Here is a 57,671-nt window from a genome sequence, read left to right on the forward strand (position 1 = left end):
CTGAAACAGCAATTAGAAGGAGTTTGAATAATTTGACTATAACGTTTCAAGATTTTAATTTAAGTTCTGATCTCATGAAAGCAATTAATCGTATGGGATTTGAAGAAGCAACACCGATTCAGGCACAAACAATACCGCTCGGACTTTCAAATAAAGACGTCATTGGACAAGCGCAAACAGGTACAGGTAAAACAGCTGCGTTTGGTATACCCCTTGTTGAAAAAATTAACCCCGAGTCTCCTAATATTCAAGCAATCGTAATCGCGCCAACCCGTGAATTAGCCATTCAAGTATCTGAAGAATTATATAAAATCGGACAAGATAAACGTGCGAAGGTTCTTCCTATTTACGGCGGACAGGATATTGGACGACAAATCCGGGCGTTAAAGAAGAATCCGAATATTATTGTCGGAACACCTGGCCGTCTTCTTGACCACATCAACCGCCGCACAATTCGTTTAAACAATGTAAATACTGTTGTAATGGATGAAGCGGATGAAATGCTGAACATGGGATTCATTGACGATATTGAATCTATCCTTTCAAACGTGCCGAGCGAGCATCAGACACTTCTGTTCTCTGCCACGATGCCTGCGCCGATCAAACGCATCGCAGAGCGCTTTATGACTGAGCCGGAACATGTAAAAGTAAAAGCGAAAGAAATGACGGTTTCTAACATTCAGCAGTTCTATTTGGAAGTGCAAGAACGCAAAAAATTCGATACACTGACTCGCCTTCTTGACATTCAGTCTCCTGAGCTTGCGATCGTATTCGGACGTACAAAACGCCGTGTCGATGAGCTGGCTGAAGCCCTGAACCTTCGCGGGTATGCAGCTGAAGGAATTCACGGTGACTTAACGCAGGCGAAACGTATGGTTGCGCTTCGTAAATTCAAAGAAGGCGCAATCGAAGTTCTTGTCGCAACTGATGTTGCCGCTCGCGGACTTGATATTTCAGGCGTAACACACGTGTACAACTTTGACGTGCCTCAAGATCCTGAAAGCTACGTTCACCGTATCGGAAGAACGGGCCGTGCAGGAAAAACAGGTATGGCAATGACGTTTATTACACCGCGTGAAAAAAGCATGCTTCGCGCAATTGAACAAACAACAAAACGCAAAATGGACCGCATGAAGGAGCCTACACTTGATGAAGCGTTAGAAGGCCAGCAGCAGGTTACTGTTGAACGTCTTCGCACGACAATCAGTGAAAACAACCTGAACTTCTACATGACAGCGGCAGCTGAGCTGCTTGAAGATCATGATGCAGTAACTGTGGTTGCGGCGGCTATCAAAATGGCTACAAAAGAGCCAGACGACACACCGGTTCGCTTAACAGACGAAGCGCCGATGGTCAGCAAACGCTACAAGAACCAGCGCTCTTCTAAACGCAGAGACGGTCAAGGCGGCGGCTACCGCGGAGGAAAAGGGAAAAGCAACAACCGTTCTTCCTACGACAAAAAGCGTTCAAACGATCGCCGTTCTTCAGGTGACAGACGCCAGAAAAAATCTTACTAATTTGATCGATTCAGAGCCCAAAACATGATGTTTTGGGCTTTTTTATGTTCGCGATTTGTTATTCAGCAAACTTTCAGCTGACGGAAGCTATTTTTCTCTGTATGCTTAAGAATGAAACCTTTCTGTAAAAGAGACGTATAAATAACGACGAAAAAAAGGGAGGTAGGTATTTTTGAGAGAGCAGCCAAAAAATCAAATCAGTCCAGACGGATTAAAGGTTTGGCGACTTCAAGAGATCATCATATCCGCTGTTTGCTTGCTTATTGTCATAGCAGTTGCAGTGTTAAGCTATTATTTTCATTGGCCGTACTGGATCAGCGGCGTGCTCGGCGCGGTTTGGCTGCTGGGATCGATTGTGACGGTCTTTCTTATTCCGAAGGTCCGTCATAAGGTGTGGCGATATGAAGTCCATGAGCATGAAATAGATATTCAGTCAGGTATTTTTGTGGTGACACGTGTGATTGTCCCGATGGTCAGGGTTCAGCACGTTGATACGTCGCAAGGGCCATTATTGAAAAAATACAATCTGGCAACGGTGAAAATTTCCACGGCTGCGACCGTTCATTCGATCCCCGCTTTAGAGATGGAGGAAGCGGACCGGCTGAGAGACTCCATTTCCCGTCTGGCAAGGGTGACTGACGATGATGTCTGAACCGAAACGCCTGCACCCGGCAGCAGTCATTTTGAATTTATGCCATACCATTATTCAAACAATAAAAAATATCATTCTGCCATTCTTTTTTGTGTATATCGTCAATTCAAACCATACTGTCCGTTTTTACGGAGCCATTGCGCTCGGTGTGCTGTTCATCTGGCTTGTAGCGGCAAGCATCATCAAATGGAGAAGGTTTACCTATCGAATTGAAGATGATGAATTTAGAATCGAAGAAGGCTTATTTGTTACGAAAAAGCGATACATATCGATTGATCGGATTCAAACGATGAATACGAGCGCGGGCCTTGTCCAGCAAATCTTTAAGCTTGTGAAGCTGCAAATTGAAACAGCAGGCGGAGGCAAGGAGGCAGAAGCCGTCCTTTCTGCTATTTCTGTTGAAGAAGCCGAACGCATCAAAGAAGCTGTCTTTAAGAAAAAAGCGCAAAAACGAGAAAATGAACTTGATGAAGAACAGCTTGAAGCTGAAGAGGAGTTGGGGCCGGCCGTTGAGGTGCAAGAGCACTATCGCATGAACGCGAAAGAATTGCTCATGGCCGCTTCTACCTCCGGCGGAATCGGAGTCATTATCTCCGCTGTATTTGCGCTGATTTCCCAGCTTGATGAAGTGTTGCCGATGGATTGGTTATTCGATAAGTTTTCATTCCTTCAGCACGCCAGCATCGGTATTTACGCGGTACTCATTTTTATCGGTTTATTTATCGCCTGGATTTTCAGCATTGCGGGCATGATGTTTAGATACGCGAACTTTCAAATCATAAAAAAAGAGCAGGAACTGGTGATTTCAAGAGGAATTATTGAAAAACATCAAGTCACGATACCGCTGCGAAAAATACAAGCCATTAAAATAAAAGAAAATATCATCCGCCAGCTTTTCGGCTTTGTAACGGTGTCCATCGTCAGTGCGGGCGGCGGCGACCGGGAAAAAGAAGAAGGCGCTTTGACCATTCTCTTTCCAATGATTCATAAAAAAAAGCTTCCGTACATGCTCCGAACATTTACGCCGGAATACACGCTGGAAGAAAACTGCCGCCGCCTGCCGCGGCGCGCGTTGAAACGCTATTTGTTCCGTTCTGTCATTTTTTCACTCTTTTTGATCATCCCATTATGTATCTTCTTTCAGCCATGGGGCTATCTGTCGGTCATCCTGCTGCCGATTGAATTGCTTTTCGGTTATCTCGCGTATAAAGACGCTGCGTGGACAATCAACGGAAACCGTCTGCAGCTGACGTCAAGATTTATAGGCAGAACAACTGCCATTGTACTGAAAAAACGAATGCAGGTTTGCAAGTTCAGCCAATCCTATTTCCAAAAGAAAGGCCGCCTGTATACCATTTCTACTTCAGTGAAATCATCGAGCCACATGGAAGAATTAACGGTGAGGGATGTAGGTGAAGAGGATGCAGCCTTCATTTTAAACTGGTACTCATATGAAAAAGCGGACGGTTAATACCGCCGCTCTTTTTTTTGCACACACAAAAACGAAAGAAGAAACCCGCCGCATAGTCCAAACAGATGAGCCATCATGTTAATATTGGAGTTGATAAACGACATGAGAACGGCAAATGCAAGCAGTGTGATGATCATTTTGGAATGCTCCTGCCCAATTAGCTCGTTCCGAAAAAGAACCATAAACAGGTACACGCCGAATAGCCCGAAAATGGCGCCTGAAGCCCCGACATGCACGTAATCAAGCGGCTCAGTAACATACGTGCCGATATTGCCGATGATGCCGGAGCCGGCGTACACAAGAAGGAAACGCGCTTTTCCCAACATGCGTTCCAAAGCCGGGGCAAATAAAAAGATGGACATGGAATTAAACAGCAGATGTGTGAACCCGGCGTGCAGCAAAATCGGTGTGATCAGTCGCCACCATTCACCGTTAGCGACACCTAGATTATAGCCTGCGACAGTATCCCTCCATAAAACGACTGAATGGACAGGAAGTGAAAAAAACAGCCAGAGAACAGCTTGCAAAGCCAATATAAAGGTGACAACGGGATAAAGCCTGATAAACGTTTGAAAATTTTCAGTCCGTATAAACATTCCGAGCCCCTTTTCTTCATTTTGGTATATCTATAGTAACACGTTTATGAGACAAACCATTTAAATAGTACGTACGCAAAGGAGGTTATCATACATGATTTACGGCATTGGACTGGATATTACCGAGCTTAAACGGATCGCCTCTATGGCTGGACGCCAGAAAAGGTTTGCCGAGCGGATTTTGACGCGAAGCGAGCTTGACCAATACCGTGAGCTTTCAGAGAAAAGAAAAATCGAATTTCTCGCAGGCAGATTCGCGGCAAAAGAAGCGTTCTCGAAAGCATTTGGCACCGGTATAGGGAGGCAGCTCAGCTTTCAGGACATTGAAATTAGGAAAGACCAAAATGGCAAGCCCTACATCATTTGTACCAAACTGAGCCAGGCCGCCGTTCACGTATCAATCACTCACACAAAAGAATACGCTGCCGCGCAGGTTGTGATTGAAAGGTTGTCAAGCTAGTCTGCATATTAGGGAAACCCCACTCATATATTTGATAGTGCATTAAGGGAGACAAGTTGTTTGAGGCTTTTATGGTACGCATCTGTTCTGCCTAAACGTGTACCGAGCGTACCGTTAAAGTCAAACAAGCGATTTCTTCCTTTTACATCAATTGAGAAAAAGGGGTTGAAAAAGGTGAGAAAAAGCTTTGTTTTGCTTTTAACGGGACTGCTTGCTGTTCTTATTCTTTCTGCCTGCGGGCAAAAAACACAGCAAGATATTGTGGCCGGGTTAGATGAAAAGGCGAAAGAATACACCTCGTACAAAGCAAAAGCGAAAATGACCATCGAGACAGGGAGTGAGCCTCAAGTATACAATGTGGAAATCTGGCACAAAAAGCCGTCTCTGTACAGGGTTTATTTAGAAAATCCGAAAAAGGACCAAAACCAAGTCATTTTACGAAATGAAAACGGAGTATTTGTTCTCACGCCGTCTTTAAATAAGAGCTTCAGATTTCAAAGCGACTGGCCGAACAACAGCAGTCAGGTCTATCTGTTTGAATCGCTCGTAAAGGATGTTCAAAACGATTCGGATGCAGTTTTCACAGCGAAAGAAAAGAAATACGTATTTGAAACAAAAACAAACTATCAGCATAACAAAATGCTGCCGACGCAAGAAATCACATTTAACAAAAAGGATATGAGCCCGTCATCTGTCAAAGTGATGGATACTGACCGGAAAGTGATGGTCAAAGTAGAATTCAGCAGCTTTGAATTTAATAAACAATTTGATAAAGAATCATTTGACGAAAAGAAAAATATGACCCTTTCTCAAATGGATGTTGCCACAAGCGCGAAGCCTTCCGATACATTTGCGGTCAAAACGCCGCTGGAACTGCCGCTTGGCGTAAAGCTGCTTGAAGAAAAAGATATATCTACTGAAGACGGGAAGCGCATCATCATGACGTACGGAGGAGAAAAATCATTTACGTTAATTCAGGAAAAAGCCCAGATTGCCAAGGCCTCCTCCTCCGTTACGCTGAACGGCGAACCGGTAAATCTCGGCTACACCATCGGCGCTTTGTCGGATGCATCATTATCATGGACATATGACGGTGTTGATTACCTTCTCTCTTCTAAAGATCTTTCTAAAGAGGAAATGGTAACAGTAGCGAAAAGCATGCAGGGACAATCATCGAAATAACCGCCAAAGGCCAAACATGATTTGGCCTTTTTTTCGTTAGACATCGTTTCCCTTTGGCCTTTAATTTTAGTATGATATGTAAATGATATTGAATAAAAGCTAGGAAGTGTCGTAATGAGCACAAAACCTTTTTACAGGGATACGTGGGCGGAAATTGACTTGTCCGCGATAAAGGAAAATGTCAGTAATATGAAAGAACATATCGGTGAACATGTCCAGCTAATGGCAGTTGTGAAAGCAAACGCCTACGGGCATGGTGATGCAGAAACAGCGAAGGCTGCTCTTGACGCAGGTGCTTCATGCTTGGCCGTAGCCATTTTGGATGAAGCGATTTCACTGCGTAAAAAGGGCTTGAAGGCGCCTATATTGGTGCTTGGCGCGGTTCCCCCGGAGTATGTGGCAATCGCTGCTGAGTATGACGTGACCTTAACAGGTTATTCTGTTGAATGGCTTCAGGAGGCAGCCCGCCACACGAAAAAAGGTTCTCTTCATTTTCATCTGAAGGTCGATACGGGGATGAACAGGCTTGGTGTAAAAACAGAGGAAGAAGTTCAGAACGTGATGGCCATTCTTGACCGCAACCCCCGTTTAAAGTGCAAAGGGGTATTTACCCATTTTGCGACAGCGGATGAAAAAGAAAGAGGCTATTTCTTAATGCAGTTTGAGCGCTTTAAAGAGCTGATTGCTCCGCTGCCGTTAAAGAATTTGATGGTCCACTGTGCGAACAGCGCCGCCGGACTTCGGCTGAAAAAAGGCTTTTTTAATGCAGTCAGATTCGGCATTGGCATGTATGGCCTTCGCCCGTCTGCTGACATTTCGGACGAGATGCCGTTTCAGCTGCGTCCGGCATTCACCCTGCATTCGACGCTGTCGCATGTCAAACTGATCAGAAAAGGCGAGAGCGTCAGCTACGGAGCCGAGTACACAGCAGAAAAAGACACATGGATCGGGACGGTGCCTGTAGGCTATGCGGACGGCTGGCTCCGAAAATTGAAGGGTACCGACATCCTTGTGAAGGGAAAACGCCTAAAAATTGCCGGCCGAATTTGCATGGACCAATTTATGGTGGAGCTGGATCAGGAATATCCGCCGGGCACAAAAGTCACATTAATAGGCCCGCAGGGAGATGAATATATTTCCATGGATGAGATTGCAGGGAGGCTCGAAACCATTAACTATGAAGTGGCCTGTACAATAAGTTCCCGCGTTCCCCGTATGTTTTTGGAAAATGGGAGTATAATGGAAGTAAGAAATCCTTTGTTGCAGGTCAATACAAGCAATTAGTTTACTTAAATGGCGAATTTATAAAACAGCTTTGCTTGAAGAGTGAATAATGGTATCATTATCACTGGATGGATAAAAGAGTCGTATCCGTAAGTTTGGTGGAGGTGTATGTTTTTTGTCTGAATCCAGCGCAAGAACCGAAATGAAAATCAGCTTGCCCGAAAACCTAGTAGCTGAATTGGATGGTGTAGCGATGCGGGAGAAACGAAGCAGAAACGAACTGATATCACAAGCAGTGAGAGCGTATGTCAGCGAACGAACAACTCGTCACAACCGTGATTTGATGAGACGCGGCTATATGGAAATGGCGAAAATCAACCTGAATATTTCTTCTGAGGCTCACTTTGCGGAGTGCGAGGCTGAAACGACAGTTGAGCGCTTAGTCAGCGGAGGATAATCATTTGATTGTGAAACGCGGCGATGTTTATTTTGCTGATTTATCTCCTGTTGTTGGCTCAGAGCAAGGCGGGGTGCGCCCGGTTTTAGTGATCCAAAATGACATCGGAAATCGCTTCAGCCCAACTGCTATTGTTGCAGCCATAACAGCACAAATACAGAAAGCGAAATTACCAACCCACGTCGAAATCGATGCAAAACGCTACGGTTTTGAAAGAGATTCCGTTATTTTGCTGGAGCAAATTCGGACGATTGACAAGCAAAGGTTAACGGATAAGATTACTCATCTGGATGATGAAATGATGGATAAGGTTGATGAAGCCTTACAAATCAGTTTGGCACTCATTGATTTTTAGACATATTTGCAGGTTGCTCACACAGAGCAACTTTTTTTGTTTTCAAAAAACATAAACGATATAATAGTTAAATAACGAAAAAATATGTTGTTTTTTATTGGGAGGTAAGCGAATTTGATGTCGAACCAGACTGTATACCAGTTCATTGCCGAAAATCAAAATGAACTGCTCCAACTGTGGACTGACACACTAAAAGAATTAAGCGAGCAAGAATCCTACCAGCTGACTGACCAAGTGTATGAAAATATATCTAAAGAGTATATCGACATTCTGCTGCTGTCTGTTAAGGACGAAAACGCTGCTGAAAGTCAAATCAGTGAACTGGCGCTTCGAGCGGTCCAAATCGGGCTTTCTTTGAAGTTTTTGGCTAATGCGCTTGCTGAATTCTGGAAGCGTCTCTACACAAAAATGAATGATAAGAGATTGCCAGATCAAGAGAGCACGGAATTAATCTGGCAGATTGACCGCTTTTTCAGCCCGATTAACACAGAAATTTTTAATCAATACTCAATCTCATGGGAAAAAACAGTATCCCTGCAAAAAATCGCGCTGCAGGAGCTGTCTGCGCCGCTTATCCCGGTGTTTGAAAATATCACGGTGATGCCGCTAGTCGGAACAATTGATACCGAACGCGCGAAACGCATTATGGAAAATCTTCTTAATGGCGTTGTCAAACACCGTTCCCAAGTCGTGCTGATTGACATTACAGGTGTCCCTGTCGTCGATACGATGGTTGCCCATCATATTATTCAGGCATCAGAAGCGGTAAGGCTTGTCGGAGCGAATTGCCTGCTGGCCGGAATCCGTCCGGAAATTGCTCAAACCATCGTCAACCTGGGGATAGATTTATCCCAAGTTATAACTAAGAATACCCTGCAAAAAGGAATTCAAACAGCATTGGAAATGACGGATCGAAAAATCGTTTCATTGGGGGAATAACATTTTGAGACATCCGAAAATCCCGATCTTGAAACTGTATAATTGCTTATTAGTGTCCATTCAATGGGAACTTGATGACCAGACAGCATTAACCTTTCAAGAAGACTTATTAAATAAAATATACGAAACAGGTGCTAACGGAGTCGTCATTGACCTGACATCTGTGGATATGATTGATTCATTTATCGCGAAAGTGCTGGGCGACGTTATTACAATGTCTAAGTTAATGGGGGCAAAAGTTGTCTTGACCGGCATTCAGCCCGCTGTGGCAGTGACGCTGATTGAACTTGGAATCGCACTTGAGGAAATCGAAACTGCGCTCGACTTAGAGCAGGGGCTTGAGACATTGAAGCGGGAATTGGGGGAATAGCGAATGAACGACCAATCCTGTGTAAAAATCATGACAGAATGGGATATTGTGGCCGCCAGACAGCTGGGACGAAACGTTGCGAAAGAACTGGGTTTCGGCACTGTAGACCAGGCTAGAATTACAACGGCTATTTCAGAATTAGCCAGGAATATTTATTTATATGCCGGCAAAGGGCAGATTGGAATTGAACAGGTCGCAGACAGAGGAAAAAAGGGCCTGAAAATCATAGCGGAAGACCAAGGGCCGGGAATTCCTGATATCCGAAAAGTTATGGAAGACGGGTTTTCAACGTCTGGAGGACTTGGTGCGGGACTTCCCGGGGTCAAAAGGCTGATGGATGAATTCAGCTTAAATTCCGTAGCGGGGGAAGGAACAGAGATACAAGCCATCAAATGGCTTCGGTAGGAGGTAAGAACGTGGATTTTAGGGAGGTTATTGAGCAGCGGTATCATCAGCTGCTTAGTCGATATATAACCGAATTAACAGAAACATCTTTATATCAAGCCCAAAAATTCAGCCGAAAAACAATCGAGCACCAAATTCCTCCGGAAGAAATCATCAGCATTCACAGAAAAGTGCTGAAGGAGCTGTATCCAAGTCTCCCGGAAGATGTGTTTCATTCGCTGGATTTTTTAATAGAAGTCATGATTGGTTATGGAATGGCTTATCAGGAGCATCAAACCCTTAGAGGGATACAGCAGGAAATTAAATCAGAAATTGAAATCGCAGCTAATGTCCAGCAGACACTGCTCGGAACAAAAATTCCTCAGGAGGAATCGCTGGATATCGGCGCCATCAGTGTGCCTGCCAAACAGATGAGCGGTGACTACTACCACTTCGTCAAAGACAAGAAATCCATTAATATTGCAATCGCGGACGTGATCGGAAAAGGCATTCCAGCGGCTCTTTGTATGTCCATGATTAAATACGCAATGGACTCTTTGCCGGAAACGGGCATACACCCTTCTCAGGTGCTGAAAAATTTAAATCGTGTTGTTGAACAAAACGTTGACGCTAGTATGTTTATTACGATGTTTTATGCCAATTACAATATGGACAAGCATCAATTTACATATGCTTCGGCGGGACATGAACCGGGATTCTATTATTCTCAAAAAGACAACGCATTCTATGATTTAGAGGCTAAAGGACTCGTTCTCGGCATCTCGCAGGATTATGACTACAGACAATTCGATCAGCATCTGGAAAAGGGCGATATGATCGTTTTATTTTCCGACGGCGTCACAGAATGCAGAACAGAAAACGGTTTCTTGGAGCGTTCTGATTTGCAGAAGCTCATTGAGGAACATATGTGTTCCTCCGCGCAGGAAATGGTCAACAACATTTATGACAGCCTCCTCAAATTACAGGACTTTCAGCTTCATGATGATTTTACGTTAATTGTTTTGCGGAGAAAGGTTTAGCGTCTGTCAGACGAGGGTATAAAGCAACTAGTGATTTGAAGGAAAAATTTGAGGTGATACGAATGAATATAAATGTTGATGTGAAGCAAAACGAGAATGATATACAAGTAAACATTGCAGGAGAAATTGATGTATACTCTGCGCCAGTGCTCAGAGAGAAGCTTGTTCCTCTGGCAGAACAAGGCGCGGACTTAAGAATTTGCCTGAAAGATGTCAGCTACATGGACAGTACCGGATTGGGCGTTTTTGTAGGGATCTTTAAAACAGTGAAAAAACAAGGCGGTTCGCTGAAACTTGAAAATCTTTCTGACCGGCTGATCCGCCTGTTTGACATTACAGGCCTGAAGGACATCATTGATATTTCTGCAAAGTCAGAAGGTGGAGTGCAATGAAGAAGAACGCTGATTACATCGAAATGAAAGTGCCGGCCCAGCCTGAATACGTGGGAATTATCAGACTGACGCTGTCAGGCGTCGCAAGCAGAATGGGCTATACGTATGATGAAATTGAAGATTTGAAGATCGCAGTCAGTGAAGCGTGCACAAATGCGGTTCAGCATGCTTACAAAGAAGATAAAAATGGGGAAGTGTCAATACGATTCGGTGTGTTTGAAGACCGTTTAGAGGTTATTGTGGCGGATGAAGGAGATAGCTTTGACTTTGATCAAAAGCAGCAGGATCTAGGGCCGTACACACCTTCGCACACAGTTGATCAATTATCAGAAGGAGGGCTCGGTCTATATTTAATGGAAACGCTCATGGATGAAGTCAGAGTGCAAAACCACTCCGGCGTCACTGTAGCGATGACAAAGTATTTAAATGGGGAGCGAGTTGATCATGACACAACCATCAAAAACTACGAAACTAACTAAAGATGAAGTCGATCGGCTCATAAGCGATTACCAAACAAAGCAAGATGAACAGGCGCAGGAAACGCTTGTGCGGGTGTATACAAATTTGGTTGACATGCTTGCGAAAAAATATTCAAAAGGAAAAAGCTTCCACGAGGATCTCCGCCAGGTCGGCATGATCGGGCTGCTCGGCGCGATTAAGCGATACGATCCTGTTGTCGGGAAATCGTTTGAAGCTTTTGCAATTCCGACAATCATCGGTGAAATTAAACGTTTCCTCAGAGATAAAACATGGAGCGTTCATGTGCCGAGACGGATTAAAGAACTGGGGCCAAGAATCAAAATGGCGGTTGATCAGCTGACGACTGAAACACAAAGATCGCCGAAAGTCGAAGAGATTGCCGAATTCCTCGATGTTTCAGAAGAAGAGGTTCTTGAAACGATGGAAATGGGCAAAAGCTATCAAGCCTTATCCGTTGACCACAGCATTGAAGCGGATTCGGACGGTAGCACCGTCACGATCCTTGATATCGTCGGATCACAGGAGGATGGATATGAGCGGGTCAACCAGCAATTGATGCTGCAAAGCGTGTTTCATGTCCTTTCAGACCGTGAAAAACAAATCATAGACCTTACGTATATTCAAAACAAAAGCCAAAAAGAAACTGGGGACATTCTCGGTATATCTCAAATGCACGTCTCGCGTCTGCAGCGCAAAGCTGTGAAGAAGCTCAGAGAGGCCCTGATTGAAGACCCCTCGATGGAGTTAATGTAATGATCCAGGTTGAAGAAAACGAGCATATTCAAACTCTAGTATATCAACTGAATAAAGAAGGAAAATCGATTTGCGGCGACAGCTTTTTTATGAAAGCTGATGATAAGGAATTAATTTGTGCGGTTGCTGACGGGCTTGGAAGCGGATCGCTTGCAAATGAATCCTCTGCAGCTATCAAAGACTTAGTGGAAAACTATGCGAATGAAGACGTACAAAGCATTATCGAACGCTGTAATCAGGCGATGAAAAACAAAAGAGGCGCTACAGCATCTATCCTGAAAATCAATTTTGAACAAAGGCAGTTTACGTACTGCTCTGTCGGCAATGTACGGTTTATTCTGCATTCCCCGTCTGGTGAAAGCTTTTATCCTCTGCCGATTTCGGGCTATTTATCAGGCAAGCCGCAAAAATACAAAACGCACACCGCCACCTATGAAAAGGGTTCAAAGTTCATTATACATACAGATGGACTCAACGTACCTGATATCCGCTCCCATTTGAAAAAGGGCCAATCGGTAGAAGACATATCGAATTCGCTGAAAATGTATACGACATCGAGAAAAGATGATCTGACCTATATTCTTGGACATCTGTCCTAAGAAGCCGAAATACCGGCTTCTTTTTTTATGTGTTTTTTTCGGTTTTTGATACACTAGAGAAAGAACGACAAAATTGGAGGCTTTGGTTACATGGAAACGTCAGCCCTTTTAAAACAGCAAATTGCGAAAGAAATAGGTTTATCACAAAAACATGTTGAAAGTGTCATCCGCCTGCTTGAGGACGGCAATACAGTCCCGTTTATTGCCCGGTATCGAAAAGAACAGACGGGTTCAATGGATGAGGTTCAGATTCAAACGATTTCTGAACGCTGGCAATACATACAAAACCTGAATCAGCGAAAAGAAGAAGTCATCAGGCTGATTGCAGAGCAGGATAAACTGACAGATGATCTAAAACGTAAAATCGAGCAATCGGTAAAGCTTCAGGAAGTGGAAGACCTTTACCGCCCTTATAAACAAAAGCGCAAAACGAAGGCGACAGTCGCTAAAAGCAAAGGCCTGGAGCCGCTTGCCGACTATATCCTGACACTCCCCCAAGATGATCGTCTGACAGAAAAAGCAGACCAATACATCAGCGAAGAAAAAGAAGTGTTTACACGAGAAGAAGCGATTGAAGGTGCCAAGCACATTATTGCGGAACAAATCTCAGACGAGCCGACTTTCAGAAAGTGGATTCGCCAGGAAACCTTCAAAAAAGGAACCATTAAATCTGTTGCCGGAAAGTCGGCAGACACGGACGAAAAAAATGTGTATGAAATGTATTATGAATATGAAGAGCCAATCGCAAAAGTCGTTCCGCATAGGGTGCTGGCAATGAACCGCGGCGAAAAAGAAGATATTTTAAAGGTATCGATCGAACCGCCTGCGGATCACATTAAAGCGTATTTAGAAAAACAAATCATCAAAAATCGCTCAACATCCGTAAAAGAGATTTTGCAGGAGACAATTGAGGACAGCTATAAAAGACTGATCCAGCCGGCAATCGAGCGTGAAATCAGGAAAGAGCTCTCAGAAAAAGCCGATGAACAGGCGATTCATATTTTCTCGGAAAACTTGAGAAAGCTTCTACTTCAGCCGCCAATGAAAGGCAAAACCGTTCTCGGTGTTGACCCAGCCTTTCGAACCGGATGTAAGCTCGCTGTGTCAGATGAGACCGGAAAAGTCTTGAAAATTGATGTGATCTATCCGCATGCGCCAGTCAACAAAACAAAAGAAGCCCATGAAAAAGTGAAAAAGATTCTTGAGCAGTATCAAGTCGAGATGGTGGCGATCGGAAACGGCACAGCATCCAGAGAAACAGAACAATTCATCGTCAATGTACTGAAAGACATGCCGCGCAAAATTTATTATGTGATCGTCAATGAAGCGGGAGCAAGCGTATATTCGGCTTCTGAGCTCGCCCGAGAAGAATTCCCTGACCTAAAGGTTGAAGAGCGCAGTGCCGTATCAATTGCGCGAAGACTTCAAGACCCGCTCGCGGAGCTCGTTAAGATCGATCCGAAGTCTGTGGGGGTCGGACAGTATCAGCATGACGTCAGCCAAAAGCGCTTAAATGAATCTCTGCGGTTTGTCGTCGAAACGGTCGTAAACCAGGTTGGAGTAAACGTCAACACAGCATCCGCCGCGCTGCTTCAGTATGTAGCGGGATTATCGAAGTCTGTCGCAGGCAACGTTGTCAAAAAACGCGAGGAAATCGGAAAGTTTTCAAATCGAAAAGAACTGAAGGACATCCCAAGGCTCGGTGCAAAAACTTACGAGCAATGTATCGGTTTCTTAAGAGTGCAGGAAGGGACAGAGCCTTTGGATAGAACAGGCATCCACCCGGAAAGCTATAAAGAAACAAAAGCGCTATTGAAAAAACTCGGGCTTTCAACAGAGCATATCGGCACGGCGGAATTGAAAGATAAAATCAATCAGCTGGCACTTTCTGAAACGGCAAAAGAGCTGGGAATCGGCGAAATCACTCTGAAAGACATTTGTGAACAGCTGACAAGGCCGGAACGCGATCCGCGCGACGAGGTGCCAAAGCCTTTGCTGAAAACAGACGTCCTTCAGCTGGAAGATTTGAAAGAGGGAATGGAACTGCAGGGCACCGTGCGCAATGTAGTGGACTTTGGAGCGTTTGTTGATATCGGAGTCAAACAAGATGGGCTTGTGCATATCTCAAAACTCAGCAATCAATTCGTCAAGCATCCTCTTGATGTCGTCTCTGTCGGCGATATCGTGACAGTTTGGGTTGACGGCGTAGATGTACAAAAAGGCAGAGTATCGCTGTCTATGGTAAAATAAAAGCACTGCTTACGAGCAGTGTTTTTTCCTATAGAAATACCAGCATTGATTCAGCAGTTTAATTTGGTAATTATCTTTTTCAAGGAATGCTTTTTGCATCTGTTTTTTAAGCCAATTTGGCATAGGCTCATTCCTCCTCAGCTTTTCTCATAAGAGGGACGGTGATTACCATATTGTATGCAAACGGTGAATTGTCCCGTTCAATGTTTTTTAAGTGAGGTGCACTATGGATAATATAGAGCTTCAAAAGCTGACAGAGGATATTTCTGAAACGTATTTTAAAAAGCCGTTCCGCCACCAGGCGCTTTTTAATGACAGGCTTAAAACCACTGGCGGCAGGTACCTGTTAACCTCCCATAACATTGAATTGAACAGAAAATATTTGATTGAACACGGCAGGGAGGAGCTGATCGGCATCATCAAGCATGAGCTCTGCCATTATCATCTTCACCTTGAAGGAAAAGGGTACAAACACAGAGACAGAGATTTTAGAATGCTTTTGCAGCAAGTCAACGCGCCGAGGTTCTGTACACCCCTTAAGAAAAAAGCGGAAAACAAAAAAAATTATATGTATATCTGTACGGCCTGCGGCCAACAGTATATAAAGAAGCGGGCTATGAACCCTGACAGATACAGATGCGGAAAATGCCGCGGGAAAATAAAAAGAATTTTTTCGTGAAAAAGGTTGACGATTATGGCAAGCCTATGTTACATTATAAAAGTCGTTACGAGAGATAAATTAAAACATTTACCTCTTGACACTGTAAATCAAGGCTGATATAATAAGTCTTGTCTCATTATTCCACAGTAGCTCAGTGGTAGAGCTATCGGCTGTTAACCGATCGGTCGCAGGTTCGAATCCTGCCTGTGGAGCCATATTGGAGAAGTACTCAAGTGGCTGAAGAGGCGCCCCTGCTAAGGGTGTAGGTCGCGTAAGCGGCGCGAGGGTTCAAATCCCTCCTTCTCCGCCATAAGATTTCGATATAAGTTCTCAACCATCGGCCCGTTGGTCAAGCGGTTAAGACACCGCCCTTTCACGGCGGTAACACGGGTTCGAATCCCGTACGGGTCATTCCATTTCGTTGGGCTATAGCCAAGCGGTAAGGCAACGGACTTTGACTCCGTCATGCGTTGGTTCGAATCCAGCTAGCCCAGCCATTTTTATTTTTGAAATCAAATAGTAAGAGCCATTAGCTCAGTTGGTAGAGCATCTGACTTTTAATCAGAGGGTCGAAGGTTCGAGTCCTTCATGGCTCACCATTGTGTCTTATGCGGGTGTGGCGGAATTGGCAGACGCGCTAGACTTAGGATCTAGTGTCTTTACGGCGTGGGGGTTCGAGTCCCTTCACCCGCACTTTATTTACAAAGTGCACGCAAATTGGTTTTACTAGGTTAAGAGCCTAATAAACCAGCACAAACAATTAAATGATCACGCGGTCGTGGCGGAATGGCAGACGCGCTAGGTTGAGGGCCTAGTGGGTGAATAACCCGTGGAGGTTCAAGTCCTCTCGGCCGCATCAATGATACCAAGGGTAGTTGACCTTTGGTATTTTTTTGTGCTTATTTTTAAATTGTCTAGATGATGTAATCAATATAAAGAAAAACAAGCTGACAGTGACCCCATATATAAACGAGACAATGCAATTGTTAGAGTTTATGTCGGAGGCAAATATATTCAATTTGTGTTTTATCCTCTGAACTGACATCGTATCCTATTTAATGAGAAAGTCGGCGAAAAGTATCGAGAGATGGATGGTATGCCAATGAACGATGAAAATGATCGACTCGGCTTATCAAGGAAAACACCAGACTATGGAGAAGCAAAAGGTAAAGAAACTAAGTTAGAGGAGTAAACCATGTGTTTACTCCTCTTTTTTAAGTTATTATCTATATTTATAAGTGATAAAAAGCTGAATTATAAGTGTTTAATCATTGTTTACATAGAAACAAAGAAAAGCAGCAATTGGGTTGATAATAAGTGGGATTTGCCCTACCTCTTTTTTTCAGCTTGGTGGCTGTTAGGTAAGTTACTGTCGTACTCATTATTCAAACCAATGCTATAAAACCTTACATTAATTAGTACACCAAGTTTATGATGGATGTAGATTGTGAAGAAATGTTCTTAAACTAAAGAGGCAGTTGAGTTTAAGTGAATAATTTCGCAAATAACACTCTTCGGTTTAATAAGCTTTTGTATGAGAAGGCTTATGGTGAAATTAAACTAAAGATCAAAATTTTTTAGAAATATGAAAACCTTTAATAAACCTTGAACATTTCATAGTTTTCTTTATAGTACGAAATAATGAAGTCACGAAAATTTCTTACTGAAGAGGATAACGTTTTATGTCTTATCCAAGATAAGCATACTGGATATGTAGCTGAGTCATCAGCAACTTTAATATAATTCAACCCCAATGTTCTACAAACTGAAATAGGAAGTAAAGCTACACCCTGATCAAGCTTTATAATTTCGGCCAGTAAATTAGAATCTACCTCAAATGCAATATTTGGGATGAAGCCAGCTTTCTCACAAAGCAAAGTTGTAAAATCGCTATACTCCACATTATTAGCTAGAGTAATAAATGGTTCATCGGCAACATGACTTAACGAGATTTTGGTGTTACCCGTTAACCTGTGGTTCGAGGGTAACACCAAAACAATATCTTCATTTACCAGAACACAACTCTCTATTTCCTCATCTTGAATAGGATGGCCTGCTATTCCTAAATCAATGTCCCCCTTTTTTAAACTTGTGAATATTTCGCTTTTAATCCCTATTGCTTGGATAATTTTTGATTCAGGAAAGTGGTTAATATAGTCACTGATAAGTCCTGTAAGGAATCTTGGATTGGTAATTGATATTCTTATGGTGCTAGCAATTAGCTGTTCCTCCGAATGAATTTCCAGTTGTGCATTTTCAATTTCAGTAAAAATCCTGTTTACGTGTCTCAAAAGAATTTTTCCTGACGAACTCAATTGAATATTTCTCCCTTTCCTCTCAAATAGGGTTGTTCCCAATTCATTCTCAAGTCTTTTAATAGTAAGGCTTAAAGAGGGCTGTGCAATATTCAATTGTTTGGCTGCTTTAGAAATGTGTTCAGTATAGGCAACTGTCTGAAAGTATTTTAGCTGAAGCAATTCCATCTTTATACCCCACTTATTTATTAAAGTAAATATATATATATACATTATTATGTATTAGATTAAATGTAAATATAGATGTAAGATAATCACGTAAGATATACGAAAAAAGACTAACAAATAGGAAAAATGAATATTACAGAACTTCAAGTGATAAAAGGTGGGTATTATTCCATGAAAATCGATGTAAGTAACATAACGAAAAATTTCAATACACCATTAACAGCACCTGCATACCCCGTTCCAAACTATAAGTTTGTTAACCGTGAATATCTTAATATTATTTACCGAACTGATGAAAAAGCTTTACGAGCAGCAGTGCCAGAACCCCTTGAAATCGGTGATCCTTTGGTCAAATTCGAAGTGATGTGGATGCCCGATGTTTCCGGATTAGGTGCTTATACTGAGGCTGGACAAGTAATTCCTGTCCGATTTAATGGTGAGGATGGAGATTATGTGCATTCGATGTACGTGGACAACTTTCCAGCGATTGCAAGTGGTCGAGAGCTTACTGCATATCCAAAGAAGTTAGGTGCACCCAAGCTTTATGTAGATTCAGATACTCTAGTTGGCACGCTTGATTACGGTTCACTTCGTATAGCAACTGCTACCATGGGATATAAACATTTTGAGATGGATAAGGAAATAGCTAAAAGTGAAATTTGTCGACCTAATTTTATGGTTAAGATTGCTACGGATTACAATGGGGATTTAAAGATTTGCGATTTGGTACGAACACAAATAACTAATATAGAGGTTAAAGGGGCTTGGGCTGGACCTGCTCGACTTCAATTATTTGAACATGCTCTGGCACCTCTTGCAGATTTGCCTGTATTAGAAGTCGTTTCAGCATCTCATATTCTTACGGATTTAACCTTAAATGCAGCACAACCTGTTTATAACTACTTAGAGGAAAAATAAGGGGGATTTTCAAATGAGAATTGCAGTTTTAGGAGCAGGTTCATTAGGAACCATAGTTGGGGCATATCTGGCTACTGGAGGTATGGATGTTGAGTTGATTGATGCATACCAAGAACATGTAGATACTTTAAATCAAGTCGGAGCTAAAGTAATTGGTACAACGGAATTCCAGGCACAGGTGAAAGCCATTACTCCTGAAAACAAGTCAGGAAAGTATGATTTAGTCTTACTATTAACAAAACAATTATATAACGACTCCGTTCTTAAAGAGTTGCTTCCATTTTTAAGGGATGATAGTGTTGTATGTTCCTTACAAAACGGTATACCTGAAAAGAAAGTTGCTTCAATTGTTGGTGATGAACGTGTTATTGCAGGTTCAGTTGAATTTGGTGCTACATTTATTGAACCAGGCGTATCTAGCCTTACAACCGAGTATACTCAATTTAAAGAGTACGCTTTTCAAATTGGAGAATTAAACGGTGAAACAACGGAAAGAATCCAGCATATTAAATCGGTTTTAGACCTTGTGGGTGGAACACACATTTCCGATAACTTAGTTGGAACGAAGTGGTCAAAATTACTTATTAATAATGCATTCAGTGGTTTATCGGCAGCATTAAACGGAGAATATGGAAACATTCTTGACAATGAAATTGGCATTGTTAGTGCAGTTCATATCGCAGATGAGACGATCAAGGTTGGACACGCAAATGGTGTCCAATTTGCTAAAATGGGTGGACTTGATTTAGAATCTTTGGAATTAAGAAGCGAAAATGATATTCCTGAACGTATCCAAACATTTAGGGTAGCCATGGAACCATCCAGGCTTCTAAGAGCAAGTATGCTTCAAGATCTTGAGAAAAAACGTAAAACTGAAATTGATTATATTAATGGAGTTGTTCCAAAAATGGCAGAGGGTACTGGCATTTCAACACCCTTTAACGATTTGGTTGTAGCACAAGTCAAATTTGCCGAAGAATCTCAAACTGTGCCTAATTTTGATACAAATATAAAAGCATTTGAAAAGTTATTAAGTATTCAACATGAAATGTGATATATGAATAAAAGATGCCAAATCATTAGGTTACTCGTTAAAGGAAATTAGAGAAATCATGGAAAAGTGAAGAAACGAAATGGTTTCTCATACTTTAAGAGGCATTGTAAATATTAAACATGAAGAGATTGAAAAAGAAGTTAAAAGCTTTCGTTTAATTCAAGACCTTCTATCCAACTTGTTAAAGACTTCTGATAAAGAAATACATGGATATCCCAAATCATTTCGTGTTATGAAACAGAATGAACAATAAAAATGTTTAAACGGGAGAAATAAAACATGAGTGTAGAGATTTATAAAGGAGAACGTTCTGCAGATAGTATTCAACTTGAAAAATTGTTAGCTTCCGAAGGTAATAAAAAGAGTTTTTCTAGTATTGAAAACACTAAACGCTTCCTTGAGCAAAGGGGAACTGAAAATACTAGACGAAGAAGCCAAAGGTAAAGAAACAAAGTGAGAGGGGTAAACCATATGTTTGCTCCTCTTTTTTTATGTCTATAAAATGATGTCCTGTGAATTCAATTCGGTTTTAACAATTTAGTCAGTTTAACTTTATTTTTTTGATTATAAAAGATAGGTCATACCTATCATTTCTATATAAATAATTGAATTGTATTATAAGTTAAGCTGACCTATACTTTTATTGGAAATTGACTTTCTGAGAAGGTATAAGACAATTGTTAAATGCTAATTCCGAAAAAAACCATGGAGGTATTGTATGAAGAATTTTAATGTTGCTATTCCAACTCCATTTCATAATGATGAGAGTTTATATGTAGAAGGTTTTAATGACATCCTGGACTATTTAAAAGAAAATGGAGTTGATTCTGTTCTTGTATCTGGCACTACTGGTGAACAAAATTCAATGAGCATTGAAGAACGAATCCAGATTATTCATTATTTTAATCAAAAACAATTCAAAAATGTTGAACTTATGTTTGGTGTATCAGCAACAAGAACCAAAGATGCAATAACACTCATTAAGGAGCTTGAAGACTCTGTCTTTGACGCCATTTTGATTCAGTTCCCACCTTATATTCAACCAACTCAAAAACAGGCTATTAGCTATATTAATGAGTTGCTGCAACACACAACTAAACATGTAGTGCTTTACAATAATCCTTTTAGAACAGGGTTTGAGCTAAGTGCTGAATCATTTGAAACGCTTATCAATCAAAAACATTCAAATCTTGTAGGACTTAAAGAAGTGAGCGATGCCAAACGTCATTCAAGTACAAACTTACCGGATGACTTTGTGATGTTTGCTGGTGGTGATGTCAATCTTCCGGAAAAAATACTTAATGGCTGTAATGGGCTGTCCAGTATGGTTGGGAATGTATATCCAAAGGAAATGAAACAACTATTTTATCAATTAATTTTGAATCAACCAGTTGATCTTAGGAAATTAAACGATTTCATTATTGAAGTGACAAGCGGTCAAGCAATAATGAATATAAAGAACCACTATAACTCTTTGGGAATAAAAGTAGGGCCATGTCGTTCTCCGATAAATTGATCATAAGAGTCAAACCAGTGACGATTTCACTGCTCGTAATCTAATTTCAGATGAGACACAAGTGCTGTTGAAACAGTAAACATTCTGAAACTTAATGGTGTCATTGCGTGATACGGAGGGTCAATATTGATCACGGGTAGTTCACAATTAACAAATTACGGAGGGGAATCGCGATTGGATTTAAAGCCTGGGATAGGATGGCTTATCATAGGTATCATCCTAATTGGCGCAAATCTTAGAGCCTCACTAACATCGGTTGGTCCGCTAATAGCTGCAATTCGTGATGACTTGGGGATTTCTAATGCACTGGCAGGAGTCATAACCACAATACCTTTACTTGCTTTTGCATTTTTATCCCCTTTTGCTTCTCATTTAGCTCGGTGTTTTAGTATGGAGTTAACCCTATTGATGTCCTTAGTGGTATTAACAATTGGGATTGGAATACGTTCTTTTGTGGGAAAAGAAACATTATTTATAGGAACGATTTTAATCGGATCATCTATTGCCATTTGCAATGTTTTATTACCCAGTCTTATCAAATATAACTTTATGAAACAAATAGGTTTGATGACAGGACTTTATGCAGTATCTATGAATTTATTTGGAGCTGTTGGCTCTGGTATAAGTATTCCGATTTCGTCGTCTTTGGGTTTGGGATGGTCAGGGGCCCTTGGATGTTGGGGACTTTTATCTCTGCTCACCATTTTTATTTGGCTGCCACAGCTGCAATATCAACAAAAGTCTGTTCAGATTGAAAAAACTGGAGAGGAAGTTAAATCCATAAGCTTATGGCGTTCTAGGCTAGCGTGGAATGTTACATTATTTATGGGGTTTCAATCTTTCATTTTCTACACAGTGATTACATGGATACCTGAAATTCTTGAAGAAAAAGGGTTAAATACTCATGAAGCTGGCTGGACGTTGTCTTTAATGCAACTTGCTATGCTTCCTGTAACATTTCTTGTTTCTATTTTAGCTGGACGTTTAAAAAGCCAGCGGTTATTAGTAGCTGCAGCTGCTTCTCTATTAATTTTTGGGTTTGTTGCTATTATATATGGGGATACACTTCTTATGCCTTTATGGATGATCATAATTGGAATCGGAATTGGATTTGCATTTAGTTTAGCTATGATGTTCTTTAGCCTGCGTACTCAAAATGCGAACGAGGCAGCTGAACTTTCAGGCATGGCTCAATCTTTAGGTTATCTTCTGTCTGCTATAGGGCCTGTTTTATTTGGTTGGTTACATGACGTTACACATAGTTGGACGGCTCCTTTATGTATGTTAGTTTTTACTTCAGTTATTGTTTTGATCTCGGGAATAGGGGCAGCGAAAAACGAATATGTGCCCATCAAGGAATCGAGTTTAAAGTCAATCTAATAGAGACAGACTATAAAGTACTATTCATTTCCTAAAGGAGGCACGAGATGGAATTAAAACAACTTGAATATTTCTATGCAGTATGCCAAGAACTTCATTTTACAAGAGCAGCTGAAAAAGTAGGAATTTCTCAGCCTTCTTTAAGTCAACAAATTAAGCTATTAGAACATGAAATTGGCACTCCTTTATTTGACCGTATTGGTAAAAAACAGCACTTACTGAATCAGGAAAGCTTCTCTTACAGTATACTCGCAAAATTTTTTATGAGGTAGAACAGGCTAAGACCTCAATAGATGAATTAAATGGACTTCAAAGAGGGACAATTTTGGTTGGAACTTTGCTGACAGTCGAGGATTACCTGATCACGCCTACTTTACTGAATTTTCATCAAAAATACCCTGGTGTGAAGGTATCCGTTTTTGGGCTGCGTACTGGAGACATTCACAAACAACTCATAGAAAATAAGTTGGATTTGGGGATTGTATTTTTACCTATGAAAGGCGATGAATTAGAATCAAATTTCTTTATCCACAGAAGAAATGGCTTTCGCAGTGCCTAAAGGTCACCCGTTAGAGAATCAGGATATGTTAGATGTAGAGGTGTTAAAGACAACACCCTCCATTTTACTCCCTCAACAGTATTTTATTAGGAATCTTATAGATGAAGCTTGTAAAGACTTAGGATTCTTTCCTAAGCCGATTTTTGAAATTACAACCATGCAGTCTTTAATCAATATGGTTATTAAAGGGGTAGGAGTAACAATCCTTCCTAAACCTTATTTAGAGTACCTTAATCACCCTCATATAAGAATCATTCCAATTTTAAAACCTAATCTTTCTCGTGAAATTGGAGTTGTTTATAGAAAAGATAAATATTTGAGTGCTGCAACCCATGTTTTTATTAGTGCCCTTAAAGAAACTGTATGTAAGCCAATAATCAGTCGAGAACTTGGGATTGAATACTGGACAATCTAACTCATGGCGATTGGAGGGGTATCATGAATAGACAAATCATTCATTTAGCTGTTGGAAAACCTAAGGAATATGATTGGAATAATCGAAAAGAAATGTCCGCGATAGGTAAGTCTACTGTATCATCTATTGAGCTGAAAAAACCCGGCATTATTGGTGATGATGTTGCAAACCATAAATTTCACGGCGGCGTTGATCGAGCAGTATGTTTATATCCATTTGAGCATTATTCTTATTGGGAACGAATTTTTAACAAAAAAATGACTCCGCCTATTTTTGGAGAAAACATTACTGCAACGGGCATGCTGGAAGAACAGGTTTGTATAGGTGATGTGTATAGAATAGGTGGTACCATCATTCAAGTAACACAAGGAAGAGTGCCATGTGCAACTATATCGAAATACAATGAAGAGAGAGATTTTCTGAAGAAAGTGGTTGAAACATGTCTAACCGGCTATTTTTTTCGGGTGCTACAAGAAGGGACGATTGAGTCTAATTCAGACATAGAGCTTGTTGAAAAGGACTCATGTGAAATATCTGTACTTTCTGCCACGGAAGTTCTTTTTCATCAAAAAGAGGATAAAAAATCAATTGAAAAAATATTGAAAATCGATGCTCTCGCAGAGGACTGGCGGAAAAGGTTTTTAAAACTGTTGTGAGTTTTTAGCATGGAGTTGTTCAAAAAAGTTGGTTCATTGACATTTAATTATTGAAATTTTTCTAGATGAAATGTAAAAGTTTCGGAGTTGAAATATATGTTTGGCATTCATGATCTATTGTGTTTGTATTGTCATCATTTGTTTTTATAGCAGCTCCTGGCATAGACGCTGTGTTTGTATTAAGCAGAAGGGGCAAGTGGTTTTGCTGTATCTGCTGGAATTGCTACCGGCGCTTTTGTTCACACAATACTTGCTACTGTTGGATTATCCATTATCTTATCTAAGTCTTCTGTTTACTGCTATAAAAATGGTAGGTTTACTATATTTGATCTACATTGGAATGAAAACTTCTTAAGAAAAGTGATGGAATAACTTTAAAGGATACAGCTAACGAGACGCTTAAAAAACATTATATCCAGGGGGCTATTACAAATATCGCTAACCCTAAAAACATTCTGTTCTATTTATCGTTTTTGCCTCAGTTTGCATCAACATCAGGGTCGACAGTGTCATTGTCATTTCTTATTTTAGGGAGCATCTTCGAGGTTATAGCCTTAGTGTGGTACATCTTAGTAACGTCTTTTTCAACGATGGCCACAAAAACACTTAAAGACAATAAAAAATTCAATAATATTCTCAATAAAGTATCTGGAACAGTATTTATTGCTCTTGGCTATAAGTTGATGGCTACTCATAAATCATTTTCTGGAAAAGGTATGATTTTACAATATTGAGAGACTCGAACTGCTAAAAAAGATACCAAACCTTTGGTATCTTCTTTTTTTGGTTATTGCATCAGAGTAATCAAATCTCTCTATATTGATGATGTTGAATTAATGGCATGTTCTTCTTATCTCCTGCATTTTAACAAGCACGATTTGGCTCATATGAGAGTTATATGCATAAAACACTTATAATTAGGAATTCATGAAAATTCAAACAAAAAAGTGCTAAATACCCTTTACAAATTACGACAAATACTTGATGTTTTTTGCAATCCAACCTTATTTTATGACAAATATATGAATATTTTGTCACATTGTAAAAGATGTACTTGTTTTATATATTTAAATTGAGAGGAGGTCATATAAAGAACGAATATTCAAATTAGTATGAATTTATCGGGAGGTAGATTCATAAAACAATTAAATAATGGGAGTGGGAGTCTATGAGAAAGGGCTTTGTGCCTAAAGCTTACATACTGAATCTTAGGAAAACCCTAATGATTTTTGCAGTCTTGTTATTGATTGCTGGCAATGTGTTGACTGTTTTGCCAAATCATATTCATGCTGAAGATAATACAGAGGTAACTCAAAGTGCAGATACGACTTGTCCAGCTCCAGTCGCATTGATTAATGGAAGCTTTGAGCAAGGTGCTGCGAGAGGATCTGCAGTCAATGGTTCGGGTATCTATTATTACGAATCCGAGGTTCCTGGCTGGAAGACGACTGATGATGCAGCTGGCTATAAAGTAATTGAAATATGGAACCATGCTCAGAATCTTCCTTCTGGTGCAAAGGATTATCCTGCACCTCCTGATGGAAAGCGGTGGGCAGAATTAAACGCCATGGAAAATGGGATGTTGTACCAAGACGTGAAAACAACGCCCGGACAAACGATTTATTGGCGCTTATCCCATATGGCACGCGCAGCAGGTGTTGACACCATGCAGGTTCGCATCGGGGCAGCGACTCAGAATCCGTACGATACAGTCGTCCAAAAACAAATGTCTGATGGGAGAACAGCTTGGGGAACTCATACAGGCTCTTATACTGTACCAGCAGGACAGACTACAACCCGGTTCGGTTTTGAAGCGGTGAGTTCAGCCAGTGGAAGCATAGGAAACGGTAACTTTTTAGATGATATTTTCCTTGGAACAGAACCATGTGTGACAGCAAATAAGTCAGTCTCTCCACAGGGTGAGGTGCATCCCGGAGATGAATTAACATATGCGGTTCAAGTCAAAAACCAAGGTGGAGACGTTGCTGCGGATGCAAGCTTTTCCGATGCAATTCCAGAGGGAACTGAATACGTTCCGGGATCATTAAAATTAATTAACGGTTCGACAACAAAGAATTTAACTGATGCATCCGATGGTGATGAAGGCAATTTCGATGGAAATAAAGTAAATATTACATTAGGAAATTTACCGAACACGAACGACTTGCCTAATGGGATGACTGTACAGTTTAAAGTGAAAGCCAAAACAGGTTATGCAGGCAAAGAAATTTCTAATAAAGCGCAAATAAACTATAACAGTTTATTAACGAATACAAGTAAAACAACCGAATCAAACGAAGTAACGACTCCGGTTGTTTTTAAAGATCCTGTACTTGAATCAAAGAAAACGTCTGCTATTAAGTCAAAAGCGGATGGCAACCAGGATGCAGACCATCCGGAAGTGGGAGATACGCTCCTTTACACGATACAAACTCGGAACACTGCTGAAGACAGTCAGGTGAAAAACCTTGCTATTTCAGATGTGGTGCCAGTAGGCTTAGACTATGTTCCAGGCTCACTAAAAGTAGACGGTGCCTCTGTCAGTGATGATCAGGATGACGACAAAGGACAATATACTGATGGCAAAGTGTCAGGACAGATTGGTAATGTAACTGATACAGAATGGCATAATGTGACCTTTGAAGTGAAAGTGAAGCCTGGTCAAGCAGGAAAAAATATTATCAATACGGCAAGCATTTCAGGAGATAATATCCAAACACCGGATAAGCCAAATAATGAAGTGAAAGTGTATCCTAGGAACCCTGCTTTAGAATCAAAGAAAACAGCAGCAATTAAGGAAAAAGTGGAAGGAAACAAATATCCTGACCACCCAGAAGTAGGAGACACGCTTCTTTACACAATACAAACACGAAATACGGAAGAAGACAGTGAGGTAAAAGCCCTTACAATCTCAGATGCCATACCAGATGGACTGGAATACGTTTCAGGCACTCTGAAAGTAGACGGTACAGCAGTCAGCGATGCTCAAGACGATGACAAAGGTGATGTGATAGATGGCAAAGTGTCAGGCCAAATTGGCGATGTAACTGATACAGAATGGCATAACGTTACCTTTGAGGTGAAAGTAAAAGCCGGCCAAGCTGGTGAAACGATTAAGAACACGGCTACCGTTACAGGCAGTAACATCGAGACACCAGATAAGCCAAGCAATGATACTGAGATTTATCCAAGAAAGCCGGATGTAGAATCGAAGAAAACCGCAAGCCTTCAGGAAAAAGCGGATGGCAATAAAGATGAGAAACATCCAGAAGTAGGAGATACACTTCTTTATACAATCGAAACGAGAAACACAATTGAGGACAGTCTGCTGAAAGATCTCATCATCTCAGATGAACTTCCGGATGGATTAGAATACGTTTCAGGTTCTTTAAAAGTAGACGGTACAGCAGTCAGCGACGCCCAAGATGATGATAAAGGCGATATGACAGATGGCAAAGTGTCAGGTCAAATTGGTGATGTGACTGATACGGAATGGCATACTGTTACATTTGAGGCGAAAGTAAAAGCCGGCCAAGCTGGCGAAACAATTCAAAATATGGCTAGCATTACTGGCAGTAACATGGAAACTCCGGATAAGCCGAAAAATGAAGTTGATATTTATCCGAGGAATCCTGTTTTAGAGTCAAAGAAAACAGCAAGTATTCAAGTAAAAGCAGATGGCAATAAAGAAGAGAACCAGACACAAGTGGGAGATACCCTTCTTTATACAATCCAGACGAGAAACACGGTTGAGGACAGTCTGGTGAAAAATCTCGTCATCGCAGATGAACTTCCAGAAGGCCTAGAGTATGTTTCTGGAACGCTAAAAGTAGACAATAAAGCCGTCAGTGACGCCCAAGATGATGATAAAGGCGATATGACAGACAGCAAAGTGTCGGGTCAAATTGGTGATGTGACTGATACGGAATGGCATACTGTTACCTTTGAAGTGAAAGTGAAAGCTGGACAAGCTGATCAGAAAATTGTGAATACTGCCAGCGTCACAGGTGACAATATTGATAAACCAGACAAACCAAGCCATGAAGTCAAAGTTTATCCAAGAAATCCAGTGTTAGAGTCAGAAAAGACAGCGAAGAATCTGGATTCCGATAAAGAGAAGTATGAAGCAGGAGATACGGTTGTTTACACGATCAAAACAAGAAATACAGTAGCAGACAGTAAAGTAACTAATCTCGTCATCGCAGATGAACTTCCAGAAGGACTCGAATATGTTTCTGGGACACTCAAAGTAGACAATAAAGCGGTTACAGATGCTAAAGACGACGACAAAGGTGATGTGACAAAAGGCAAAGTATCAGGCCAGTTTGGCGATGTGACCGATACGGAATGGCATACTGTTACATTTGAAGCGAAAATTAAAGCTGGTCAAGCGGGTCAAAATATTGTCAATACGGCTAGCATTAGCGGTGACAATACTGATAAACCGGATAAACCAAGCCAGGAGGTCAAAGTTTCTCCGAAAGATCCAGTTTTGAAGTCGGAAAAGTCAGTAAAAAATCTCGATTCAGGTAAAGAGAAATATGAAGCAGGGGATACAGTTGTTTACACGATCAAAACGAGAAATACAGTAGCAGACAGTAAAGTAACTGATCTCGTTATTTCAGATAAACTTCCAGACGGTCTGAAGTATATTGAAGGCAGTTTGAAAGTAAGCCATGATGGCAAAGGAAGTTTTGTAAACGGCAAGGTATCCGCTGATTTTGGCGATGTCACTGACACTGAATGGCGGACTGTAACATTCCAAGCGAAAATCGAGTCCGGATATGCGGAAAAAACGATTAAAAACGTGGCAACCGTTGATGGCGGCAACATTGATGATCCTGATAAACCGGGAACAGACATCAAAGTTGACCCGAAAGATCCTAAGCTGGAATCAAAGAAAACAGCCTCCATTAAGGAAAAAGCTGATGGAAATAAAGATGCGGACCATCCGGAATCGGGCGACACGCTTCTTTACACAATTCAAACCCGAAACACGATGGAAGACAGCCTTGTCAAAAATCTTGTCATCTCGGATTCTCTTCCGGAAGGATTAGAATATGTTTCCGGAACATTGAAAGTAGATGGTACAGCGGCAAGTGATGATCAAGACGATGATCAGGGGTATTTTGCCGACGGTAAGGTGTTAGGTGAGTTTGGCAATGTGATCGATACGAAATGGCACTCTGTGACGTTCGAAGTGAAAGTGAAGTCTGGTCAAGCAGGAAAAGACATTGTCAACATTGCGAACATCAGCGGCGACAATATCACAACTCCTGACAAACCGAGCCATGAAGTGAAGGTATATCCGCGAATTCCTGTTTTAGAATCTGAAAAAACAGTGAAGAACTTGGATTCAGATAAGGAAAAGTATGAAGCAGGGGATACAGTAGTATACACCATTAAAACCCGAAATACAGTATCCGACGGTAAAGTAGAAAATCTTGTGATTTCAGATAAACTTCCAGACGGATTGAAGTATGTCGAAGGCAGCTTGAAAGCGAGCAACGGTGGGGAAGCAATAATCAAGGACGGCAAGGTTACTGCTAACTTTGGCGATGTCACTGACACTGAGTGGCGGACTGTGACATTCCAAGCGAAAATTGAGTCGGGATATGAAGGCAAAACGATTACAAACGTGGCAACTGTCGAAGGCAGCGGTATTGATAAGCCAGATAAGCCTAAAGCAGAGATGAATGTTGTATCGAAAGGCTCTGAAAAACCAAGCAGCTCTGATCCTTCTGATGAGCCAAGTAAATCAACGCCATTAACACCAGAAAAAACAGGTGAAAAGACAAATGCCGGAAATGAGCTTCCGGATACAGCGACAAATAATTATAATATTCTTCTTGTTGGTTTTGGATTATTGTTAATTGGATGTGTCCTCTGGTATTTTAGAAGGAAAAGAAATGCCTAAATGCAAATCATAAAAAAAGCGTTTCCTTTGTTTATCATAGCTGCCGGACTCATTTTCATAGGCTATGGGGTCTGGAAAGTGGTGGATACCAATCAAAAGACAGCTGAAGCTTTAGAAGAAGCCAAGCTGGCAGCGGGACATCCTGAAACCAAAAAAAGCAAGGAGAAGGACACTTTTAAACCCAATGTCGGGGAAGCTGTCGGTGTTCTTGAGATTCCTAAAATAAACGCAGAGCTTCCGATTGTAGAGGGAACAGACGCAGATGATTTGGAAAAGGGCGTCGGGCACTACAAGGAAAGTTATTATCCAAATGAAAACGGACAAATTGTATTATCGGGACATCGGGATACCGTCTTTCGCCGGACAGGGGAACTAAAAAAAGGTGATCAATTAAAGATTCTGCTGCCATATGGGAGTTTTCAGTATAAGATTGAGAACATGAAAATTGTCGATAAAAATGATACTTCCATTCTTACGCTGCAGCATAAGAAAGAGGAGCTCATTCTAACTACATGTTATCCATTTTCATACATTGGAAATGCTCCAAAGCGATATATCATTTATGGAAAACGCATATGAGAAAATCTAGAAGGCTGACGAATTTTCGTCAGCCTTTTTATAATAAGGAAGAAATTAAAATTCTTAAATCGATATAAATGAAAAATGTAGGCGTTACTGTTTTGGCTCACCATTTTAGAAATGATGGCAAATCAAAAAAAGGAGTGTAATGAAAACAAGCTTTCATAACCAGTGATATGGATTTACTATGTTGAGGTCCTAGTGGGTGAATAACCCGTAGAGGTTCAAGTTCTTTACGCATCCCAATAATACCAAGGGTTTTAATCATCTTTTGGTGTTACTTTTTTGCGGAAAATACGGCAACAAATGTACCGCATTGTGGAGTCCACTAAAAAAGTGCTGACCTCTGCACAACATCGTTGCGTGAGTCTGCACTTTCACCGATTATGGGGGAGTTTATTTTAATCCGTTGTTAGCCGCGCCGATACTTGGCTTTTAGAGGCTTTTTTTAAGTGGCTAAAACCAACAAATTTTTTGCTTTCTTCATCCCATAGGCGGAACTTTAACGACTTAAGACTTGTTGCCAGTGTAATGGTCGGGACGTTTTGCAATGGTTCAGTGTTGTTATGCACTTTTTCAAGCTTATAGTTTGGGACTCTTGGGCTTAAGTGATGAACATGATGGAAACCGATATTGCCTGTTAGCCACTGCATGACTTTTGGAAGCTTATAGAAAGAGCTTCCTTCAACTGCTGCTTTTACATATTCCCAATGCTCATCTTCTTCAAAATAAGAATCCTCAAACGTATGCTGAATATAAAACATCCAAATTCCGAGAGATCCCGATATCATAAAAATCGGCACCTGAACCAGCAGGAAGTTCTGCCAGCCAATAGCCCAACATAAAAGTGCTGCCAAAGCGACGATCCCCAGGTTCGTTACATACGTATTCATCCGTTCTTTGCGTTTTGCCCCTTTTCGATTAAAACGATTGGTAACCCCGAAGACATAAATCGGCCCAATAATAAACATAACAAACGGATTTCTGTACAAACGGTACATTATTTTTGTTTTAATTGAGGCTTCCTTATATTCCTCAACGGTCAGTACCCAAATATCGCCTGTACCGCGTTTGTCCAGGTTGCTGCTTGTCGCATGATGGACAGAATGGTCGTGTGCCCAATGATCAAAAGGATGCAGAGTCAGAATTCCTGTTAATGTTCCAAAGATTCGATTCGCCTTTCTGTTCTTAAAAAAGGAATAGTGGCAACAATCATGAAAGATGATGAAGGTTCTCACTAAAAAGCCTGCCGCAACGACAGAAAACGCTAATGTAAGGAAATAAGAGATCGACAAGCTTTTATATGCCAAACACCATAACAGGAAAAACGGTACCAATGTGTTAATGATTTGACAAATACTTTTGTGTAAATCGGACTTTTCATAAGGTGTAATCAGTTTTCTCAAAGTCCTTAGGTTTTGTTCTTTCATTTTTAAAAGTTTCCCCTTCCCTGGTGATCTTCTAAGTGAGAAAACGTTTTATAGCCTTTGAAGGCCCAACGTCATACACTACTTATATGATAAGTATTCTTCCCATCCAACTGTGAAATTATTGGAAATGATAAACTGACTTCCAGTTCAATTCCATCTTTATTAGCGAGTCAGCCGGAATACAAAAAGTGTATGAAGATTATACCCGGCTCTTTACCGGGCCAAACTCTCTCACTGCTCCCCTATGGGAATCGATGACCGTGAACATTGATTGTTTGAGGAAAAGAGGTTTTTGACAGAGATAATGAAGTAATGGGGGTATCCATGAGTGACTGTTTGGAAATATCTGCAGAAACAAGTTTTACAAGTGAACAGCCCTGCTTTTAAAAGATTATCTTGCACTTGAACAGGAAACAGCTGAGCTTTTTGACAATCATCAATAAAGCACTATTAAGCAAAGAAAAAGGTTTGAAGACACTTGTGATTCATTTTCACGATGTTTTCAAACCATAGTTATTAATAGGCCTCTTATTCTGCACTGGCATCCACATGTTTAACAAATAATGCCATGAATAAAAAGAAAATATTAATTTGCAGTTATTTCCGATTCCTGATATAATAAAGAAGAATTATTTTTGTTCGGTGTAAAGGATAGTATGAAGATTGACTTTTCGTCTTGATGATACTTTGGGCAAGGATAGTATATACTGTGTGGTTACACACTAGGAGGCAACAAAAATGGAACAAGGTACAGTTAAATGGTTTAATGCAGAAAAAGGTTTTGGCTTTATCGAACGCGAAAATGGAGACGATGTATTCGTACACTTTTCTGCAATCCAAAGTGACGGATTCAAATCTTTAGACGAAGGTCAAAAAGTAACGTTTGACGTTGAGCAAGGTGCTCGTGGAGCTCAAGCTGCTAACGTTCAAAAAGCTTAATCTTAAATCGTTTATACAAACAGGCTCTTTATATAGGGCCTGTTTTTTTATGTCTATATAATACTCAATAAAAAACCCTACTCAACGTTCGAGTAGGGAGATGCTACAAGGTAATAGAAAAAGATTTAAAACTTTAAAGGTTTGTTTACAGTATAACATACTGGGTTGACAATATGCGGAATGTATATAAATTAATTACTTTTCTTTTCGAATACAACTACATTTTCTTTTTTCACTAACTGCCCGTAAATGTAAGTACAAGACTTCATAATCTCAAGTCCTACAAATCATTTTCAGATAACCTCGATTAAAAAAGATATTTTCTTTTCCTGTCCAAATGCTTGGTAGCCGTTAGTCGGGACCAATACTATTTTAGCGAGGAAGCAAAAAACCAGTGGATATATAAGAAATTCTTAAAGATAGGGTGGAAATTGATTCTTTTTTCTTCTAGAAATAATCACTTAGAGATACCTAAAACAATGAAAGCCCTACCTCTCTTTCATCCTTACGGCTCCTTGTCCGTGCCAGTGTGAATCAGGATATAAAAACAAGTGACTATTTTATCGAGTTTTTTGATAAAACTTCAATAGTTCGTAGAAGAAATTTAATATAATAAAAATGGATTAGATTGTAGAATAACAAAAGAGGTTAATATTCTCAAAGTAAGTTGAAGAAGTTGAACGTTTTTGAAATGGATTTACTTTTTTATCATGATATTATCGAAAATTCAGGATATTCATGCAATACATAACCTTAGCAGAAACTTTTTATTTGTTTTTCAGTGATTCCTTTAATTACTTCCAGTTCACTAATCAAAAATTCATATGCATTATCCAACATTTTTTTTTCGCTTGAATTAAGTGCTTTTTCTTTCTTCATACGCATTAAATCACGTACAACTTCAGCACCTTCTTGTATTTCACCCGTTTTTATTTTGTCCGTGTTTATTTTATACCTTTGTTTCCATGGCAGTAACCTATCTGATTCTCCATGCTGAAAAATGTGCATAATGTGTTTTAATGCAAGTATATCGGTAACTGGTCGTATATTCGAACTCAATATTTTACGCGTTGGAATCATAACTGTCATATTACTGATTGACATTCTTATGACATAATACTGTTGTTTTTCCTCTAAGAATTCTTTTTCTTCTATGGCTTCAATTATACCTGCTCCGTGCATTGGATAAACAATGTTATCGCCAATTTGAAACATATCATCCACCTCCATATATGGGTAACCTTCTTAAGATTACCATATATGGAGGTGGATTATCAAACTTTTAATGATAACATGGTCGATTTTTTGATGTCAATAACTTTTTTAAAAACAGATTAAGCAAAAACAACATCAAAACAATAGGGAGCGTGTCGGATTCCCAATAAAGGAAAGGTCAAGTGATCCGCGTATATCCTGAAACCTCGACTAATTAACATAGATCAGTTTTTCATTGAAAATGAGTTGTTCAATCTCCCTTAGGAATTCATGACTTGGCTCAATGGCATCACAGAAATGATTTGAGTGGATATAAGCAGGAACGATATTCATGAAATGTCAGCAAAAAATATTTAAAGCACATGTTTAAGTTCTAATTTTTTTACCGATCGTTCTCAAATTTGAAAACAAGCCGGAGTCCAGAATCAGCAGTTATGAAATGTGCATAGATAGCCCTTACAATTATTTCTTATAAAAAAATGTTGGTATGAAATGAGACAGGCGGTTACTCTAACAGACATGCTGCCAGTGACATGTTTGCTAATCGATATAGGCACAAATTTAATCATAAATTTCTAACCATAATTCGTGAAGACATATAGAAATGATGAAAATGGAAGATAGAGAGGGTAATGAAAACAAGCTTTCATAACTAGTGATATGGTTTTAAATGTTGAAGACTTAGTTGGTGAATAACCCGTGAAGGTTCAAGTCTCTCGGCCCTACCAATGATACCAAGGGATGTAGACCTTTTATTAATGGTTGCCAACAATTCCAATAGCAACCATTAATAAAAGGTCGCGTTTATGAATTTTCCAAGATTGTCTCTTTATGAAACCAATGATAAGAAGAGCAAGAATGGCGATTATGTACCTAATCCAAACCAATTCAAAAGGCGGAATCACTGCGACAACAACCTTAACCACAACATACATGCCACCCCAGATACTAGCGGCTAAACTAAATATATAGAACTTAACAAGGTATTTTTCATATTTTCGTTCCCTCCGTATTTAAAATTAGGTCAATAAATGCCCTAACGGATAGAAGTAGTCACTTTACTCCATTAAGGGCGGAGAAGTGCTACTGGAACATCATTTTCAAATAGTGGAGCTAAAAACATGTTGTTATTACCTCGATTTTTAAGTTGTTTCTCATTATACGATGCCGTTTTTAAAACCAAAACCGTAAACACTTTAAGGAGATACCATTAACAGGGATAAACTTTATGAATTAATGCTTCGTATGAATTTTTTTGTATGTTAATGGTGTCATTTTCATCGCTTGTTGAAATTTACTTATAAAATAACTGGTACTGTTAAATCCAACTTGATAAGACACTTCTGTCACATTGGAGTCAGGGTGTTGCAGTAATAATAAGCTTTTTTGAATTCTATAATCCATTACATAACGTAATGGCGACTTATTCAGCATTCGTTTAAAATAACGGCAGCACTCAGAACGGCTTAGTTGGCCAGCTTTTGCAATGTCCTCTAATGTGATTTTTTCAGCATAATGGAGATGAATCCAGTTTAACATTTGTTTCATTCGATGGCTTTTTATCATTTCAGATTGATCGTACTCTAATTGAAAACCATTATTGACCAGGTTTTTCCACATTAACGTTAATTGCATGGTAATGTCGATCTCATAAAGTGATGTCTGTTGTTGAATCAATTGGTTTATTTTTTTAACAGCTTCTAGGATGTTTTTTGCCCACTGTTGATTTCCGTCCAAAAATAAATAGGATAAATTGGTTGAAAACATATAGGGCTGAACATAGCTTGAAAACAGTTCTTGAGATAAAACGAAATGGGGTGACACATTTAAGCAAATATACGTACAATCCGAGCCATCCTTTTCTTCTGCCATGTGCAGGCAGCCACTATTGATAAATAATCCATCCCCTTTTTGAACCACTATTTTTTCTTCGTTTATTTGAAAGACAGCTATCCCTTTTAGGATCAAAACAAATTGAATTTCATCATGCCAATGAAGCGGAATGTAGCCATTTATATTTTGATTGATCCTTGTCTCGTAACAGGCAACTGGCAATTCTACCGTCCGGTGCTCTGTTAATTCTTTTAAATTTTGATCGATCGCAAAATTCTTCATTCGGACATTCTCACCTCAATATATTTATATTTTTTCATTCTATTTGAGTATTTTTTATAAAGGTATGCATTTATCATAACACTATTATTATATTTATTAGTGAGGAGTCATGTATGGATACTTCCAAAAGAGGAATAGGATTGTTCTATGTTATAACAGGGGCGACATGTTGGGGAATTGGGGGTACAGTAGCCAAAAAACTTTTTCAAGAATATCAAATTGATGTCAATTGGCTTGTAACGACACGCTTGCTTACGGCTGGAATGCTACTTTTGATGCTTCAATTGTTCAGAAAGGAACGGTCTCAGGTTATTGGGGTTTGGAAAAACAAAGCGTCAGCTGTTCAGCTTCTAATTTTTGGCTTATTGGGAATGCTTGCTGTGCAGTACACATATATGGCATCCATTCAACATGGGAATGCTGCCGTTGCTACATTATTGCAATATTTATCCCCAGTCATCGTTATTATCTACTCGCTTATGCGAAAACAAACTGTTCTTGCCAAACAAGATATCATTACTGTTGTACTTGCTTTAGCGGGTTGCTTCTTTTTGTTAACAAATGGTTCAACGTCCCAACTTTCAGTGCCGGCAGCTGCAGTAGTATGGGGAGTTTTATCAGGATTTGCGGCAGCTTTTTATACTTTATATGCCGTTGGTTTATTACATAAATTTGATTCTCTTGTTGTAGTGGGTTGGGCAATGGTGATCGGCGGTTTTGCATTGAGCTTTATCCATCCGCCGTGGCAGCTTGATTTTCAGCGTTTACCCATTGAGGCGTATGCATATATCTTATTTGTGATCTTATTTGGAACAATGATTGCGTTTTGGTTCTTTATAAAAAGCTTGGAAAGCCTTTCTCCAAAAGAAACAAGCCTACTAGGCAGTCTAGAGCCTCTATCAGCAGTTGTAACAACTGTCGTTTGGTTAAAAGCGCCATTTGGTTCTTTTCAATGGGTCGGTGCTTTCTGTATTATTGGGATCACTTTAATATTGGCTTTACATAAAGAGCCTTCTATGCAGAGTGAAAAATCGATATTAAAGATTAGGAATCATGCAGATCGGGATATATAAGGGCTTTTTTTGTTTACATGAACGGTCCGGCAATGAAAAATACGTGTGAAGTTTGAGCCCTCTCGGCCGCATCAGGGATACCAAGGGTTTTGCCGCCCTTGGTATGATTTCTTCAAGAACCTTCACTACCTTTTCCCTGATCGAAAACCTTATTCTTTTTTTGCAATTGGTATCCAAATTTCACTTTTAAATGATGGGGATGTTACATCCTTATGCTCATTCCACAGTATTTCCGGGCCTTCTATTTGTTCGTAATTTGACGATGGAAACCATTCGGAATAAATGCGCCCCCATACTTCTTGCAATGTATCCGGAAATGATCCGATGGCTTCGAATACCGCCCATGTTGAGGCAGGAACTTCTAGCTGTGAGAGGTGATTTGGACACTGCTTTGTTGTAGCTGCACCAATATAGTGATCAAGTTCTCCTTTTTCCTCCGTCCGGCCTTCAGAAAAATTTGTGGATGCGCTAATGAGCCCTAATGGTGTTACATTAGAAAGCGCTTTTAGTTCACTTATTGCTTCTTCATCTAAACTTTCCCACATAGCTGCAATTTCCGGATGAATCCCTTTGAAAATAATAGGAACTCTTTTTGTAATCCCAACAATGCGAAATGCCTCTTTTTCTTCAATGCGATAGTTCATTTCACTTCCTCCTTTGATTGATAATTGGAAGGTCATTTTTGGATAAGCTTTAAGGGAATGGCCATTAAGCCTGGCTTTTGATGGGTTTACGCCATGTAAGTTTTGGAATGCCCGTGTAAAAGAATCTGGTGAGTTATAACCGTACTTGATTGCGATATCAATCACTTTTACATGGCTGTCTTTCAGTTCAAAAGCCGCAAGAGTAAGTCGTCTGCGACGAATATATTCCGATAATGAAATACCTGCAAGGAAGGAAAACATCCTTTTAAAATGATATTCAGAGCAGAAAGCAAGCTTTGCTGCTTCTTTAAAATCAATATCATGAGTGAGGTTTTCTTCAATATACTTTAATGCCCTATTCATACTTTTAAGCAAATCCATTTATTTGGCCTCCTTTAACCAAAGAATAACAGGAGTGAAATGTATCTACCCGACATTCTGTGCACAGTTTTTGCAGGATGACTTATATGAAATAAAGTAAGTGATTCACTTGTATTTTACAGGTTTTATTGAAGCATGCTGTTCATAAAAAGGCATCAATAAAAGAAAGTTATAATTGTCTTATAAGCAGCACATTCATATAATTGAGTGAAAAAGGATGCGAATCATGCCTATCAATTCTTTTGAAAACTATCCGATGAGCTGGAAGCCATCGATTGATAAAGCTGAAAAGCCTATTTATAAAGCAATTGCAGGGCAATTGGAACAGGATATTATAAACGGAGTATTATTACCTGGAACAAAACTTCCTCCGCAGCGAGAATTGGCCGATTATTTAGATTTAAATGTGAGTACGATTTCCAAAGCATTTAAAGTGTGCGAGTTAAAGGGGCTGCTGAGTGCGACTGTAGGGAGCGGCACATTTGTATCGTATGATGCGTTATCGAATGCGTATTTACTTGAGGATACAAAGCCGAAACACTTAATTGAAATGGGAGCGACACTTCCAGATCACGCTTCATATGAGCCCTTGTTACTCCAACTGAAAAACATGGTTCAGGAGGAGGATTATGAAAAATGGTTTAGCTACGGCCGGGCAGGCGAAAGCCTTTGGCAAAAAGATGCAGCTGTAAAGCTCATCCAAAGAGGCGGATTTGAAACATCCGTTGATCACATTTTATTTGCAAATGGAGGGCAAAATGCGATTGCTGCGACATTGGCGAGTCTTTGTAAGCCTGGAGATCGCATCGGAGTTGACCATCATACGTACCCTGGTTTAAAAACTGTTGCATCATTGCTTAGTGTGCAAATCGTACCGATAAAATCAGAGAACGATGAAATGAGTCCGGAGTCACTTGAATATGCGTGTAAAAACGAAAATATTAAAGGTTTGTATTTAATCCCGGATTATCATAATCCGACGACTTCCTTTATGTCTGTTGAGAATCGAAGAATGGTTGCAGACATTGCAAAGAAATATAATCTGTTTGTTATTGAAGATGCATCGTACCATCTTCTCAACAAAAATCCGCTTCCGGCACTCGCCTCATTCGCACCGCAACAGGTTATTCATATTGCAAGTTTATCAAAATCGTTAGCGCCAGGCCTGCGTTTGGCTTATGTAGCAGTACCGAGACAATATAAGGAGCCAATATCAAAGGCGCTTTATAATTTAAATATAACCGTTTCCCCGCTATTAGCTGAACTTACTGCTCGCACGATTGTATCAAATCAATTTGAAGTCTTAATTGAGAGTCATCGTGAACAAACCATTCGCAGAAATCAACTCGTAAACCGATATGTTGCGGGATATACATGTTTAGGCGTTGAAACAGGCATTTTTCGTTGGTTGTTGTTACCGGGAAAAATGTCTGGTGCCGAATTTGAAGAGTTGGCTGCGCGACATGGCGTGCAAGTGTATGCGGCTGAACGCTTTGTAGTAGGAAATAGTTGTCCTGAAAGAGCTGTAAGGGTTTCTGTCTGTGCACCGAAAACACTTGAAGAGCTTGAGCAAGGATTAATGATCCTAAGACGTTTGCTAGACGGTCTTACCTAATATTGTTTGCCATACAATTATGATATTGTATGGCTTTTTTGCGCGTGTTATGATGATCCACATCTAGAGGAAGGTTTATACAAATTTAGGCTTTTAGAAAGGAAGGTCACAATATGGCAGACAAGGACAGCGTAAATGCAATAGACGTCCATACAGCTTCGTTACAAAGCTATACCAGTTCTCCAGAAAAACAAAAATCGTTATACAAGCGTACATTATTCGTTGTGAGTATCTCACAAATTTTTGGCGGTGCGGGGCTGGCGGCAGGGGTGACTGTCGGTGCGCTTATTGCACAGCAAATGCTCGGTACTGATGCGTTTGCTGGTTTGCCTGCTGCTTTATTTACTTTAGGATCAGCAGGATCTGCATTCATTGTTGGAAGGCTTTCTCAACGTTACGGCCGTCGTACAGGTCTTTCAGCTGGTTTTATGATTGGCGGACTTGGAGCAATAGGAGTGATGATGGCAGCAATCATAAATAGTATTTTCTTGTTATTTGCTTCATTGCTTATTTACGGTGCAGGAACAGCCACAAATTTACAAGCCCGTTATGCAGGTACAGACTTAGCAAATCATAAGCAGCGAGCCACAGCTGTTAGTATTACAATGGTTTTTACTACATTTGGTGCAGTAGCGGGTCCAAGCTTAGTGAATGTGATGGGTGATTTTGCTCTATCTATTGGTGTTCCTTCACTTGCTGGTCCTTTCATTTTAGCCGCGGCAGCATATATGTTAGCAGGTGCAGTTCTTTTCATCATGCTTCGCCCAGATCCGTTAGTTATAGCAAGAACAATAGAAGCGGCAAATGAAGAGCCTGGTGATAAAGGACATTTGGCGGCTACTGAGCATACAGAAAACAAAAAAGGCATAATCGTTGGAGCAACGGTTATGATTCTTACTCAAATTGTAATGGTAGCTATTATGACAATGACACCGGTTCATATGAGACATCATGGGCATGGCTTGGGTGCAGTCGGTCTTGTTATTGGTTTTCATATAGGTGCTATGTATCTCCCTTCCCTGGTTACAGGTGTCCTTGTTGATAAGCTGGGACGTGCTGCGATGGCGATTGCTTCTGGAACGACGCTTCTTCTGTCAGGTGTAATAGCAGCATTTGCTCCGGGTGATTCTATGGTTCTTCTCGTTATTGCTTTATCTTTACTTGGATTAGGGTGGAATTTTGGTTTGATCAGCGGGACTGCCCTTATTGTAGATTCAACTGATTCCGCCACACGAGCTAAAACGCAGGGGACAGTGGATGTTCTGATTGCCTTGTCAGGAGCAGCTGGCGGAGCATTATCTGGAATGGTTGTGGCAGGTTCAAGTTACCTCGCATTATCACTGACTGGAGGGATTTTGTCCTTATTACTTATTCCGGTGGTAGTATGGTCTAGGGCCGCTAAAGTGTAGGATTGTATAACTTCCATTAATTTGTTATATTGTTAGATAAAGGTTCGTGTGTCGCTTAATATTCTAACTAAATATGAGTTGCTTCTTTAAATCTAGTTAAATAAGCAATTTTGCTAAATACGACTTATAGCTGTGACATGTGAATGCATATCTTTCATTGGGTAACATAAAATGGTAATCGAGGTTGGAAAAAGGCCGGAATACTCGCTTTAGTGAAGGAGTCATAACGTTGTTAAGAAGATTTTCTCTTGTTTTTGTTACATTAATGATGTCCATCGTTGCTGTTATAGTGGCTGCTAAAGGTTCCCCTGGAGATCACGTCATTTCATTTGATCAGCCTATTATCTTATTGATCTCAATTGGGATCGTTGTATTTTTATTTATCCCTCCATTAGCCATGTCCTTTTTCGGCAACTTGGTTGTAAGAATCATATCAGGAGTATACCAATGTTTTATCGTTTTTACTTTTTTGGGGCTCATTCCAATTGGATTTTTTATTCCCAATGGCTTTTTGACAATTATGGTTTCTATTGCAGGCACTTTAGTCAGTATAGCTAGTGTTGCAGTGACCTTATGCATTGGCAAGAATAAGACAAGGTGAGAAGGCTATATGGGCCTTCTCTCTTTTTATGTTATGGACATGAATATAGCTCTTGACATTTTTATGTTGTTGCATCATCTCCACTTTCAGCTTAATCTATTAAATAATAAGAGCAGGAACATATAGAAGAATAAAATAAACACCGCGATGTCAAAAATAACATTGACTGGACTTCACATTTTATGTAAATACACGAGGAACCAATTAGCCTAATTAAAAATACCTGGAAAGAGGGGAATTTCTTCATGACAAATAGCAGAACGAATCCGAAGGTTGATGATTTTTTAAATAAAGCGAAAAAGTGGAAGGAAGAATTTGAGAAGTTGAGAACCATCATTCTTGACTGTGAGCTGACTGAAGATTTTAAGTGGATGCATCCTTGTTACACATACAATAATAAAAATGTCGTTTTAATACATGGGTTTAAAGAATATTGTGCGCTTCTGTTTCACAAAGGAGCCCTATTACAGGATGCCCACGGAATTCTCATTCAACAAACGGAGAATGTACAGGCGGCACGCCAGATTCGGTTTACCAATGTTCAGGAAATAAATGAGATGGAAACCATTTTGAAAGCCTATATTCAAGAAGCCATTGAAGTTGAAAAAGCGGGTTTGAAAGTGGAAGTTAACAACAATATTGAATTGAATATTCCTGAAGAACTTCAAAATAAATTCGATGAAATCCCTGAATTGAAAACTGCTTTTGAAGCATTGACCCCGGGACGGCAAAGAGCATATACTCTTTATTTTTCTCAAGCCAAACAATCCAAAACCCGAGAATCAAGAGTTGAAAAATATGTGCAAAAAATTCTCGATGGAAAGGGATTAAAGGATTAGGAATGATGTATTCGAACTGTGATGATTACTAGTTATTCTCCCCGCCGAAAACAGTGCCTGCATATAGAATGACGAACATGCATCAGGGTTCTGCTAAAGGCCCGCCAAGGCAAGCATCAGGCAAACGCAGCGTAATAGAATAGTTTCTACAGTTATAGAAGAAAAACAAGCATAGTAAGATGCTTGTTTTTTCTTAGGGCATTTATTGTCAACTCGATATGAGTGATTTACAGGAATTTATATTGGCGAATACAAAATATGCAATGCTGCTGTTTATCGCGCTTTGGACCATTAGACTTCTCTTTTTTATTCCAGGTGTGACTCTCATGTTTTTAGGGGGAAGTATGCTTTGATCCGATTGAGAGCGTTATATTGTCGATGGCTGGCATTTTTTTGAGCGAAACCTTGGTTTATGTTTTTTCAAGGAAGTTTTCAAGCGGAAAAATGATGAAGAATTTAGAGCGTAAACATCCAGAGTTGAAAACATTATTGGAGACCTACAATTATAAGTTTTTGGCGTTGGGAATGATTTGTCCGCTAGCTCCAACAGATGTTGTTTGTTTTTTATCAGCAACTGTAGGAATCAAGTATACCACTTACATTTTAACGGTTATTGTTACGAATATCCCTTTAATGATATTTTCCAGCTTCATTGTCATCAAATTTAGTGAGTCATTAATGGGAACTGTATTGGTTGTCGCATCATTAGTTTTGATTTCTATTATATCCGTTAAAATGTAGCACACCCTTAAACATAAGCAGAGCGCTTAGAAATGCCACGGGACTAGCCATTTATAGCTTATAATCTAAGTTCTTTCGGTATCCAATAATACCAAGGGTTAACTGCCCTTGGTACTATTCTCTGCTGCATATATATAAACCCTCCATTCTTGCTTGTAGATCATTTTTTATTTTTCTATTTTAGGTTGAATGATCACTAGAAGAAAAATGAACGCATGACCTGAAAAGCTGTTTTGTCGCAAAATTAATACCAACCCGATGATCAACGATAACAATCCCGCTACTACGATATATTGTGTGTCTGATTTTGAAAACAGACGCTTGAGCAATGTTTTGACAATTGAACATTGATTACTGTATATAATCGTTTTTTATTAAATGCTCTTTCATCTCCTGAATAGCCTTCGCTTCGTCGGCTCCATGAGCGTATATATATATTTCGGTTCCGGGTTTAATTCCTAAATCCATAATGTCCATGATGGATTTTGGTGCTTGTTTGAGGTTGACAGTTTTCCCTTGGTGTTCGAGAAAAATATCAGATGCAAACCGATGAGCCAAACTGACTAATAGGGTAGCTGGTCTCGCAAATCCTGTTTCATTAATGATCGTAAATTGTCTTTTAATCATTCTTCACCTCATTAAAGTCTGCCTCTTGACGGATGTATCGTTGGGTTGCGGGTCAAATTAGAATTTAGAGTACCTTTAGGATAAGCGGTCTAATTCCATCATTTTCTCTGCAATTTGAAATAACGCCTTTTCTTTGTGTTTACAAAATAATTCTCTAGTAATTAAAATGGACAATGACTTCATTCGAGAAAAAGCATGATTCACTAATCAATATTTGTTTATTATTGTAAATAAAAACATGGTGCATACAATGGTTAAATTCAAGCGATTTGTTGATTATTCAACATTCCACTCTCATTTGTTGATTATCTTAAGAAAGTTTGGTGAAAAGCTATGTCCAAAGTGGATAGAAGAATAACCAAAAGCCAAGAGGCTATTAAAAGGGCACTAATTGAGCTGATGACTGAAAAAAGTTTTGATCATATTACGATTAAGGAAATTTCCGAAAGGGCAAATGTAAACCGGGGAACGATCTATCTTCATTACGTAGATAAATTTGATCTATTGGAAAGGATTATGGAAGAGCATATAAACAATATGGGGGATTTTTGTGAGTCGGCAGCTGAAATGGACTGGATTGAATCAACTGTACACTGCATGGAATACCTTGAGCGTAATTATCTATTCTTTTCGACGATGTTAGCCAGTGAAGGCGCTCGATATTTTCGCAGTCAGTTCCTTAAGTTTAATATCGAAGAGTTCAAGAAAGATGTAGATGTAACGAAAGGCAAAAATTACGGCCAAAGTGAAGATGTCATTGTTGAATTTATTGCAAATGCTTACGTAGGGGTAGTGGAATGGTGGTTGAAAAACGAAATGCCTTATCCGCCTCGTGTCATGGCAGAAAAAGTGGGGGATTTGTTAGAGAGGATTTTATAATAGCGGCGGGTAAAAGGGTGTTGCGGGTAAGTTGGTAACTTATTTGTCTAAGGGGATAACCTGTGGGATTCAAGTCGCCTCGACCGCATAAAAAATACCAAGGGTTGCTGGCCCCTGGTATTTTTTATGCCTTCATGAATTATTGAAGTTTACGCTAAAGGTCTGCCTTACTTTGCAAATCGCCGAGCAGCAGCAACGCACATGATAACGGCGATATTTACTGCTACGAGTGTCCAGCCCACTTTCTCGTGCAGAATCACTGAGGCAAGCAGCAGTCCAAAAAAAGGCTGGAGAAGCTGGAGCTGCCCAACCGCCGCAATTCCCCCTTGGGCAAGACCTCGATACCAAAACACGAAGCCGATCAGCATGCTGAATAAGGATACATATGCAAGACTGAGCAGCGCGGGAACGCCGATGCCCGACCAGGAGTCCGGCGTAAAAAAGAACGACAATGGCAGCATAAGAGGAAGCGACAGAACGAGTGCCCATGAGATCACCTGCCAATTCCCAAGACGCCGTGAAAGCTTGGCCCCTTCTGCATAACCAAGACCGCATATAACGATGGAAGCCAGCATGTACACATCGCCAAGCGGAGATGAACCTCCCCCTTGAATCAGGGCGAAACCTGCTACCAGCAAGCTGCCGGCAGCTGAGAAAATCCAGAAGACGGGCCGAGGACGTTCACCCCCGCGCAGTACGCCGAAGACCGCCGTTGCGAGTGGAAGAAGTCCAATGAAGACAATAGCGTGTGCGGATGTGACATGCTGAAGCGCTAAAGCTGTCAGCAACGGGAAACCAATCACTACGCCACATGCTACCATTAATAATGAAATGAGGTCTCTCTTGGCAGGATGCTGCTGCCGGAAGATGAGAAGGAGACCCCCCGCCAGTACACCAGCTATCGCAGCGCGGCAAACGGTGAGAAATAACGGATCGAAGTCTGACACAGCCAAACGGGTCGCAGGCAGCGAGCCGCTGAAAATGAGTACGCCTATAAAACCATTTATCCAGCCATTTGTTGTTTTGTTCATTACAATCACTCCACTATGTTTCTTGTTCATTGTCTGTATTTTCTTAACAAATCCGGTACCTAAGGGGATTACAATGACTATAAACTGGAATTGGCCTTTTATAAACGGCCAGTTTTCATAAAAAAATGCATACCAGTTAGGAGAACAACGCGCAAATGGATATCACGCCTTTTTTGAATAGAAATCTGGATAGTCCGCTTTATCAGCAGCTTTATCGGTATTTTAAAGAAAATATGCATCAGGGCCGTATTCAAAAAGGAATGAAACTTCCTTCGAAAAGGCTCCTGGCGAATCAGCTTTCTATCAGTCAAACGACTGTAGAACGTGCCTATGAACAGCTCGCTGCTGAGGGCTATATTGTGAGCAAGCCAAGAAGCGGGTGGTTTGCTGATTATCATGATTCTGATTTTGCCTATGACATAATGCCAAGCACAGCACCCATTCAACAAGAAACAGAAGAAAGCAAACAATGGATTGATTTCCACTATGGAAATGTAGATTCTTCTTACTTCCCTTTTTCCGCATGGAGAAAAAGCATGGTCAATAGTTTAGACCGATATGGACACGAGCTTTATCGGCCGGGACATGTTTTAGGAGAGTTTGAGCTGAGAACACTCATTGCAGAGTACTTGTATCAATCTCGGGGAGTTCATTGTGCCCCTGAACAAGTGATTATAGGTGCCGGGAACCCTATTCTTCTGCAAATCTTGTGCCAAGTTTTTGAGCCGAATATTTCTATAGGATATGAGGATCCTGGTTATCCAAGAGCACGCAAGATTTTTGAAGCCAATCGCATGAAGATTGTTCCAATATCAGTCGATGATGAAGGAATCTGTATAAAGAAGATCAAAGAGCAGCAGCCAAATCTTGTATATGTCACACCTTCCCATCAATTTACGCTGGGAACAATCATGACGATCAATAGAAGAATTCAGCTGCTCAAATGGGCGGCTAAAAATCAATCCTTTATCATAGAGGATGATTATGACGGGGAATTTAGGTACACAGGACAGCCGGTTCCTTCTCTGCAAGGGCTTGATCAGCATAACCGCGTCATTTATATGGGCACTTTTTCTAAGTCTCTTTTGCCCTCGCTGCGTATCAGCTATATGATTCTTCCTTCGCCTCTTTTAAAAAAGGGCCATGAAATCACATCCTTATATAAGCAGACAGTGTCCTGCCACAGTCAGCTAACACTAGCTGAATTTATAAAAAATGGAGAGTGGCAAAAACACATCAACAGAATGAGAAAACTTTACCGTAAAAAAAGAGCCGTTGTATTAGAGGCAGTGCAAAGGGAGTTAGGAGAGCATGTCAGAATTCGCGGGGAAAACTCTGGGCTTCGTATCTTACTTGACGTTTATTTGCCATTTGGTGAAAAAGAGTTAATTGAGAAGGCAAAAAAACATGGCGTAAAAGTTTATCCTGTTTCTCCCTCTTATCAACATCATCCTCCTGTAAAAAGGGTCTCACTTGGATTTGCAGGGGTGTCTGAATCAGACATAAGAGAAGGCATAAAAAAACTCAAAGCCGCTTGGGAGATATGAGGGAGCTTTCAGTTTTGCGAAAAACCCAAGTGACGATTAAGTGTTGAGAGCTGTTCAGTTTCCAGTCTATGATAAGCCTTGCGTCATTCCATTCTCTTAAACGAAAACCAGAGTTTTTGATTTGCTCATCACAGTGCTAAACTAAACATAGATAATTGAAAAAATAGAGGTGTAAGAATGAAGTTAGATGAGTTCACAATTGGCCAGGTTTTCAAAACGAAATCATTAAAAGTAACAAAAGATGATATTATGCGGTTTGCGGGTGAATTTGACCCTCAGTATATGCATGTAGATGAAGAAAAAGCGAATAGAGGCAGATTTAATGGAATTATCGCTTCCGGCATACAAACACTGGCCATATCTTTTAAACTTTGGATTGAAGAAGGTCTCTATGGAGACGATATTATAGCCGGAACAGAGATGAATCATATGACATTCATAAAACCCGTATATCCGGATGATGAATTGTTTACAATTGTTGAGGTTATTGATAAGCAGCCAAAGAGAAATGAATTGGGAATCCTCACTGTATTGTTATCTACTTATAATCAGAAAGAAGAAAAAGTATTTGAAGGTGAGTTATCTGTATTGATCAAACGATAATTCAGAAAGCCCGCTTTCCTAAAGCGGGCGAAAGATTTTAGCGAGTTTCTTTTGAAAAATAAGAGGTTAAAACATCATAAACAATCGGCAAAGAAGTAAATCCCTCATCTTCTAGAAAATGACCTCCGTGCTGAACTTCATATAACGCAGCGTCAATTTGTTGTGCCAGATCCTTGCTGAATGAAAAAGGCACAATTTGGTCGTCCTTAGAAGCAATAACAGCACGGTGCTTCGCGGACTCGATGATTTTTTGATAATCAAACGATCCCTGTGTAAATTTATCTAGCATCTTTAAAGTGGGCAACGATTTGGCAAAGCCGGAAACAAGGATGATTCCGCCAAGCTGTTTTCGTAATTGAATTTGTTCCAAAAATCTCAAAACGGCGGGGCACCCTAAGCTATGCGCAACCAAATACGTATTTTCGTGTAAAGTGTGCTGATATAAAGAGAGTGTATCCAGCCAATCCTCAAGTCTTGGCTGGAGCGGATTAGGCATGTTTAAAATGTCTGCTTGGACCCCATCTGCGAGCAGACGTTTTTTCAGCCAAGGGAACCAATGATTTGTTGAGGAGGCTCTGTAGCCATGAATGATATAGACTTGTTTTGTCATGTTTTCCTCCTAAGAAATATTTTCATTCAGTATAAAATTCCTCTCATTGGGAAACAAGTACGCACTTTTTTGTAAGTAGCTTTTACGTATGAGGCATTCCTTGTGTCATTCCCCACTTACACATTTCATCTATAAGGGGATACAAAGACAGCCCTCTGTCAGATAACGAATACTCTACCTTCAGAGGGGTTTGAGAAACCTCAGATCGATGAATAAGACCGTCAGTTTGCAACTCTTTAAGCTGTGCGCTTAACATTTTATGGGTGATAAAGGGCATAGCCCTTTTCAGCTCGCCGTATCTCATCGTTTTTTCACACCCTAACTCATAAAGAATTCTCATTTTCCATTTTCCCCCTATAAGAGATAAGGTGTATTCAAACGGAGCTTGTTTACTGCGACACAGGTTATTCATTGTCATCAACCCTCCTTTTTTAAGTATCATATCAGAATAAATTGGGATTTTCGGTGTTGAAGTTTGAGGGCGATTCACGATATGAACTGAAAGGGGCCGCTTGCTCAACAGGCGGCACGGTACATGAATGTTCTAAGTCAAAGAAGGTTACCTTACTGTTAATTACTTTATTTAAAAAAACGCATGTTTTTAGCTGAAAATATCTATTATGGTATATTTAAATATAACGAAATATTTGAGAAATGAGGAATGGTATGAATACACCCAAAAAACATAAGAAATTTAAAGCGAAAATGATTTTCCAAATCATCATGGTTATCATTGGAGGAATCATAGCGGCGTATGGACTAGAAACAGTGCTCATTCCAAACAGTGTATCTGATGGAGGGGTGACTGGTCTTAGCATCGTTGGTTCACAGCTATTCAACTTGCCGCTGGGGATTTTGATTGCTGTGATCAACATTCCATTTGTCTGGTTAGGATATAAGCAAATTGGGAAAAGCTTTGCATTATTATCAATTATCGGAATCGTATCGCTTGCCGCGGGGACAAGCTTTTTCCACCACACACCCGCTATCATAGAAGGAGATACCTTGTTAATTACCGTTGTCGGCGGGATTATCCTTGGATTCGGAATGGGGCTGGCGCTGCGTAATGGCGGCGCATTAGATGGCATTGACATGCTTGCTGTGCTGCTATCCCGAAAACTGCCATTTGGAACGAGCGATCTCATCCTATTCTTAAACCTTTTTGTGTTTATTTTTGTCTCCACAGTATTTGGCTTACAAGGGGCATTGCTTTCAGTCATTGCTTACTACATTGCATCCAAAGTGATTCATGTTGTGGAGGAAGGCTTAAGCGGGTCCAAAACCTTCCAAATCATTACAACAGAACCCGAATTAATGGTAGAGACAATACGTGAACAATTAGGCCGAAGCGCCACATATAAAGAAGCTTACGGGGGTTTTTCCCACGAGAAATTTAAAGAAATCACATGTGTCATCAACCGTTTAGAAGAAACCAAACTAAAGGAAATTATTAATGATATTGATAAAACTGCCTTTGTTACCGTGTATGACGTAGCTGAAGTGAAGGGCAGCAATTTTAGAAGTCTCAATCATCATTAGAAAAAAGAATGACCTTTTGAACGGTAACTGACATGCAGCCGGTAAATGTAATCAAAAAACACTTTTTGAGGGCTTGTGGGTGTAACCGGTGAAGGTCTGAATTACAGAAATACCAAGGGTGTCAAAACCCTTGGTATTTTTCTTGTTATTAGATTTTATCTTCAGCTTTACGTGCTGCCTCGAGATTATCAATCCTGTCTTTATATTTTTCTCCCCAGTCCTTCATATGCAAGATAACAGGTTCTAATGTTCTTCCAAACTCAGTTAAAGAGTATTCCACTTTTGGAGGGACCTGTTTATAAACCTCGCGGTGAATCACGCCATCTCGTTCCAATTCCCTTAATTGTAGCGTGAGCATGCGTTGGGTAATTTTAGGGTATAGTTTTCGAAACTCATTAAACCTCTTTTTACCGTCAATGAGATGATAAAGAAGAATGCCTTTCCATTTCCCCCCGATGATATCTAATGTTGTTTCCACTGGACATCCTTCAAAGTCATCAGAAGAATAATCAATACCAAGTTTACGTTTTCTCAAACTGTTCACTCCTAATAGTATACTTTTTGATACTATATACATTCAATGTGCGTACTTTTTATATTTTAATATACATCATATAATGATGTCACATCAAAGGAATGAAAGGAATGGATCATATGAAAACACTCGTACTTGTGGTACATCCGAATATAGAATCCTCTCGGATCAACAAAAAGTGGAAAGAAGCCGTTTTAAGTGCACCGGATGTAACTGTCCATGATCTTTATGAAAAATATCGCGATCAACCAATTGATGTCGAATTTGAACAACAGCTGCTCCTCGCCCATGACCGTATCGTTTTTCAGTTTCCATTATACTGGTACAGCAGTCCACCGCTTTTAAAACAATGGTTTGATGAAGTGTTTACGTTTGGCTGGGCTCATGGTCCCGGCGGAAATAAATTGAAGGGGAAAGAGTGGGTAACTGCCGTGTCCATCGGTTCGCCTGAACACTCTTATCAAGCCGGTGGATATAACTTGTTTTCAATAAGCGAGCTGACAAAACCGTTCCAAGCATCTGCCAATTTAGTAGGCATGACCTATCTGCCTTCCTTTACCGAATATCGCGCCAATACAATCAGTGACCAAGAGATTGCCGAAAGTGCGAATCGGTATGTAAAGCATATTACAAATATAGAATTAAACCCGAAGGTTCGCCTGCAAAGATATTTGAAACAACTGGAGGGTGTCGATTTAACATAAAGATTGATTTTAGAATAGGGGCAGGGCAGTTGGATGAAAAATTGGCAGAAGAATATCGCACACGATTTTTCCAGCCTCGCCGCCTCCAAGCGAAAGGCCTTCTAGAAAAGGGAATTCAGAAAGGTGAATATTGAGAGAGAATCTTGATATTGAAGTAAGCATAGATCTCATATACGGACCGATTTTCTATCGTCTGCTTATAACAGGGGACGAGGTGAATGACTCCTATGTGCGTGATTTGGTGATGAATGCGTTTAAGTGAGTTCAAGCTACGTGAATCATATTTGGGATTTGGTACAGAAAGCCTTCAAAGAACAGGGAGAAATCAACGGCCATTTTGTAGATGTCATGGCAATGGAGAAAATACTTGCAATAAAAAACAGGCCTCTAAAGAGGCCTGTTTTTTTAATGACCGGATGGTCCGTCTATTTTCAGCTTTGGCTGAATGGCCACTCCCTGCAACTTGAAATCGTCTCACTTTTATAATGATCTGGATCATGATTGAAAACAGCCGGAAATGGCATTCTTCAATGTCAAAATAATCAAATCTAATGTGTAATTAAGCAATGCAAAGGGTTTTCAGAATGAGGTTGGTGTTAAGGAATCAAAAAGCCTTGATGTTCCAAATATAAGGGATTGTTTATATAAATAATAGTTTATATAATGGCAGAGGCGCTAAAAAAACGCGGGGAGAGACTCGTGTTTTCGTTTTTGGAATTTTGATCCCTTTAGGCAAACAGAGCGCTGTATAAAGAAACGTAAAGGATAATGTATAATGTATAGCCATTTGTTGCTTATATAACGAGTTGTGAAGGAGGAGTACATATGACTATTGATGTTGCGGCGATGACTCGCTGTTTAAAAACACTTAGTGATCAAACAAGGCTTATAATGATGAGATTATTTCTTGAACAAGAATATTGTGTCTGTCAATTGGTTGATATGTTCGAAATGAGCCAGCCCGCCATAAGCCAGCATTTGCGAAAATTAAAAAACGCAGGGTTTGTGAATGAGGACAGAAGAGGCCAATGGCGTTATTATTCAATAAATGGTTCATGTCCTGAATTTGATACATTGCAATTGATTTTACATCAAATCGATCAGGAGGATGAATTGTTAAACCACATCAAACAAAAGGAAACTCAAGCGTGTTGCCAGTAAGGAGGCATTAGATTGACATCAATGATTTTGGCGGTATTCATCTTTTTATTAACTCTAGTATTGGTCATATGGCAGCCGAAAAATTTATCTATAGGGTGGTCAGCCTGTGGAGGAGCAGTTTTAGCTCTAATAGCAGGTGTTGTCAATTTTCATGATGTGTTAACCGTGACAGGGATTGTTTGGAATGCGACATTGGCTTTTGTGGCCATCATACTGATATCGTTAATTCTTGATAATATCGGTTTCTTTGAATGGGCAGCACTTCATATGGCTAAGGCTGCAAAAGGAAACGGTGTGCGGATGTTTGTTTATGTATCTATATTAGGAGCTATCGTCGCCGCGTTATTTGCAAATGACGGTGCCGCTCTTATATTGACACCAATTGTATTAGCGATGGTCAGAGCATTACATTTCAATGAAAAATTAGTTTTTCCTTTTATCATTGCCAGCGGATTTATTGCAGATACGACCTCGCTTCCATTAGTAGTGAGCAATTTGGTCAACATCGTTTCAGCGGATAATTTTCATATTACATTTATTGAATATGCATCCAGAATGATTGTCCCGAACTTGTTTTCGCTGCTGGCGAGTATCATTGTGCTTTACCTTTTCTTTAGAAAAAGCATACCAAAACGTTATGACCTGACTGAGGTTAAAAAGCCTATTGAAGCGATTAAAGATCAACATATGTTCAGACTGTCATGGTATATCTTGGGACTGCTGTTAATTGGATATTTTGCAAGTGAATTTTTATCTATCCCTGTATCAGTGGTCGCTGGTATTATAGCGATCATTTTTTTAATCGCTGCGAAAAAGAGTCCGGCCGTCCATACAAAGAAAGTGGTGAAAGAAGCGCCATGGGCTATCGTATTCTTTTCAATTGGCATGTATGTTGTTGTGTATGGTGTCCGAAATGCCGGATTAACTGATGTCCTTTCAGACGTCATTCAAGCCGCAGCTGATCAAGGGTTGTTTGCCGGGACAATTGGAATGGGCTTTATCGCGGCGATCCTTTCTTCCATTATGAACAACTTGCCGACTGTGATGATTGACGCATTGGCAATTGCCGGTACAGATACACATGGGATGATGAGAGAAGCGCTTATTTATGCAAATGTGATCGGTTCAGATTTAGGCCCTAAAATAACGCCGATTGGTTCCTTGGCGACATTATTATGGCTTCACGTCCTTTCGCAAAAAGGTATGAAGATTTCCTGGGGCACGTATTTTAAAACAGGAATTATCCTCACGATACCCACTTTATTGATCACACTTGTCGGCCTGTATATTTGGCTGCTGATGATCCATTCATGTTTCTAAAAGGAGAAGGTCAATATGTCAAAGAAAACAATTTACTTTTTATGCACTGGTAACTCTTGCCGCAGCCAAATGGCTGAAGGGTGGGGGAAAAAATACCTTGGAGACAAGTGGAATGTGTACAGCGCAGGAATCGAGGCTCATGGATTAAACCCTAATGCTGTCAAAGCAATGAAAGAAGCGGGGATTGATATTTCCAATCAAACTTCAGATATCATTGATCCGAACATTTTAAACAATGCTGATTTCGTTGTTACGCTCTGCGGGGATGCAGCAGATAAATGCCCAATGACGCCTCCTCATGTAAAACGTGTGCATTGGGGATTTGATGATCCGGCAAAAGCACAAGGGACTGACGAAGAAAAATGGGCATTTTTCCAAAGAGTCCGTGATGAAATTGGTGACCGTTTAAAGCAGTTTGCTGTAACTGGGGAATAGAGAATCGATATACTCAGCATTTCCTCCTTAGGTTTATATAAAGCAAAGTGTTGTTCAACAGGTGTCTGCGAGCTGAGTGCAGACACCTGTTTTTTGTTTTTATTTGTCTGAGATTGTAACAGGGAAGTTATTAGCTGGTGACAGAGGAAAATTGATGCTGTTAACAGAATCATGAAGGAGACGATGTTTTAAAGGAGTTGTCTGTTTTGCAGGAATTAACAAAAGAAAAATACAGTAGCTTAAAAACAATGTTTGACGATAAATATTGTCCCACATTTGTCTATTCAATATTAGACCAAACCATTCCGGGAACTGTTTATGCAGATGATCAAACTTTTCCTAAATCGTTTTTTATAGGAACAGAATCAGGCATTTATTTTATTGCGGGAGACCAAGGGAATCGGGATTTTCATGATTTCATTGCAGGATATTATGAAGAACAAGTGAAATCATCAAAACGATTTACCTTGTTTTCTTCCAGTGATACATGGGATAGCGTACTGAAAACCATACTGAAAGATGACTTGAATCAAATGAGAAGAGCTGCATTTTCTTATCAACCGAAATATTCCAAAAAGACTTTGCAACTGCCAAAGGAGCTTGTATTGAAAAGAATAGACGAAGACATCATTTCACACAGCACAGAGTTTAACAGCGCTTATTATGAGGAGTATTGGGATTCTGTCTCACAGTTTGCTTCAAAAGGTTTTGGATTTGCCGTATTACATGGCAATCACGTAGTAAGTGAGTGTACATCTATATTTTTAGGGCATAATCGAGCGGAAATGGATATCTATACACTTGAAGAATATAGAGGACTGGGTTTAGCTTATTGCGTAGCAAATAGGTTTATAGCGTTTTGTATGGAAAATGGGATTGTTCCTAGCTGGGATTGTGATATCTGCAACAATTCGTCCATTGCATTAGCAGCTAAACTAGGGTTTAAGCCGGTAACCGAATACTCTATTTACTTTTCTGGATAATCTTAAGAAAGAACCTTAAAAGGTTCTTTTTTCGTTAAAGAGGAGAAATATAGGAAGCTCACTGATATTCTGACTTGAAACTGGGTTAAGTCACTGAAAATGATAAACACATCAATACATATCAAGTGGCTTGTTGTTTTTAGTCATAAAAGGTGAAATGAATGCGTTGACTCTTACCTTCGAGGATACCTTAGTATAAAAACATGGAAAGGGGGAATTGAATTGTATACGGTACGTGAAGTTGCAAAGTTAGCTCACACCACAGTGAAGACGTTACATTACTATCACAAATTAGGCCTATTGATTCCGGAGCAAACGACAGAAGCGGGCTATCGTTTATACGGAAAAAAGGATATCCAACGATTACAGCAAATCCTTTTTTACAAAGAACTGGATTTTCCTCTCAAAGAAATTAAACAATTATTAGATGGAGAAACCGATAGAGAAAATATGCTGATCCAGCAAAAATATTTATTAGAACAAAAGATCGAACGATTTAAAGGACTGGTCAAGACAATCAATTCCTCTATCAAAAGTGCTAAAGAAGGAGTCGATTTAGATATGGAGACAATGTTTAAAGGTTTTGAAACTGAAGAAGAATGGGAAGAAGCCTTAAAAGATCAAAATGAACATTTGAAAAAAGAGTATGATTTTGATTTATCCAATCAAACAATTGATGTAGAAGAAATGAACGATTCTGCCATAGAAGCGCAGTCATTTAATGAAGATATGGTTCGATTCCTGAAAGAAGGTCTCTCTGCAAACGATCCAACCGTTTTGAATCGTGTAAAAGAACATTTATCCTTTTTAAGAAGAAAGGGGCACCTATCAACACCCCAAGACTTTCTAAATCAAACAGAGTTTTTCATCGTTGATGAGTTTCATAGAAATATGCTTGAGCAATTGCAAACAGGTTACGTTTATTTCCTAAATAAAGCAGCAGCTAATTTGGTAAATATAAAATAGCATCCCATCATAAGCCATATAGCCCAGTTTCAAAAGAGATTTATAATGAAATCAGTCCGAATAAAAAGGAGATACCAAACGATGTTGGTATCTTTTTTAACCCTTTTAGGTAGGGGGAGCCCCTTATTACATTTACATTATGTCTATGAGATCTATGAATGCGCAGGTAAAAAGGTATCATGATGACATAATGAGAATTGTGCATGCTCTTTATCTACTAATAAAATAGATCAAGTCATAGCTTTCTCAAAATAATCATGTCTCTGAACGAAAGGTCTTTCCGACTTCTTTTCCTAAACCAAAATAATGTCTGAAATTATAGATAAGCGGGCTCCATATGGAAGGGTTGATATGGTTTTCGTCCAGTATTATACTTTCATCGGCATGAAAGTGCAGTGCCTGCGTCTCTACAATTGCAAATGACTGGTCATATTCTGGAATTCGAATATGTTTCACTTCGGCTTCGATTT

General features: G+C 40.0%; 58 protein-coding genes, 7 tRNA genes and 4 pseudogenes (1 of these 69 only partly in view). 55 read left to right on the forward strand and 14 right to left on the reverse strand.

Annotated features, from left to right (window positions below):
• Window positions 1-32 precede the first annotated feature (32 nt).
• The 3 genes from cshA (at window position 33) to BLL41_RS14495 (ending at window position 3,640) form a co-directional block, all read left to right on the forward strand.
• Entirely contained in the window at window positions 33-1,517 is a 1,485-nt protein-coding gene (gene cshA / locus BLL41_RS14485) for a degradosome RNA helicase CshA (protein WP_003246685.1), read from the forward strand.
• A gap of 172 nt (window positions 1,518-1,689) precedes the next feature.
• On the forward strand, window positions 1,690-2,169 hold the full coding sequence (locus BLL41_RS14490; RefSeq protein ID WP_014662848.1) for a PH domain-containing protein: 480 nt from the start codon (window positions 1,690-1,692) through the stop codon (window positions 2,167-2,169).
• Entirely contained in the window at window positions 2,159-3,640 is a 1,482-nt protein-coding gene (locus BLL41_RS14495) for a PH domain-containing protein (RefSeq protein WP_071578396.1), read from the forward strand. Before BLL41_RS14490 ends, BLL41_RS14495 begins: the two co-directional genes overlap by 11 nt.
• On the opposite strand, the gene BLL41_RS14500 is transcribed toward BLL41_RS14495, so the two are convergent.
• The gene (locus tag BLL41_RS14500) at window positions 3,637-4,236 is read right to left on the reverse strand and encodes a rhomboid family intramembrane serine protease (RefSeq protein WP_040084115.1); all 600 of its coding nucleotides are present in this window, start codon (window positions 4,234-4,236) and stop codon (window positions 3,637-3,639) included. The two genes, BLL41_RS14495 and BLL41_RS14500, sit on opposite strands and share 4 nt — an antisense overlap.
• A 94-nt stretch (window positions 4,237-4,330) precedes the next feature.
• Here BLL41_RS14500 and acpS point away from each other — a divergent pair, with 94 nt between their 5' ends.
• From acpS to BLL41_RS14570, 14 genes are all read left to right on the forward strand, one after another.
• The gene (gene acpS / locus BLL41_RS14505; protein ID WP_069839917.1) at window positions 4,331-4,696 is read left to right on the forward strand and encodes a holo-ACP synthase; all 366 of its coding nucleotides are present in this window, start codon (window positions 4,331-4,333) and stop codon (window positions 4,694-4,696) included.
• A gap of 165 nt (window positions 4,697-4,861) precedes the next feature.
• Window positions 4,862-5,878 (forward strand): LolA family protein, encoded by a 1,017-nt coding sequence (locus BLL41_RS14510; protein ID WP_003234282.1) that lies wholly within the window; start codon window positions 4,862-4,864, stop codon window positions 5,876-5,878.
• 114 nt (window positions 5,879-5,992) lie between these two features.
• Window positions 5,993-7,162 (forward strand): alanine racemase, encoded by a 1,170-nt coding sequence (alr, locus tag BLL41_RS14515; RefSeq protein ID WP_071578397.1) that lies wholly within the window; start codon window positions 5,993-5,995, stop codon window positions 7,160-7,162.
• 115 nt (window positions 7,163-7,277) lie between these two features.
• Window positions 7,278-7,559, forward strand: a complete 282-nt coding sequence (endB, locus tag BLL41_RS14520; RefSeq protein WP_003225183.1) for a type II toxin-antitoxin system antitoxin EndoAI — start codon at window positions 7,278-7,280, stop codon at window positions 7,557-7,559.
• Window positions 7,560-7,563: 4 nt separating this feature from the next.
• Window positions 7,564-7,914 (forward strand): type II toxin-antitoxin system endoribonuclease NdoA, encoded by a 351-nt coding sequence (ndoA, locus tag BLL41_RS14525; protein WP_003156187.1) that lies wholly within the window; start codon window positions 7,564-7,566, stop codon window positions 7,912-7,914.
• A 114-nt stretch (window positions 7,915-8,028) separates the two neighbouring features.
• Complete coding sequence (gene rsbRA, locus BLL41_RS14530) at window positions 8,029-8,853, forward strand: RsbT co-antagonist protein RsbRA (RefSeq protein ID WP_083428023.1); 825 nt, start codon at window positions 8,029-8,031, stop codon at window positions 8,851-8,853.
• Window positions 8,854-8,857: 4 nt separating this feature from the next.
• Window positions 8,858-9,223 (forward strand): RsbT antagonist protein RsbS, encoded by a 366-nt coding sequence (gene rsbS / locus BLL41_RS14535; RefSeq protein WP_003225190.1) that lies wholly within the window; start codon window positions 8,858-8,860, stop codon window positions 9,221-9,223.
• Between the two features lie 3 nt (window positions 9,224-9,226).
• Entirely contained in the window at window positions 9,227-9,628 is a 402-nt protein-coding gene (rsbT, locus tag BLL41_RS14540) for a serine/threonine-protein kinase RsbT (protein WP_003225192.1), read from the forward strand.
• A gap of 11 nt (window positions 9,629-9,639) precedes the next feature.
• Window positions 9,640-10,647 (forward strand): phosphoserine phosphatase RsbU, encoded by a 1,008-nt coding sequence (rsbU, locus tag BLL41_RS14545; RefSeq protein WP_071578398.1) that lies wholly within the window; start codon window positions 9,640-9,642, stop codon window positions 10,645-10,647.
• A 62-nt stretch (window positions 10,648-10,709) separates the two neighbouring features.
• Window positions 10,710-11,039: an anti-sigma factor antagonist RsbV gene (rsbV, locus tag BLL41_RS14550; protein WP_014662855.1), complete on the forward strand. Its 330-nt coding sequence runs from the start codon at window positions 10,710-10,712 to the stop codon at window positions 11,037-11,039.
• Window positions 11,036-11,518 carry an anti-sigma B factor RsbW gene (gene rsbW / locus BLL41_RS14555; protein ID WP_071578399.1) on the forward strand — a complete coding sequence of 161 codons (483 nt, stop codon included), beginning with the start codon at window positions 11,036-11,038 and terminating at the stop codon, window positions 11,516-11,518. Before rsbV ends, rsbW begins: the two co-directional genes overlap by 4 nt.
• A complete protein-coding gene (gene sigB / locus BLL41_RS14560; RefSeq protein WP_071578400.1) occupies window positions 11,484-12,272 on the forward strand; it encodes an RNA polymerase sigma factor SigB in 789 nt (262 codons plus the stop codon). The genes rsbW and sigB overlap by 35 nt, the downstream gene beginning before the upstream one ends.
• Window positions 12,272-12,871, forward strand: coding sequence for a phosphoserine phosphatase RsbX (rsbX, locus tag BLL41_RS14565; protein ID WP_040084112.1), 600 nt, complete (start codon window positions 12,272-12,274; stop codon window positions 12,869-12,871). Before sigB ends, rsbX begins: the two co-directional genes overlap by 1 nt.
• A gap of 90 nt (window positions 12,872-12,961) precedes the next feature.
• The gene (locus tag BLL41_RS14570; RefSeq protein ID WP_071578401.1) at window positions 12,962-15,121 is read left to right on the forward strand and encodes a Tex family protein; all 2,160 of its coding nucleotides are present in this window, start codon (window positions 12,962-12,964) and stop codon (window positions 15,119-15,121) included.
• Window positions 15,122-15,130: 9 nt separating this feature from the next.
• Here BLL41_RS14570 and cmpA read toward each other — a convergent pair whose 3' ends face one another.
• Window positions 15,131-15,244, reverse strand: a complete 114-nt coding sequence (cmpA, locus tag BLL41_RS14575; protein ID WP_003225207.1) for a cortex morphogenetic protein CmpA — start codon at window positions 15,242-15,244, stop codon at window positions 15,131-15,133.
• A gap of 103 nt (window positions 15,245-15,347) precedes the next feature.
• Between cmpA and BLL41_RS14580 the strand changes: the two genes are divergently transcribed.
• The 9 genes and pseudogenes from BLL41_RS14580 to BLL41_RS22650 all read left to right on the forward strand — a co-directional run.
• Window positions 15,348-15,800 (forward strand): SprT family protein, encoded by a 453-nt coding sequence (locus BLL41_RS14580; protein ID WP_071578402.1) that lies wholly within the window; start codon window positions 15,348-15,350, stop codon window positions 15,798-15,800.
• 122 nt (window positions 15,801-15,922) lie between these two features.
• Window positions 15,923-15,997 (forward strand) — tRNA-Asn (locus BLL41_RS14585).
• A gap of 4 nt (window positions 15,998-16,001) precedes the next feature.
• A tRNA-Ser gene (locus tag BLL41_RS14590) sits at window positions 16,002-16,092 on the forward strand.
• A 29-nt stretch (window positions 16,093-16,121) separates the two neighbouring features.
• Window positions 16,122-16,193, forward strand: a tRNA-Glu gene (locus BLL41_RS14595).
• 11 nt (window positions 16,194-16,204) lie between these two features.
• Window positions 16,205-16,279 (forward strand) — tRNA-Gln (locus BLL41_RS14600).
• 26 nt (window positions 16,280-16,305) lie between these two features.
• Window positions 16,306-16,381, forward strand: a tRNA-Lys gene (locus tag BLL41_RS14605).
• 11 nt (window positions 16,382-16,392) lie between these two features.
• Window positions 16,393-16,475: transfer RNA gene (locus tag BLL41_RS14610), tRNA-Leu, on the forward strand.
• A gap of 79 nt (window positions 16,476-16,554) precedes the next feature.
• A tRNA-Leu gene (locus BLL41_RS14615) sits at window positions 16,555-16,638 on the forward strand.
• Window positions 16,639-16,707: 69 nt separating this feature from the next.
• A pseudogene (locus BLL41_RS22650) lies at window positions 16,708-16,974 on the forward strand (cystatin-like fold lipoprotein); the annotation flags it as partial.
• A gap of 403 nt (window positions 16,975-17,377) precedes the next feature.
• On the opposite strand, the gene BLL41_RS14625 reads toward BLL41_RS22650, so the two are convergent.
• Complete coding sequence (locus tag BLL41_RS14625; protein ID WP_071578404.1) at window positions 17,378-18,265, reverse strand: LysR family transcriptional regulator; 888 nt, start codon at window positions 18,263-18,265, stop codon at window positions 17,378-17,380.
• 171 nt (window positions 18,266-18,436) lie between these two features.
• On the opposite strand from BLL41_RS14625, the gene BLL41_RS14630 reads away from it, so the two are divergent.
• The 10 genes and pseudogenes from BLL41_RS14630 (at window position 18,437) to BLL41_RS14670 (ending at window position 31,259) form a co-directional block, all read left to right on the forward strand.
• Window positions 18,437-19,183: an acetoacetate decarboxylase gene (locus BLL41_RS14630; RefSeq protein ID WP_071578405.1), complete on the forward strand. Its 747-nt coding sequence runs from the start codon at window positions 18,437-18,439 to the stop codon at window positions 19,181-19,183.
• A gap of 13 nt (window positions 19,184-19,196) precedes the next feature.
• Window positions 19,197-20,237 (forward strand): ketopantoate reductase family protein, encoded by a 1,041-nt coding sequence (locus tag BLL41_RS14635; protein ID WP_071578406.1) that lies wholly within the window; start codon window positions 19,197-19,199, stop codon window positions 20,235-20,237.
• Window positions 20,238-20,516: 279 nt separating this feature from the next.
• Entirely contained in the window at window positions 20,517-20,681 is a 165-nt protein-coding gene (locus tag BLL41_RS22800) for a hypothetical protein (RefSeq protein ID WP_177230637.1), read from the forward strand.
• Window positions 20,682-20,955: 274 nt separating this feature from the next.
• Window positions 20,956-21,753 carry a dihydrodipicolinate synthase family protein gene (locus BLL41_RS14640; protein WP_071578407.1) on the forward strand — a complete coding sequence of 266 codons (798 nt, stop codon included), beginning with the start codon at window positions 20,956-20,958 and terminating at the stop codon, window positions 21,751-21,753.
• 174 nt (window positions 21,754-21,927) lie between these two features.
• Window positions 21,928-23,133, forward strand: a complete 1,206-nt coding sequence (locus tag BLL41_RS14645) for a CynX/NimT family MFS transporter (protein WP_071578408.1) — start codon at window positions 21,928-21,930, stop codon at window positions 23,131-23,133.
• Window positions 23,134-23,180: 47 nt separating this feature from the next.
• Window positions 23,181-24,107 (forward strand): annotated as a pseudogene (locus tag BLL41_RS14650) (LysR family transcriptional regulator).
• Window positions 24,108-24,130: 23 nt separating this feature from the next.
• On the forward strand, window positions 24,131-24,763 hold the full coding sequence (locus tag BLL41_RS14655) for an MOSC domain-containing protein (protein WP_071578409.1): 633 nt from the start codon (window positions 24,131-24,133) through the stop codon (window positions 24,761-24,763).
• Between the two features lie 434 nt (window positions 24,764-25,197).
• Window positions 25,198-25,497 (forward strand): LysE family translocator, encoded by a 300-nt coding sequence (locus tag BLL41_RS23340; RefSeq protein ID WP_371261921.1) that lies wholly within the window; start codon window positions 25,198-25,200, stop codon window positions 25,495-25,497.
• 488 nt (window positions 25,498-25,985) lie between these two features.
• Window positions 25,986-30,680, forward strand: a complete 4,695-nt coding sequence (locus BLL41_RS14665; protein WP_177230638.1) for an isopeptide-forming domain-containing fimbrial protein — start codon at window positions 25,986-25,988, stop codon at window positions 30,678-30,680.
• A 9-nt stretch (window positions 30,681-30,689) separates the two neighbouring features.
• Window positions 30,690-31,259 (forward strand): class D sortase, encoded by a 570-nt coding sequence (locus BLL41_RS14670; RefSeq protein ID WP_083428040.1) that lies wholly within the window; start codon window positions 30,690-30,692, stop codon window positions 31,257-31,259.
• Window positions 31,260-31,660: 401 nt separating this feature from the next.
• On the opposite strand, the gene desA is transcribed toward BLL41_RS14670, so the two are convergent.
• A complete protein-coding gene (gene desA, locus BLL41_RS14675) occupies window positions 31,661-32,689 on the reverse strand; it encodes a Delta(5) desaturase DesA (RefSeq protein WP_071578412.1) in 1,029 nt (342 codons plus the stop codon).
• Window positions 32,690-33,427: 738 nt separating this feature from the next.
• Here desA and cspC point away from each other — a divergent pair.
• Window positions 33,428-33,628, forward strand: a complete 201-nt coding sequence (cspC, locus tag BLL41_RS14680) for a cold shock protein CspC (RefSeq protein WP_013351108.1) — start codon at window positions 33,428-33,430, stop codon at window positions 33,626-33,628.
• 753 nt (window positions 33,629-34,381) lie between these two features.
• Here the strand turns inward: cspC and BLL41_RS14685 are convergent.
• The 3 genes and pseudogenes from BLL41_RS14685 to BLL41_RS14695 form a co-directional block, all read right to left on the reverse strand.
• Window positions 34,382-34,843, reverse strand: coding sequence for a CarD family transcriptional regulator (locus BLL41_RS14685; RefSeq protein WP_071578413.1), 462 nt, complete (start codon window positions 34,841-34,843; stop codon window positions 34,382-34,384).
• A gap of 761 nt (window positions 34,844-35,604) precedes the next feature.
• Window positions 35,605-35,837, reverse strand: a pseudogene (locus tag BLL41_RS14690) (EamA family transporter); the annotation flags it as partial.
• A gap of 239 nt (window positions 35,838-36,076) precedes the next feature.
• On the reverse strand, window positions 36,077-36,958 hold the full coding sequence (locus BLL41_RS14695; protein ID WP_071578414.1) for an AraC family transcriptional regulator: 882 nt from the start codon (window positions 36,956-36,958) through the stop codon (window positions 36,077-36,079).
• 113 nt (window positions 36,959-37,071) lie between these two features.
• Between BLL41_RS14695 and BLL41_RS14700 the strand changes: the two genes are divergently transcribed.
• Entirely contained in the window at window positions 37,072-38,031 is a 960-nt protein-coding gene (locus BLL41_RS14700) for a DMT family transporter (RefSeq protein WP_071578415.1), read from the forward strand.
• Between the two features lie 149 nt (window positions 38,032-38,180).
• On the opposite strand, the gene BLL41_RS14705 is transcribed toward BLL41_RS14700, so the two are convergent.
• A complete protein-coding gene (locus BLL41_RS14705) occupies window positions 38,181-39,056 on the reverse strand; it encodes an AraC family transcriptional regulator (RefSeq protein WP_071578416.1) in 876 nt (291 codons plus the stop codon).
• A 226-nt stretch (window positions 39,057-39,282) separates the two neighbouring features.
• Here BLL41_RS14705 and BLL41_RS14710 point away from each other — a divergent pair, with 226 nt between their 5' ends.
• From BLL41_RS14710 to BLL41_RS14730, 5 genes are all read left to right on the forward strand, one after another.
• Window positions 39,283-40,671: an aminotransferase-like domain-containing protein gene (locus BLL41_RS14710; RefSeq protein WP_071578417.1), complete on the forward strand. Its 1,389-nt coding sequence runs from the start codon at window positions 39,283-39,285 to the stop codon at window positions 40,669-40,671.
• A gap of 113 nt (window positions 40,672-40,784) precedes the next feature.
• Window positions 40,785-42,080, forward strand: a complete 1,296-nt coding sequence (locus BLL41_RS14715) for an MFS transporter (RefSeq protein WP_071578418.1) — start codon at window positions 40,785-40,787, stop codon at window positions 42,078-42,080.
• Window positions 42,081-42,309: 229 nt separating this feature from the next.
• Window positions 42,310-42,681 carry a hypothetical protein gene (locus BLL41_RS14720; RefSeq protein ID WP_071578419.1) on the forward strand — a complete coding sequence of 124 codons (372 nt, stop codon included), beginning with the start codon at window positions 42,310-42,312 and terminating at the stop codon, window positions 42,679-42,681.
• Window positions 42,682-42,926: 245 nt separating this feature from the next.
• Entirely contained in the window at window positions 42,927-43,520 is a 594-nt protein-coding gene (locus tag BLL41_RS14725) for a YdeI/OmpD-associated family protein (RefSeq protein ID WP_071578420.1), read from the forward strand.
• 378 nt (window positions 43,521-43,898) lie between these two features.
• A complete protein-coding gene (locus BLL41_RS14730; protein WP_071578498.1) occupies window positions 43,899-44,261 on the forward strand; it encodes a VTT domain-containing protein in 363 nt (120 codons plus the stop codon).
• Between the two features lie 351 nt (window positions 44,262-44,612).
• Here BLL41_RS14730 and BLL41_RS14735 read toward each other — a convergent pair whose 3' ends face one another.
• Window positions 44,613-44,888 carry an HPr family phosphocarrier protein gene (locus tag BLL41_RS14735; RefSeq protein WP_071578421.1) on the reverse strand — a complete coding sequence of 92 codons (276 nt, stop codon included), beginning with the start codon at window positions 44,886-44,888 and terminating at the stop codon, window positions 44,613-44,615.
• A 333-nt stretch (window positions 44,889-45,221) separates the two neighbouring features.
• On the opposite strand from BLL41_RS14735, the gene BLL41_RS14740 reads away from it, so the two are divergent.
• Window positions 45,222-45,767 (forward strand): TetR/AcrR family transcriptional regulator, encoded by a 546-nt coding sequence (locus tag BLL41_RS14740; RefSeq protein WP_071578422.1) that lies wholly within the window; start codon window positions 45,222-45,224, stop codon window positions 45,765-45,767.
• 167 nt (window positions 45,768-45,934) lie between these two features.
• Here BLL41_RS14740 and BLL41_RS14745 read toward each other — a convergent pair whose 3' ends face one another.
• Window positions 45,935-46,798, reverse strand: a complete 864-nt coding sequence (locus tag BLL41_RS14745) for a DMT family transporter (protein WP_071578423.1) — start codon at window positions 46,796-46,798, stop codon at window positions 45,935-45,937.
• A 155-nt stretch (window positions 46,799-46,953) separates the two neighbouring features.
• Between BLL41_RS14745 and pdxR the strand changes: the two genes are divergently transcribed.
• Complete coding sequence (gene pdxR, locus BLL41_RS14750; RefSeq protein ID WP_071578424.1) at window positions 46,954-48,345, forward strand: MocR-like pyridoxine biosynthesis transcription factor PdxR; 1,392 nt, start codon at window positions 46,954-46,956, stop codon at window positions 48,343-48,345.
• Between the two features lie 177 nt (window positions 48,346-48,522).
• Window positions 48,523-48,948, forward strand: a complete 426-nt coding sequence (locus BLL41_RS14755) for a MaoC family dehydratase (RefSeq protein ID WP_071578425.1) — start codon at window positions 48,523-48,525, stop codon at window positions 48,946-48,948.
• A 37-nt stretch (window positions 48,949-48,985) separates the two neighbouring features.
• Here BLL41_RS14755 and BLL41_RS14760 read toward each other — a convergent pair whose 3' ends face one another.
• Both BLL41_RS14760 and BLL41_RS14765 read right to left on the reverse strand, forming a co-directional pair.
• Window positions 48,986-49,558, reverse strand: coding sequence for an alpha/beta hydrolase (locus tag BLL41_RS14760; protein ID WP_071578426.1), 573 nt, complete (start codon window positions 49,556-49,558; stop codon window positions 48,986-48,988).
• A gap of 82 nt (window positions 49,559-49,640) precedes the next feature.
• Window positions 49,641-49,970: a winged helix-turn-helix transcriptional regulator gene (locus BLL41_RS14765; protein WP_071578427.1), complete on the reverse strand. Its 330-nt coding sequence runs from the start codon at window positions 49,968-49,970 to the stop codon at window positions 49,641-49,643.
• Between the two features lie 254 nt (window positions 49,971-50,224).
• Here BLL41_RS14765 and BLL41_RS14770 point away from each other — a divergent pair, with 254 nt between their 5' ends.
• Window positions 50,225-51,097: a YitT family protein gene (locus tag BLL41_RS14770; protein ID WP_071578428.1), complete on the forward strand. Its 873-nt coding sequence runs from the start codon at window positions 50,225-50,227 to the stop codon at window positions 51,095-51,097.
• Between the two features lie 148 nt (window positions 51,098-51,245).
• Here the strand turns inward: BLL41_RS14770 and BLL41_RS14775 are convergent, their stop codons facing one another.
• Window positions 51,246-51,632, reverse strand: a complete 387-nt coding sequence (locus tag BLL41_RS14775; RefSeq protein WP_071578429.1) for a winged helix-turn-helix transcriptional regulator — start codon at window positions 51,630-51,632, stop codon at window positions 51,246-51,248.
• A 110-nt stretch (window positions 51,633-51,742) separates the two neighbouring features.
• Here BLL41_RS14775 and BLL41_RS14780 point away from each other — a divergent pair, with 110 nt between their 5' ends.
• From BLL41_RS14780 to BLL41_RS14815, 8 genes and pseudogenes are all read left to right on the forward strand, one after another.
• Window positions 51,743-52,336 (forward strand): NAD(P)H-dependent oxidoreductase, encoded by a 594-nt coding sequence (locus BLL41_RS14780; RefSeq protein WP_083428027.1) that lies wholly within the window; start codon window positions 51,743-51,745, stop codon window positions 52,334-52,336.
• Window positions 52,337-52,350: 14 nt separating this feature from the next.
• A pseudogene (locus BLL41_RS14785) lies at window positions 52,351-52,598 on the forward strand (TetR-like C-terminal domain-containing protein); the annotation flags it as partial.
• Between the two features lie 11 nt (window positions 52,599-52,609).
• Complete coding sequence (locus BLL41_RS14790; RefSeq protein ID WP_071578430.1) at window positions 52,610-52,822, forward strand: hypothetical protein; 213 nt, start codon at window positions 52,610-52,612, stop codon at window positions 52,820-52,822.
• A 339-nt stretch (window positions 52,823-53,161) separates the two neighbouring features.
• The gene (gene aseR, locus BLL41_RS14795) at window positions 53,162-53,497 is read left to right on the forward strand and encodes a metal-responsive transcriptional regulator AseR (RefSeq protein WP_071578431.1); all 336 of its coding nucleotides are present in this window, start codon (window positions 53,162-53,164) and stop codon (window positions 53,495-53,497) included.
• A 12-nt stretch (window positions 53,498-53,509) separates the two neighbouring features.
• A complete protein-coding gene (locus tag BLL41_RS14800; RefSeq protein WP_071578432.1) occupies window positions 53,510-54,817 on the forward strand; it encodes an arsenic transporter in 1,308 nt (435 codons plus the stop codon).
• A gap of 15 nt (window positions 54,818-54,832) precedes the next feature.
• Window positions 54,833-55,252 (forward strand): arsenate reductase (thioredoxin), encoded by a 420-nt coding sequence (gene arsC, locus BLL41_RS14805; RefSeq protein WP_071578433.1) that lies wholly within the window; start codon window positions 54,833-54,835, stop codon window positions 55,250-55,252.
• A gap of 197 nt (window positions 55,253-55,449) precedes the next feature.
• Window positions 55,450-56,235, forward strand: coding sequence for a GNAT family N-acetyltransferase (locus tag BLL41_RS14810; RefSeq protein WP_083428028.1), 786 nt, complete (start codon window positions 55,450-55,452; stop codon window positions 56,233-56,235).
• Between the two features lie 222 nt (window positions 56,236-56,457).
• Window positions 56,458-57,201, forward strand: a complete 744-nt coding sequence (locus BLL41_RS14815) for a MerR family transcriptional regulator (protein ID WP_071578435.1) — start codon at window positions 56,458-56,460, stop codon at window positions 57,199-57,201.
• Window positions 57,202-57,456: 255 nt separating this feature from the next.
• Here BLL41_RS14815 and BLL41_RS14820 read toward each other — a convergent pair whose 3' ends face one another.
• On the reverse strand, window positions 57,457-57,671 hold the end of the coding sequence (locus tag BLL41_RS14820) for a flavin reductase family protein (RefSeq protein WP_071578436.1). It continues 409 nt past the right edge of the window; 215 of the gene's 624 nt are visible here — the last part of the coding sequence; its start codon lies off the right edge, out of view; its stop codon occupies window positions 57,457-57,459.

It is taken from the genome of Bacillus sp. FMQ74 (genome assembly GCF_001875785.1).
Lineage (GTDB): Bacteria > Bacillota > Bacilli > Bacillales > Bacillaceae > Bacillus > Bacillus stercoris.

Excerpts from the sequence above, each read along its gene's own strand:
- BLL41_RS14625 (WP_071578404.1), bottom strand. The coding sequence starts at position 18,265 with ATGGAATTGCTTCAGCTAAAATACTTTCAGACAGTTGCCTATACTGAA.
- BLL41_RS22800 (WP_177230637.1), top strand. The coding sequence starts at position 20,517 with ATGAGTGTAGAGATTTATAAAGGAGAACGTTCTGCAGATAGTATTCAA.
- BLL41_RS14700 (WP_071578415.1), top strand. The coding sequence starts at position 37,072 with ATGGATACTTCCAAAAGAGGAATAGGATTGTTCTATGTTATAACAGGG.
- BLL41_RS14735 (WP_071578421.1), bottom strand. The coding sequence starts at position 44,888 with ATGATTAAAAGACAATTTACGATCATTAATGAAACAGGATTTGCGAGA.
- BLL41_RS14570 (WP_071578401.1), top strand. The coding sequence starts at position 12,962 with ATGGAAACGTCAGCCCTTTTAAAACAGCAAATTGCGAAAGAAATAGGT.
- BLL41_RS14685 (WP_071578413.1), bottom strand. The coding sequence starts at position 34,843 with ATGTTTCAAATTGGCGATAACATTGTTTATCCAATGCACGGAGCAGGT.
- BLL41_RS14580 (WP_071578402.1), top strand. The coding sequence starts at position 15,348 with ATGGATAATATAGAGCTTCAAAAGCTGACAGAGGATATTTCTGAAACG.
- BLL41_RS14495 (WP_071578396.1), top strand. The coding sequence starts at position 2,159 with ATGATGTCTGAACCGAAACGCCTGCACCCGGCAGCAGTCATTTTGAAT.
- BLL41_RS14630 (WP_071578405.1), top strand. The coding sequence starts at position 18,437 with ATGAAAATCGATGTAAGTAACATAACGAAAAATTTCAATACACCATTA.
- BLL41_RS14705 (WP_071578416.1), bottom strand. The coding sequence starts at position 39,056 with ATGGATTTGCTTAAAAGTATGAATAGGGCATTAAAGTATATTGAAGAA.
- rsbT (WP_003225192.1), top strand. The coding sequence starts at position 9,227 with ATGAACGACCAATCCTGTGTAAAAATCATGACAGAATGGGATATTGTG.
- BLL41_RS14780 (WP_083428027.1), top strand. The coding sequence starts at position 51,743 with ATGGATCATATGAAAACACTCGTACTTGTGGTACATCCGAATATAGAA.
- BLL41_RS14745 (WP_071578423.1), bottom strand. The coding sequence starts at position 46,798 with ATGAACAAAACAACAAATGGCTGGATAAATGGTTTTATAGGCGTACTC.
- alr (WP_071578397.1), top strand. The coding sequence starts at position 5,993 with ATGAGCACAAAACCTTTTTACAGGGATACGTGGGCGGAAATTGACTTG.
- BLL41_RS14665 (WP_177230638.1), top strand. The coding sequence starts at position 25,986 with ATGATTTTTGCAGTCTTGTTATTGATTGCTGGCAATGTGTTGACTGTT.
- BLL41_RS14715 (WP_071578418.1), top strand. The coding sequence starts at position 40,785 with ATGGCAGACAAGGACAGCGTAAATGCAATAGACGTCCATACAGCTTCG.
- acpS (WP_069839917.1), top strand. The coding sequence starts at position 4,331 with ATGATTTACGGCATTGGACTGGATATTACCGAGCTTAAACGGATCGCC.
- sigB (WP_071578400.1), top strand. The coding sequence starts at position 11,484 with ATGACACAACCATCAAAAACTACGAAACTAACTAAAGATGAAGTCGAT.
- BLL41_RS14740 (WP_071578422.1), top strand. The coding sequence starts at position 45,222 with ATGTCCAAAGTGGATAGAAGAATAACCAAAAGCCAAGAGGCTATTAAA.
- BLL41_RS14765 (WP_071578427.1), bottom strand. The coding sequence starts at position 49,970 with ATGAATAACCTGTGTCGCAGTAAACAAGCTCCGTTTGAATACACCTTA.
- BLL41_RS14500 (WP_040084115.1), bottom strand. The coding sequence starts at position 4,236 with ATGTTTATACGGACTGAAAATTTTCAAACGTTTATCAGGCTTTATCCC.
- BLL41_RS14640 (WP_071578407.1), top strand. The coding sequence starts at position 20,956 with ATGAAGAATTTTAATGTTGCTATTCCAACTCCATTTCATAATGATGAG.
- cmpA (WP_003225207.1), bottom strand. The coding sequence starts at position 15,244 with ATGCCAAATTGGCTTAAAAAACAGATGCAAAAAGCATTCCTTGAAAAA.
- arsC (WP_071578433.1), top strand. The coding sequence starts at position 54,833 with ATGTCAAAGAAAACAATTTACTTTTTATGCACTGGTAACTCTTGCCGC.
- aseR (WP_071578431.1), top strand. The coding sequence starts at position 53,162 with ATGACTATTGATGTTGCGGCGATGACTCGCTGTTTAAAAACACTTAGT.
- BLL41_RS14760 (WP_071578426.1), bottom strand. The coding sequence starts at position 49,558 with ATGACAAAACAAGTCTATATCATTCATGGCTACAGAGCCTCCTCAACA.
- rsbX (WP_040084112.1), top strand. The coding sequence starts at position 12,272 with ATGATCCAGGTTGAAGAAAACGAGCATATTCAAACTCTAGTATATCAA.
- rsbV (WP_014662855.1), top strand. The coding sequence starts at position 10,710 with ATGAATATAAATGTTGATGTGAAGCAAAACGAGAATGATATACAAGTA.
- BLL41_RS14710 (WP_071578417.1), top strand. The coding sequence starts at position 39,283 with ATGCCTATCAATTCTTTTGAAAACTATCCGATGAGCTGGAAGCCATCG.
- BLL41_RS14730 (WP_071578498.1), top strand. The coding sequence starts at position 43,899 with ATGGCTGGCATTTTTTTGAGCGAAACCTTGGTTTATGTTTTTTCAAGG.
- BLL41_RS14635 (WP_071578406.1), top strand. The coding sequence starts at position 19,197 with ATGAGAATTGCAGTTTTAGGAGCAGGTTCATTAGGAACCATAGTTGGG.
- pdxR (WP_071578424.1), top strand. The coding sequence starts at position 46,954 with ATGGATATCACGCCTTTTTTGAATAGAAATCTGGATAGTCCGCTTTAT.
- cspC (WP_013351108.1), top strand. The coding sequence starts at position 33,428 with ATGGAACAAGGTACAGTTAAATGGTTTAATGCAGAAAAAGGTTTTGGC.
- BLL41_RS14725 (WP_071578420.1), top strand. The coding sequence starts at position 42,927 with ATGACAAATAGCAGAACGAATCCGAAGGTTGATGATTTTTTAAATAAA.
- BLL41_RS14770 (WP_071578428.1), top strand. The coding sequence starts at position 50,225 with ATGAATACACCCAAAAAACATAAGAAATTTAAAGCGAAAATGATTTTC.
- rsbW (WP_071578399.1), top strand. The coding sequence starts at position 11,036 with ATGAAGAAGAACGCTGATTACATCGAAATGAAAGTGCCGGCCCAGCCT.
- BLL41_RS14755 (WP_071578425.1), top strand. The coding sequence starts at position 48,523 with ATGAAGTTAGATGAGTTCACAATTGGCCAGGTTTTCAAAACGAAATCA.
- BLL41_RS14655 (WP_071578409.1), top strand. The coding sequence starts at position 24,131 with ATGAATAGACAAATCATTCATTTAGCTGTTGGAAAACCTAAGGAATAT.
- desA (WP_071578412.1), bottom strand. The coding sequence starts at position 32,689 with ATGAAAGAACAAAACCTAAGGACTTTGAGAAAACTGATTACACCTTAT.
- BLL41_RS14695 (WP_071578414.1), bottom strand. The coding sequence starts at position 36,958 with ATGAAGAATTTTGCGATCGATCAAAATTTAAAAGAATTAACAGAGCAC.